Source organism: Rhizobium sp. WYJ-E13 (assembly GCF_018987265.1).
GTDB lineage: Bacteria > Pseudomonadota > Alphaproteobacteria > Rhizobiales > Rhizobiaceae > Rhizobium.
Map to the genome: position 1 here is coordinate 1,124,303 of NZ_CP076853.1, position 54,458 is coordinate 1,178,760.

60 protein-coding genes, 1 tRNA gene and 2 pseudogenes (2 of these 63 running past the window's edge) are annotated in these 54,458 nt (G+C 59.3%); 29 read left to right on the forward strand and 34 right to left on the reverse strand.

Features of this window, described 5'->3' with window-relative positions; translation table 11 throughout:
• The 10 genes from rplR to rplQ all read left to right on the forward strand — a co-directional run.
• A protein-coding gene (gene rplR / locus KQ933_RS05630; RefSeq protein WP_183730048.1) for a 50S ribosomal protein L18 crosses the window boundary here: on the forward strand, positions 1 to 105 show its final stretch. 258 nt of this gene lie to the left of the window's left edge; the window shows 105 of its 363 coding nt (coding positions 259–363); the start codon falls outside the window, past its left edge; its stop codon occupies positions 103 to 105.
• 130 nt (positions 106 to 235) lie between these two features.
• On the forward strand, positions 236 to 805 hold the full coding sequence (rpsE, locus tag KQ933_RS05635) for a 30S ribosomal protein S5 (RefSeq protein WP_007812885.1): 570 nt from the start codon (positions 236 to 238) through the stop codon (positions 803 to 805).
• A gap of 13 nt (positions 806 to 818) precedes the next feature.
• On the forward strand, positions 819 to 1,028 hold the full coding sequence (rpmD, locus tag KQ933_RS05640) for a 50S ribosomal protein L30 (RefSeq protein ID WP_007812887.1): 210 nt from the start codon (positions 819 to 821) through the stop codon (positions 1,026 to 1,028).
• 16 nt (positions 1,029 to 1,044) lie between these two features.
• Positions 1,045 to 1,518, forward strand: coding sequence for a 50S ribosomal protein L15 (rplO, locus tag KQ933_RS05645; protein ID WP_216757742.1), 474 nt, complete (start codon positions 1,045 to 1,047; stop codon positions 1,516 to 1,518).
• A 235-nt stretch (positions 1,519 to 1,753) separates the two neighbouring features.
• Positions 1,754 to 3,094 (forward strand): preprotein translocase subunit SecY, encoded by a 1,341-nt coding sequence (gene secY, locus KQ933_RS05650; protein WP_216757743.1) that lies wholly within the window; start codon positions 1,754 to 1,756, stop codon positions 3,092 to 3,094.
• The gene (locus KQ933_RS05655; protein WP_216757744.1) at positions 3,091 to 3,741 is read left to right on the forward strand and encodes an adenylate kinase; all 651 of its coding nucleotides are present in this window, start codon (positions 3,091 to 3,093) and stop codon (positions 3,739 to 3,741) included. The genes secY and KQ933_RS05655 overlap by 4 nt, the downstream gene beginning before the upstream one ends.
• Before the next feature lie 219 nt (positions 3,742 to 3,960).
• A complete protein-coding gene (rpsM, locus tag KQ933_RS05660; RefSeq protein ID WP_216757745.1) occupies positions 3,961 to 4,329 on the forward strand; it encodes a 30S ribosomal protein S13 in 369 nt (122 codons plus the stop codon).
• Positions 4,330 to 4,462: 133 nt separating this feature from the next.
• Complete coding sequence (gene rpsK, locus KQ933_RS05665; RefSeq protein ID WP_003547577.1) at positions 4,463 to 4,852, forward strand: 30S ribosomal protein S11; 390 nt, start codon at positions 4,463 to 4,465, stop codon at positions 4,850 to 4,852.
• Positions 4,853 to 4,949: 97 nt separating this feature from the next.
• Entirely contained in the window at positions 4,950 to 5,960 is a 1,011-nt protein-coding gene (locus KQ933_RS05670) for a DNA-directed RNA polymerase subunit alpha (protein ID WP_018115507.1), read from the forward strand.
• Positions 5,961 to 6,085: 125 nt separating this feature from the next.
• Positions 6,086 to 6,508 carry a 50S ribosomal protein L17 gene (rplQ, locus tag KQ933_RS05675; protein ID WP_216757746.1) on the forward strand — a complete coding sequence of 141 codons (423 nt, stop codon included), beginning with the start codon at positions 6,086 to 6,088 and terminating at the stop codon, positions 6,506 to 6,508.
• Positions 6,509 to 6,606: 98 nt separating this feature from the next.
• On the opposite strand, the pseudogene KQ933_RS33330 reads toward rplQ, so the two are convergent.
• Positions 6,607 to 6,973, reverse strand: a pseudogene (locus KQ933_RS33330) (VOC family protein); the annotation flags it as partial.
• A 41-nt stretch (positions 6,974 to 7,014) separates the two neighbouring features.
• Positions 7,015 to 7,884, reverse strand: a complete 870-nt coding sequence (locus tag KQ933_RS05680; protein WP_216757747.1) for a DUF817 domain-containing protein — start codon at positions 7,882 to 7,884, stop codon at positions 7,015 to 7,017.
• 118 nt (positions 7,885 to 8,002) lie between these two features.
• Here KQ933_RS05680 and KQ933_RS05685 point away from each other — a divergent pair, with 118 nt between their 5' ends.
• Positions 8,003 to 8,431, forward strand: a complete 429-nt coding sequence (locus KQ933_RS05685) for a DUF2809 domain-containing protein (protein WP_253958278.1) — start codon at positions 8,003 to 8,005, stop codon at positions 8,429 to 8,431.
• Positions 8,432 to 8,440: 9 nt separating this feature from the next.
• Here the strand turns inward: KQ933_RS05685 and msrQ are convergent, their stop codons facing one another.
• Entirely contained in the window at positions 8,441 to 9,100 is a 660-nt protein-coding gene (gene msrQ, locus KQ933_RS05690; RefSeq protein ID WP_216757749.1) for a protein-methionine-sulfoxide reductase heme-binding subunit MsrQ, read from the reverse strand.
• On the reverse strand, positions 9,100 to 10,047 hold the full coding sequence (gene msrP, locus KQ933_RS05695; protein WP_216757750.1) for a protein-methionine-sulfoxide reductase catalytic subunit MsrP: 948 nt from the start codon (positions 10,045 to 10,047) through the stop codon (positions 9,100 to 9,102). Before msrP ends, msrQ begins: the two co-directional genes overlap by 1 nt.
• Positions 10,048 to 10,368: 321 nt before the next feature.
• Between msrP and ilvD the strand changes: the two genes are divergently transcribed.
• On the forward strand, positions 10,369 to 12,207 hold the full coding sequence (ilvD, locus tag KQ933_RS05700) for a dihydroxy-acid dehydratase (protein WP_216757751.1): 1,839 nt from the start codon (positions 10,369 to 10,371) through the stop codon (positions 12,205 to 12,207).
• Positions 12,208 to 12,265: 58 nt separating this feature from the next.
• Here the strand turns inward: ilvD and KQ933_RS05705 are convergent, their stop codons facing one another.
• Entirely contained in the window at positions 12,266 to 12,670 is a 405-nt protein-coding gene (locus tag KQ933_RS05705) for a GFA family protein (RefSeq protein WP_113499652.1), read from the reverse strand.
• Between the two features lie 75 nt (positions 12,671 to 12,745).
• Between KQ933_RS05705 and KQ933_RS05710 the strand changes: the two genes are divergently transcribed.
• Entirely contained in the window at positions 12,746 to 13,204 is a 459-nt protein-coding gene (locus KQ933_RS05710; protein WP_216757752.1) for a MarR family winged helix-turn-helix transcriptional regulator, read from the forward strand.
• Between the two features lie 6 nt (positions 13,205 to 13,210).
• Here the strand turns inward: KQ933_RS05710 and KQ933_RS05715 are convergent, their stop codons facing one another.
• Entirely contained in the window at positions 13,211 to 13,561 is a 351-nt protein-coding gene (locus KQ933_RS05715) for a lysozyme inhibitor LprI family protein (RefSeq protein WP_216757753.1), read from the reverse strand.
• Positions 13,562 to 13,839: 278 nt separating this feature from the next.
• Here KQ933_RS05715 and KQ933_RS05720 point away from each other — a divergent pair, with 278 nt between their 5' ends.
• Positions 13,840 to 15,240, forward strand: a complete 1,401-nt coding sequence (locus KQ933_RS05720) for a DegQ family serine endoprotease (RefSeq protein WP_216757754.1) — start codon at positions 13,840 to 13,842, stop codon at positions 15,238 to 15,240.
• Positions 15,237 to 16,553, forward strand: coding sequence for a replication-associated recombination protein A (locus tag KQ933_RS05725; RefSeq protein WP_216757755.1), 1,317 nt, complete (start codon positions 15,237 to 15,239; stop codon positions 16,551 to 16,553). Before KQ933_RS05720 ends, KQ933_RS05725 begins: the two co-directional genes overlap by 4 nt.
• 18 nt (positions 16,554 to 16,571) lie before the next feature.
• Here the strand turns inward: KQ933_RS05725 and KQ933_RS05730 are convergent, their stop codons facing one another.
• The 5 genes from KQ933_RS05730 to KQ933_RS05750 all read right to left on the reverse strand — a co-directional run bounded on the left by KQ933_RS05730 (position 16,572) and on the right by KQ933_RS05750 (position 18,670).
• Entirely contained in the window at positions 16,572 to 16,874 is a 303-nt protein-coding gene (locus tag KQ933_RS05730; protein ID WP_216757756.1) for a DUF1883 domain-containing protein, read from the reverse strand.
• A gap of 124 nt (positions 16,875 to 16,998) precedes the next feature.
• Positions 16,999 to 17,262 (reverse strand): hypothetical protein, encoded by a 264-nt coding sequence (locus KQ933_RS05735; RefSeq protein ID WP_216757757.1) that lies wholly within the window; start codon positions 17,260 to 17,262, stop codon positions 16,999 to 17,001.
• A gap of 23 nt (positions 17,263 to 17,285) precedes the next feature.
• On the reverse strand, positions 17,286 to 17,471 hold the full coding sequence (locus tag KQ933_RS05740; RefSeq protein WP_216757758.1) for a hypothetical protein: 186 nt from the start codon (positions 17,469 to 17,471) through the stop codon (positions 17,286 to 17,288).
• Positions 17,472 to 17,593: 122 nt separating this feature from the next.
• The gene (gene dapA, locus KQ933_RS05745) at positions 17,594 to 18,514 is read right to left on the reverse strand and encodes a 4-hydroxy-tetrahydrodipicolinate synthase (RefSeq protein WP_216757759.1); all 921 of its coding nucleotides are present in this window, start codon (positions 18,512 to 18,514) and stop codon (positions 17,594 to 17,596) included.
• Positions 18,515 to 18,523: 9 nt separating this feature from the next.
• On the reverse strand, positions 18,524 to 18,670 hold the full coding sequence (locus KQ933_RS05750; RefSeq protein ID WP_216758973.1) for a hypothetical protein: 147 nt from the start codon (positions 18,668 to 18,670) through the stop codon (positions 18,524 to 18,526).
• Between the two features lie 179 nt (positions 18,671 to 18,849).
• Between KQ933_RS05750 and KQ933_RS05755 the strand changes: the two genes are divergently transcribed.
• On the forward strand, positions 18,850 to 19,386 hold the full coding sequence (locus KQ933_RS05755) for a serine protease (protein WP_216757760.1): 537 nt from the start codon (positions 18,850 to 18,852) through the stop codon (positions 19,384 to 19,386).
• 11 nt (positions 19,387 to 19,397) lie between these two features.
• Here KQ933_RS05755 and KQ933_RS05760 read toward each other — a convergent pair whose 3' ends face one another.
• Both KQ933_RS05760 and KQ933_RS05765 read right to left on the reverse strand, forming a co-directional pair.
• The gene (locus KQ933_RS05760) at positions 19,398 to 20,408 is read right to left on the reverse strand and encodes a ketopantoate reductase family protein (RefSeq protein ID WP_216757761.1); all 1,011 of its coding nucleotides are present in this window, start codon (positions 20,406 to 20,408) and stop codon (positions 19,398 to 19,400) included.
• Between the two features lie 147 nt (positions 20,409 to 20,555).
• A complete protein-coding gene (locus KQ933_RS05765; RefSeq protein WP_216757762.1) occupies positions 20,556 to 21,395 on the reverse strand; it encodes an SDR family NAD(P)-dependent oxidoreductase in 840 nt (279 codons plus the stop codon).
• Positions 21,396 to 21,519: 124 nt separating this feature from the next.
• On the opposite strand from KQ933_RS05765, the gene KQ933_RS05770 reads away from it, so the two are divergent.
• Entirely contained in the window at positions 21,520 to 22,407 is an 888-nt protein-coding gene (locus KQ933_RS05770; protein ID WP_216757763.1) for a LysR family transcriptional regulator, read from the forward strand.
• A gap of 104 nt (positions 22,408 to 22,511) precedes the next feature.
• On the opposite strand, the gene KQ933_RS05775 is transcribed toward KQ933_RS05770, so the two are convergent.
• A complete protein-coding gene (locus tag KQ933_RS05775; protein WP_216757764.1) occupies positions 22,512 to 22,934 on the reverse strand; it encodes a lipocalin-like domain-containing protein in 423 nt (140 codons plus the stop codon).
• 267 nt (positions 22,935 to 23,201) lie between these two features.
• Between KQ933_RS05775 and KQ933_RS05780 the strand changes: the two genes are divergently transcribed.
• A complete protein-coding gene (locus KQ933_RS05780) occupies positions 23,202 to 24,173 on the forward strand; it encodes an alpha/beta hydrolase (RefSeq protein WP_253958339.1) in 972 nt (323 codons plus the stop codon).
• Between the two features lie 31 nt (positions 24,174 to 24,204).
• Here KQ933_RS05780 and KQ933_RS05785 read toward each other — a convergent pair whose 3' ends face one another.
• Positions 24,205 to 24,810 carry a carboxymuconolactone decarboxylase family protein gene (locus KQ933_RS05785; protein WP_216757766.1) on the reverse strand — a complete coding sequence of 202 codons (606 nt, stop codon included), beginning with the start codon at positions 24,808 to 24,810 and terminating at the stop codon, positions 24,205 to 24,207.
• Positions 24,811 to 25,200: 390 nt separating this feature from the next.
• On the opposite strand from KQ933_RS05785, the gene KQ933_RS33335 reads away from it, so the two are divergent.
• Both KQ933_RS33335 and KQ933_RS05790 read left to right on the forward strand, forming a co-directional pair.
• The gene (locus KQ933_RS33335; RefSeq protein WP_253958340.1) at positions 25,201 to 25,389 is read left to right on the forward strand and encodes a hypothetical protein; all 189 of its coding nucleotides are present in this window, start codon (positions 25,201 to 25,203) and stop codon (positions 25,387 to 25,389) included.
• Between the two features lie 282 nt (positions 25,390 to 25,671).
• Positions 25,672 to 26,661, forward strand: coding sequence for an aldo/keto reductase (locus tag KQ933_RS05790; protein WP_216757767.1), 990 nt, complete (start codon positions 25,672 to 25,674; stop codon positions 26,659 to 26,661).
• A 139-nt stretch (positions 26,662 to 26,800) separates the two neighbouring features.
• Here the strand turns inward: KQ933_RS05790 and KQ933_RS05795 are convergent, their stop codons facing one another.
• The 7 genes from KQ933_RS05795 to KQ933_RS05825 all read right to left on the reverse strand — a co-directional run bounded on the left by KQ933_RS05795 (position 26,801) and on the right by KQ933_RS05825 (position 36,820).
• Positions 26,801 to 28,135, reverse strand: coding sequence for a HAMP domain-containing sensor histidine kinase (locus KQ933_RS05795; RefSeq protein ID WP_216757768.1), 1,335 nt, complete (start codon positions 28,133 to 28,135; stop codon positions 26,801 to 26,803).
• Positions 28,135 to 28,806: a response regulator transcription factor gene (locus tag KQ933_RS05800; protein ID WP_216757769.1), complete on the reverse strand. Its 672-nt coding sequence runs from the start codon at positions 28,804 to 28,806 to the stop codon at positions 28,135 to 28,137. Before KQ933_RS05800 ends, KQ933_RS05795 begins: the two co-directional genes overlap by 1 nt.
• Before the next feature lie 394 nt (positions 28,807 to 29,200).
• Positions 29,201 to 33,013, reverse strand: a complete 3,813-nt coding sequence (locus KQ933_RS05805; protein ID WP_216757770.1) for a vitamin B12-dependent ribonucleotide reductase — start codon at positions 33,011 to 33,013, stop codon at positions 29,201 to 29,203.
• 584 nt (positions 33,014 to 33,597) lie between these two features.
• Positions 33,598 to 34,185, reverse strand: a complete 588-nt coding sequence (locus tag KQ933_RS05810) for a hypothetical protein (RefSeq protein ID WP_216757771.1) — start codon at positions 34,183 to 34,185, stop codon at positions 33,598 to 33,600.
• Positions 34,186 to 34,435: 250 nt separating this feature from the next.
• On the reverse strand, positions 34,436 to 34,933 hold the full coding sequence (gene gpt / locus KQ933_RS05815) for a xanthine phosphoribosyltransferase (protein WP_007812968.1): 498 nt from the start codon (positions 34,931 to 34,933) through the stop codon (positions 34,436 to 34,438).
• A 169-nt stretch (positions 34,934 to 35,102) separates the two neighbouring features.
• On the reverse strand, positions 35,103 to 35,945 hold the full coding sequence (locus KQ933_RS05820; RefSeq protein ID WP_216757772.1) for a universal stress protein: 843 nt from the start codon (positions 35,943 to 35,945) through the stop codon (positions 35,103 to 35,105).
• A gap of 98 nt (positions 35,946 to 36,043) precedes the next feature.
• Positions 36,044 to 36,820 (reverse strand): competence/damage-inducible protein A, encoded by a 777-nt coding sequence (locus KQ933_RS05825; RefSeq protein ID WP_216757773.1) that lies wholly within the window; start codon positions 36,818 to 36,820, stop codon positions 36,044 to 36,046.
• 227 nt (positions 36,821 to 37,047) lie between these two features.
• On the opposite strand from KQ933_RS05825, the gene wrbA reads away from it, so the two are divergent.
• Complete coding sequence (wrbA, locus tag KQ933_RS05830; protein ID WP_216757774.1) at positions 37,048 to 37,644, forward strand: NAD(P)H:quinone oxidoreductase type IV; 597 nt, start codon at positions 37,048 to 37,050, stop codon at positions 37,642 to 37,644.
• A 149-nt stretch (positions 37,645 to 37,793) separates the two neighbouring features.
• Positions 37,794 to 37,879, forward strand: a tRNA-Leu gene (locus tag KQ933_RS05835).
• 280 nt (positions 37,880 to 38,159) lie between these two features.
• Here KQ933_RS05835 and KQ933_RS05840 read toward each other — a convergent pair.
• Complete coding sequence (locus tag KQ933_RS05840) at positions 38,160 to 38,537, reverse strand: VanZ family protein (RefSeq protein ID WP_216757775.1); 378 nt, start codon at positions 38,535 to 38,537, stop codon at positions 38,160 to 38,162.
• A 195-nt stretch (positions 38,538 to 38,732) separates the two neighbouring features.
• Here KQ933_RS05840 and ilvA point away from each other — a divergent pair, with 195 nt between their 5' ends.
• The 3 genes from ilvA to KQ933_RS05855 all read left to right on the forward strand — a co-directional run bounded on the left by ilvA (position 38,733) and on the right by KQ933_RS05855 (position 41,861).
• Positions 38,733 to 39,983: a threonine ammonia-lyase gene (gene ilvA, locus KQ933_RS05845; RefSeq protein WP_216757776.1), complete on the forward strand. Its 1,251-nt coding sequence runs from the start codon at positions 38,733 to 38,735 to the stop codon at positions 39,981 to 39,983.
• Between the two features lie 36 nt (positions 39,984 to 40,019).
• The gene (locus KQ933_RS05850) at positions 40,020 to 40,349 is read left to right on the forward strand and encodes an HlyU family transcriptional regulator (RefSeq protein ID WP_216757777.1); all 330 of its coding nucleotides are present in this window, start codon (positions 40,020 to 40,022) and stop codon (positions 40,347 to 40,349) included.
• A 240-nt stretch (positions 40,350 to 40,589) separates the two neighbouring features.
• Complete coding sequence (locus KQ933_RS05855) at positions 40,590 to 41,861, forward strand: diguanylate cyclase (protein WP_216757778.1); 1,272 nt, start codon at positions 40,590 to 40,592, stop codon at positions 41,859 to 41,861.
• 11 nt (positions 41,862 to 41,872) lie between these two features.
• Here the strand turns inward: KQ933_RS05855 and KQ933_RS05860 are convergent, their stop codons facing one another.
• A complete protein-coding gene (locus KQ933_RS05860) occupies positions 41,873 to 42,649 on the reverse strand; it encodes an SDR family oxidoreductase (RefSeq protein ID WP_216757779.1) in 777 nt (258 codons plus the stop codon).
• Between the two features lie 106 nt (positions 42,650 to 42,755).
• Between KQ933_RS05860 and KQ933_RS05865 the strand changes: the two genes are divergently transcribed.
• Positions 42,756 to 43,331 carry a TetR/AcrR family transcriptional regulator gene (locus KQ933_RS05865; protein ID WP_216757780.1) on the forward strand — a complete coding sequence of 192 codons (576 nt, stop codon included), beginning with the start codon at positions 42,756 to 42,758 and terminating at the stop codon, positions 43,329 to 43,331.
• Positions 43,332 to 43,382: 51 nt separating this feature from the next.
• On the opposite strand, the gene KQ933_RS05870 is transcribed toward KQ933_RS05865, so the two are convergent.
• Entirely contained in the window at positions 43,383 to 43,997 is a 615-nt protein-coding gene (locus KQ933_RS05870; protein WP_216757781.1) for an FMN-dependent NADH-azoreductase, read from the reverse strand.
• 141 nt (positions 43,998 to 44,138) lie between these two features.
• Between KQ933_RS05870 and KQ933_RS05875 the strand changes: the two genes are divergently transcribed.
• Together KQ933_RS05875 and KQ933_RS05880 are read left to right on the forward strand one after the other, a co-directional pair.
• Positions 44,139 to 45,107 carry a LysR family transcriptional regulator gene (locus KQ933_RS05875; RefSeq protein ID WP_216757782.1) on the forward strand — a complete coding sequence of 323 codons (969 nt, stop codon included), beginning with the start codon at positions 44,139 to 44,141 and terminating at the stop codon, positions 45,105 to 45,107.
• Positions 45,108 to 45,295: 188 nt separating this feature from the next.
• Positions 45,296 to 45,853 (forward strand): DUF2087 domain-containing protein, encoded by a 558-nt coding sequence (locus KQ933_RS05880; protein WP_216757783.1) that lies wholly within the window; start codon positions 45,296 to 45,298, stop codon positions 45,851 to 45,853.
• 40 nt (positions 45,854 to 45,893) lie between these two features.
• Here the strand turns inward: KQ933_RS05880 and KQ933_RS05885 are convergent, their stop codons facing one another.
• The 4 genes and pseudogenes from KQ933_RS05885 to KQ933_RS05900 all read right to left on the reverse strand — a co-directional run bounded on the left by KQ933_RS05885 (position 45,894) and on the right by KQ933_RS05900 (position 49,839).
• Positions 45,894 to 47,882, reverse strand: coding sequence for a bifunctional 2',3'-cyclic-nucleotide 2'-phosphodiesterase/3'-nucleotidase (locus KQ933_RS05885; protein ID WP_216757784.1), 1,989 nt, complete (start codon positions 47,880 to 47,882; stop codon positions 45,894 to 45,896).
• A 141-nt stretch (positions 47,883 to 48,023) separates the two neighbouring features.
• Positions 48,024 to 48,338: pseudogene (locus KQ933_RS05890) on the reverse strand (PilZ domain-containing protein); the annotation flags it as partial.
• Between the two features lie 87 nt (positions 48,339 to 48,425).
• Positions 48,426 to 49,307 (reverse strand): DMT family transporter, encoded by an 882-nt coding sequence (locus KQ933_RS05895; protein WP_216757786.1) that lies wholly within the window; start codon positions 49,305 to 49,307, stop codon positions 48,426 to 48,428.
• A gap of 70 nt (positions 49,308 to 49,377) precedes the next feature.
• Positions 49,378 to 49,839 (reverse strand): Lrp/AsnC family transcriptional regulator, encoded by a 462-nt coding sequence (locus tag KQ933_RS05900; RefSeq protein WP_216757787.1) that lies wholly within the window; start codon positions 49,837 to 49,839, stop codon positions 49,378 to 49,380.
• Between the two features lie 158 nt (positions 49,840 to 49,997).
• On the opposite strand from KQ933_RS05900, the gene ald reads away from it, so the two are divergent.
• On the forward strand, positions 49,998 to 51,116 hold the full coding sequence (gene ald, locus KQ933_RS05905; RefSeq protein ID WP_216757788.1) for an alanine dehydrogenase: 1,119 nt from the start codon (positions 49,998 to 50,000) through the stop codon (positions 51,114 to 51,116).
• A gap of 16 nt (positions 51,117 to 51,132) precedes the next feature.
• Here ald and KQ933_RS05910 read toward each other — a convergent pair whose 3' ends face one another.
• The 5 genes from KQ933_RS05910 to KQ933_RS05930 form a co-directional block, all read right to left on the reverse strand.
• Positions 51,133 to 51,642 carry a DUF1203 domain-containing protein gene (locus KQ933_RS05910; RefSeq protein ID WP_216757789.1) on the reverse strand — a complete coding sequence of 170 codons (510 nt, stop codon included), beginning with the start codon at positions 51,640 to 51,642 and terminating at the stop codon, positions 51,133 to 51,135.
• Positions 51,643 to 51,747: 105 nt separating this feature from the next.
• On the reverse strand, positions 51,748 to 52,308 hold the full coding sequence (locus tag KQ933_RS05915) for a GNAT family N-acetyltransferase (protein ID WP_216757790.1): 561 nt from the start codon (positions 52,306 to 52,308) through the stop codon (positions 51,748 to 51,750).
• 5 nt (positions 52,309 to 52,313) lie between these two features.
• The gene (gene sseA, locus KQ933_RS05920) at positions 52,314 to 53,183 is read right to left on the reverse strand and encodes a 3-mercaptopyruvate sulfurtransferase (protein ID WP_216757791.1); all 870 of its coding nucleotides are present in this window, start codon (positions 53,181 to 53,183) and stop codon (positions 52,314 to 52,316) included.
• 31 nt (positions 53,184 to 53,214) lie between these two features.
• Positions 53,215 to 53,952, reverse strand: a complete 738-nt coding sequence (locus tag KQ933_RS05925) for an alanyl-tRNA editing protein (RefSeq protein ID WP_216757792.1) — start codon at positions 53,950 to 53,952, stop codon at positions 53,215 to 53,217.
• 6 nt (positions 53,953 to 53,958) lie between these two features.
• Positions 53,959 to 54,458, reverse strand: the final stretch of a protein-coding gene (locus KQ933_RS05930) for a cysteine synthase A (protein WP_216757793.1). It continues 541 nt past the right edge of the window; only the last 500 of its 1,041 coding nucleotides appear in the window; the start codon falls outside the window, past its right edge; its stop codon occupies positions 53,959 to 53,961.

Below are 54,458 nucleotides of genomic sequence, written 5' to 3' on the forward strand. Positions count from 1 at the left end.
AAGGCAGGTGTCACCGAGGTCGTTTTCGACCGTGGCGCCTTCATCTATCACGGCCGCATCAAGGCACTGGCAGATGCAGCCCGCGAAAGCGGTCTGACCTTCTAATCAGTTTCCGGCCGAAGGCTTTTAAGCCTCGGCCGGATTTCACTGGACCGCAAACCGTTCCCTTGGGGAAGCCGATGCGGTCCTCGTTTTGTTTGCCGATTGCACCCGGAAAAGAAAAAGGAAGAGGACAATGGCACAGGAAAGAAGGCCGCAGCGGGAAGACCGCCAGAGCCGCGAAGAGCGCGATAGCGAATTCGTCGACAAGCTGGTCGCGATCAACCGCGTCGCCAAGGTTGTTAAGGGTGGCCGTCGCTTCGGCTTCGCCGCTCTCGTCGTCGTCGGCGACCAGAAGGGCCGCGTAGGCTTCGGCCATGGCAAGGCACGCGAGGTGCCGGAAGCCATCCGCAAGGCAACCGAAGCCGCCAAGCGTGAACTGATCTTCGTACCGCTGCGTGACGGCCGTACGCTGCATCACGACGTCCATGGCCGTCATGGCGCCGGCAAGGTTTTGCTGCGCTCGGCCAAGGTCGGTACCGGTATCATCGCCGGTGGTCCGATGCGCGCCGTTTTCGAAACGCTCGGCGTCCACGACGTCGTCGCCAAGTCGACTGGTTCGTCGAACCCCTACAACATGGTTCGCGCCACCTTCGACGCTCTGAAGCACCAGGTTCACCCGAAGGACATCGCAGCCCAGCGCGGCATCAAGTATGCTACGCTCCAGGCTCGCCGTGCCGCTTCTGGCAACGCCTCTGAAGAATAAGAGGAGCTGACCAATGGCCAAGGCTACCAAGAAGGCTGAAGCGAAGACTGTTACGATCGAACAGATCGGCAGCCCGATTCGCCGTCCGGACGTCCAGCAGCGTACGCTGATCGGTCTCGGACTGAACAAGATGCACCGTCGCCGCACGCTGGAAGACACTCCGGCCGTTCGTGGCATGATCCGCGCAGTCCAGCATCTCGTTCGCGTTGTCGACGAGAAGTGAGACCGGAGTAAAGCTCATGAAACTCAATGAAATCAAGGATAACGAAGGCTCTACCCACAGCCGCAAGCGTCTCGGCCGCGGTATCGGCTCGGGCTCCGGCAAGACCGGTGGTCGCGGTGTAAAGGGTCAGAAGTCCCGTTCGGGCGTTGCCATCAACGGCTTCGAAGGCGGTCAAATGCCCATCTACCGTCGCCTGCCGAAGCGCGGCTTCAACAACATCTTCGCAGCCGACTACGTCGTCGTATCGCTGGCACGCATCCAGGCTGCCGTCGACGCCGGCAAGCTCGACGCGAAGGCAACGGTTGATGCGGCTGCTCTCAAGGCCGCCGGCGTCATCCGCCGCGCCAAGGACGGCGTTCGCGTTCTCTCCGACGGCGAGCTCAAGGCCAAGATCACGCTCGAAGTTGCAGGCGCTTCCAAGTCTGCTGTCGAGAAGATCGAAAAGGCCGGCGGCAAGGTAACGCTTCTTTCTGCCGCAGCGGCAGAATAATAAACTCATGATATATCGCCCGGGGTGCTTCACACCGGGCGATTTTGCTCCCATATGTGAGCCTCACAAAAACCTGCTTGGACGCATCCGCGTCGGGACGGTAAGACTGAAAACGAGGGTGAGGCATAGGGTTGCGCCAGCGATCCGTCCGAAGCCCGGTTTTTAAAAGAAATTCATACTGATTCCGGTGCCGGCCGACTCGAGAGCGCCCGGAATTGGTAGCGCGGAGAAACGCATGGCTTCTGCAGCGGAACAACTGGCTTCAAACCTCAATTTTTCGACCTTCGCCAAAGCCGAGGATCTTAAGAAGCGCCTGTGGTTCACACTGGCAGCTCTCCTCGTCTACCGGCTGGGTACCCATATTCCGCTTCCAGGCCTTAATCCGCAGGCCTATGCCCAGGCCTTCCAAGGCCAAGCTGGCGGTATTCTCGGCCTCTTCAACATGTTCTCGGGCGGCGCCGTTCAGCGCATGGCGATCTTCGCGCTCGGCATCATGCCCTACATCTCCGCTTCGATCATCGTGCAGCTCATGACTTCGGTCGTGCCGGCGCTCGAAAACCTGAAGAAGGAAGGCGAGCAGGGTCGCAAGATCATCAACCAGTACACCCGCTACGGCACGGTCATCCTCGGCGCGCTCCAGGCCTACGGCATTGCCGTTGGTCTCGAAAGCGGTAACGGCCTCGTTGTCGATCCGGGCTGGTTCTTTAAAATTTCGACCGTTCTGACGCTCCTCGGCGGCACGATGTTTCTGATGTGGCTCGGGGAGCAGATCACCTCGCGCGGTATCGGCAACGGTATTTCGCTGATCATCTTCGCAGGCATTGCGGCCGGTCTTCCAACAGCCCTTGCCGGTACGCTGGAACTCGGCCGCACCGGTGCGCTGTCGACGACGCTCATCCTGGCTGTCATCGTCGTTGCGATCGCCGTCATCGCCGTCATCGTCTTCGTTGAGCGCGCGCAGCGCCGCCTTCTGATCCAGTATCCGAAGCGTCAGGTCGGCAACCGCATGTTCCAGGGCGACACCTCGCACCTGCCGCTGAAGCTGAACACCTCGGGCGTCATCCCGGCAATCTTCGCATCCTCGCTGCTGCTTCTGCCGGCGACGCTTGCGGGCTTTGCCAGCACGACGGCCATGCCGGCTTGGGCAACATCCATCGTTGCTGCGCTCGGCCATGGTCAGCCGCTTTACATGGTGCTCTATGCGGCACTCATCGCCTTCTTTGCCTTTTTCTACACGGCCATCGTCTTCAATCCGAAGGACACGGCCGACAATCTGAAGAAGCATGGCGGCTTTATCCCCGGCATCCGCCCGGGCGATCGCACTGCCGAATATATCGACTACGTGCTGACCCGTATCACGGTGATCGGCGCTATCTATCTCGTCTTCGTCTGTATCCTGCCTGAGATCCTGGTGTCGCAAACCGGCATTCCATTAGCCCTTGGTGGGACTTCGCTTTTGATCGTGGTTAGCGTAACTCTTGATACGGTGGCACAGATCCAGGGCCATCTGATCGCACAGCAGTACGAAGGCCTGATCAAGAAATCGAAGCTGCGTGGAGGAAAGAGGGGGCGATGAGACTTATACTTTTGGGGCCGCCGGGCGCGGGTAAGGGGACCCAGGCCCAGCGGATCGTGGAAAAGCATGGTATTCCGCAGCTTTCCACGGGTGACATGCTGCGCGCCGCCGTTCAGGCCGGTACTGAAGTCGGCAAGCGTGCCAAGGCTGTCATGGACGCCGGAAATCTGGTCTCGGACGAGATTGTCAACGCCATCGTCTCCGAACGAATCGATCAACCTGATTGCGCTAACGGTTTCATCCTTGACGGTTTCCCGCGCACGCTGGTGCAGGCGGATGCCACTGAGGCGATGCTGAAGGCCAAGGGTCTTGATCTCTCTGTCGTCATCGAATTCCGTGTCGACGACAAGGAACTGGTTCGCCGCGTGGCAGGTCGCTACTCCTGTGCTGAGTGCGGCACGGTCTATCACGATACGGACAAGGTCCCAGACAAGGAAGGTGTCTGCGACAAGTGCGGTTCGACCCACTTCAAGCGCCGTCCCGATGACAATGCCGAGACCATGACCAAGCGTCTCGAGGTCTACTACAAGGAAACCTCGCCGCTGATCGGCTACTACTACGCCAAGGGCAAACTCAAGTCCGTGGATGGTATGGCCGAAATCGATCAGGTTACGACCGAGATCGAAGGTATTCTTTCCAAGCTTTAAGGCTTTGAAAATAAACTTGGCGGGAGCGGTTGCTTTTTTGCACTGATTCCGTTAAACCGCGCCAACTCGCGACATTCCCTGCGATCGGCGCGGATTTCCCGAAGGAAATCCGGGTTCGATCGTTTTGCGATGTTACGAACCCGAATTTGAACGAGCGGCCTCTGGCTGCATAACGAAGCCCTATTGCCGGATGGCAACTGGAATGCAAGGAGAATAGGCGTGGCACGTATCGCTGGCGTCAACATCCCGACTGCAAAGCGCGTCGTCATCGCGCTGACCTACATTCACGGGATTGGATCGAAATTCGCGCAGGAAATCGTCGAGAAGGTCGGTATTCCGGCTGATCGCCGCGTTCATCAGCTCACGGATGCTGAGATACTTCAGATCCGTGAAACCATCGACCGTGACTATCAGGTCGAGGGCGATCTTCGTCGCGAAACCTCGATGAACATCAAGCGCCTGATGGACCTCGGTTGCTACCGCGGCCTGCGTCATCGCCGTGGCCTGCCGGTCCGCGGTCAGCGCACGCACACCAATGCTCGTACCCGCAAGGGTCCGGCAAAGGCGATCGCTGGTAAGAAGAAGTAATTCCCGGGAAACCGGAGTGGGGAGGCTGGCGGTCTGCGCCGGCCTCTTTTGAGTTTGGAATGGGGCCGTAAAGGCACCGTTCCGGTGTAGCCGCTGGGATTACGGCGGTGAAGAGATCAACGAAAGGAATACCATGGCTAAGGAAGCCGTCCGCGTTCGCCGTCGCGAACGTAAGAACATCTCGTCGGGTGTCGCTCACGTCAACTCGACCTTCAACAACACGATGATCACCATCACCGACGCGCAGGGCAATGCGATTGCCTGGTCGTCGGCTGGCGCCAAGGGCTTCAAGGGCTCGCGCAAGTCGACCCCGTTTGCTGCCCAGATCGCTGCTGAAGACTGCGCCAAGAAGGCCCAGGAACACGGCATGAAGTCGCTGGAAGTCGAAGTTTGCGGCCCGGGTTCCGGCCGTGAATCGGCTCTGCGCGCGCTCCAGGCTGCCGGTTTCATGATCACGTCCATTCGTGACGTGACCCCGATCCCGCACAATGGCTGCCGTCCGCGCAAGAAGCGCCGCGTCTGATCATCGCTATCGTCACCGGTGAGCGCATCGGCGTTCCCGGTGGTTTTCAAGCTCGGTTGCCACGATTGGATGGTGGCAACGAACGGAAGGCAAAATTATGATTCAGAAGAACTGGCAGGAACTGATCAAGCCGAACAAGGTCGAGTTCTCTTCGAGCTCGCGCACCAAGGCGACTCTCGTTGCAGAGCCGCTTGAGCGTGGTTTCGGCCTCACCCTCGGCAACGCGTTGCGTCGCGTTCTGCTCTCCTCTCTGCGCGGTGCGGCTGTTACGGCCGTGCAGATCGACGGCGTGCTGCATGAATTCTCCTCGATCCCGGGCGTTCGTGAGGACGTTACGGACATCGTGCTCAACATCAAGGAAATCGCCATCAAGATGGATGGCGACGACGCCAAGCGCATGGTCGTGCGCAAACAGGGTCCGGGTGTTGTAACCGCTGGCGACATCCAGACGGTCGGCGATATCGAAATCCTCAACCCCGAGCATGTCATCTGCACGCTCGACGAGGGTGCCGAAATCCGCATGGAGTTCACCGTCAACAACGGCAAGGGCTATGTTCCGGCCGAGCGCAATCGTGCGGAAGATGCTCCGATCGGTCTTATCCCGGTCGACAGCCTCTATTCGCCGGTCAAGAAGGTGTCCTACAAGGTTGAAAATACCCGTGAAGGACAGGTTCTCGACTACGACAAGCTGACAATGACCATCGAAACCGATGGCTCTGTCTCCGGCGAAGATGCCGTCGCTTTCGCGGCTCGCATCCTGCAGGACCAGCTTGGCGTCTTCGTCAACTTCGACGAACCGCAGAAGGAAGCCGAAGAAGAAGCCGTCACCGAACTGGCCTTCAACCCGGCGCTCCTCAAGAAGGTGGACGAACTCGAATTGTCGGTTCGTTCGGCAAACTGCCTGAAGAACGACAACATCGTCTACATCGGCGACCTCATTCAGAAGACCGAAGCAGAAATGCTCCGCACCCCGAATTTTGGTCGCAAGTCGCTGAACGAAATCAAGGAAGTTCTCGCTTCCATGGGCCTGCACCTCGGCATGGAAGTGCCGGCATGGCCGCCCGAGAACATCGAAGATCTCGCAAAGCGTTACGAAGACCAATATTAAGAACCAAAAAGGCAGGCTCTTCACGGCTGCCTTTCCCCGTCAAACAGCAGGCCTATCGCCTGCATGTGCCAGGAAACGGCAGGCCCGGTAACGAAGTAAGGGCACTGCATTAAAGGAGAATAGCAATGCGCCATGGTAAAGCCGGCCGCAAGCTGAATAGAACTGCAAGCCACCGCAAGGCGATGTTCGCCAACATGGCGGCTTCGCTCATCACCCACGAGCAGATCGTAACGACCCTTCCGAAGGCCAAGGAAATTCGTCCGATCGTCGAAAAGCTCGTCACCCTCGGCAAGCGCGGCGACCTGCACGCTCGTCGTCAGGCGATCTCGCAGATCAAGGACGCCGCTGTCGTTTCGAAGCTCTTCGACACGATCGCCTCGCGCTACGCAACCCGCAACGGCGGTTACCTGCGTATCATGAAGGCCGGCTTCCGCCAGGGCGACAACGCCGCTCTCGCCGTCATCGAATTCGTTGACCGCGACACCTACGCAAAGGGCGCAGCCGACAAGGCCCGCGTCGCTGCTGAAGAGCAGTCTGTCGCTGCCTGAGATTTTCCGGTTTCGGAAAGCAGAAAAGCCGGGCCTTGCGCCCGGCTTTTTCGTTTGTGCGTTTGGTTGGAGGCCGCTTCTGCGCAAGCTTTCTTAAGCGGCTGATTGTTCATGGCTTCGATGTTGTAGCTATCGGGATCGAGAATAAAGCAGGCATAATAATCAGGCGTGTAGTCCGGGCGCGGGCCGGGTGCGCCATTATCCTGCGCGCCGGCTTAAGAGCGCCTTGATAGAACGCATCGACTTCCGCCCTGTTCCTGGCTCGAAAAGCGACGTGGACGCGTGTCAGGGGCGGGGGGCTAACGGCCTGCTGGATTTCGAACAGGGAGCCGTTGCCGATATCGAAGGCCTAGAACAGCTTTTCCTTCCCGAAGGACAATGTATATCCCAAGGTGCGAAAGCTCTTTCATAAAAGAGCCTGCTCTTTGTGAGATCGCTCGCGGCGACGGTGATATGATCAATCAAGCTTCCCGCTCCTTGCCCTGGTTCTCTGACTGTTTCGGGAATCATTCGGGCACGTGGATTTTGTGTTTGATGTGCTTGAGATTTGCGACGATCGTGAAGGTCATAATCACCAGCAGGCACCACGAACTCCATTTGCCGATATGCACGGTGGACCACGCGCCGATCTGGTTCGGATAGCGCCACACCCCGAAGAAGGTGCTGATGTTTTCGGCAAGCCAGATGAAGAAGCCGATCAGGATGAAGGCGAAAAGCAGGGGCATCTTGCGGTCCTGATCATAGGGCCTGAAAATGACGGTGGTGCGCGCATAAAGACCGAGCGTGCAGGCGGCGATGTACCAACGGTAGTCGCCGATATAGTGATGGGTGAAGAAGTTGGCGTAGATCGCCAATGCCATGAGCCCGGCCATCCAGTAGGGCGGATGATGTCTCACGCGCAGATCAAAAAGGCGCCAAGCCTGAATGACGTAGCTGCCGACAGCCGCATACATGAAGCCGGAAAAAAGCGGGACGCCAAACAGTTTGGCATAGGCGAAATCCGGATAGCTCCACGACTGGATGCTGCCTGAGGTCTTGAAGACCTCCAGTGCAAAACCAATCAGATGAAAGACAGAGATCGCCTTCAATTCGTCGATGGTTTCGAGCTTTGCCCAGACCATCCAAGCCTGAATCGCAAGAGCGATAATCAGCAGCAGATCATAACGCGGAATACCGATGATGCCTGCATGCGGGACCAGGAAGACCGACAGAAAAAACAGGCCTGCGAAGAGGCAGGCTCGGGCCTCCTTGACGGCAAAATAGAAGAATTCGACGATGAAGCGTTCGATGCCATTGCGTTGAAGATCGGCCGGCCGGTCGATCAGATGTTTGTCCAAAAGAGGAAGTAATTCCGGAAGTGCGGCGACTTTTGGCATATGCTGGCGAGCAACCTCTGTTTTGAAACAGTGCGAACCTACCGAGTGACGGCGACAGCTTGATATCTTGATGATTGGAAATTGGCAGCGGAACTCGGTTAGAATTGTGGTGGCCTTTTTGAATTCACACAAGATTATTCGGCGCATCCATGCCCAGCGCCTCGCAGCCCTGCTGCTCATCATCATTTCCGGTTTGACACTCAGGCGATTCGGTTATGCGGCCGATCTTCCCTTCTTCATCGTCAAATACGGCGGCTCACTGCTCTGGGGATCGATGGTCTATGTCCTGCTTGCATTTATCATCGCAGGCCTCTTTGGGAGCATTCGCCCCGCTGGAATCGCTCTCATGGGGCTATGCGTTGCGATAGCCGTCGAGTTGCTCCGGCTCTATCACACGCCCTGGCTCGATGCGTTTCGATTGACGACCGCCGGCGCCTTGCTGCTTGGCAGAGTCTTCTCGGTCTGGAATATTGTGGCCTATGCTATCGGGATAGCTGCGGCCTATGCGCTTGACCCCGCACGCAGGCGATTGTCTTTCGAGCCGTAACGCGGATCTCTATGACGCTGATGATGCTACGGTTCGTCCGCGTGCCCGTCCTTGCCCCCTCTTTCGGCTCCGCCCGATGGGCTTGTAGGCACGGTAGAGGATCAGCGCGATGATCAGCCCGACATAGATATATTGCTCAAGGTCCAGGATCTTCGTCGACAGGGCAAAGTGCAGTGCTGCCGATGCGGCAATGATGTAGATGAGGCGATGGAGCCAGATCCAGTTCTTGCCCAGCCTGCGGATCGAGAAATTATTGGATGTAAGCGCGAGTGGAACAAGCATCGCCAGTGCACCCATGCCGAACATGATGAAGGGTCGCTTCACGACGTCATCAATGACGGCAGCGACGTCCAGCGCCTGATCGAGCACCATGTAGACGGTGAAGTGCATCAGAGCGTAGTAAAACGTCAGAAGGCCGAGTGCGCGGCGATAGCGCAGGTAATTCCAGCCGAGAAGGTCCCGGGCAGGGGTAACCGCAAGCGTCAGGATCAGAAAGCGAATGGTCCAGATGCCGAGGAAGAGTTCGAAGGTCTTCACTGGATCGGCGCCGAGCTGATCCGTTGCGCCGAGATAGAAGTTCCAAGCTGCGGGCAGGAGCCCTACACCATAGAGCAGCCAGACGGATACCGGCAGCCAGCGCTTCGGAATGGCGAGCGAAAACGCTGCCATCAGAAATTCACCCGGAGATCCATGCCGTCGTAGAGACCGGCGACTTCGTCGGCATAGCCGTTGAAGGGCAGGGTGGGGTGGCGATTGGCGCCGAAGAAGCCGCTTTCGCCGATGCGCCGCTCCGTCGCCTGGCTCCAGCGCGGATGATCGACGGCCGGATTGACGTTGGCGTAGAAGCCGTATTCCTGCGGGTTGGTGACCTGCCAGGTGTTCTTCGGCTGCTGATCGGTGAGCGTGATGCGCACGATCGATTTGATGCCCTTGAAACCGTATTTCCACGGCACGACGAGGCGCACCGGCGCGCCATTTTGGTTCGGCAGCGTTTCGCCATAGAGCCCGACGGCGAGCAGCGTCAGCGGGTGGCGCGCCTCGTCCATCCGCAGGCCCTCGACATAGGGCCAGTTCAGCGACTGGAAGAAGCCGGCTTGGCCGGGCATCTCCTCGGGGCGCACGACTGTCTCGAAGGCAACATATTTGGCGCTGCCCTGCGGCTCTACCTTGTCGAGAAGCGAGGCGAGCGGAAAGCCGTCCCATGGAATGACCATCGACCAGGCCTCCACACAGCGCATGCGATAGACGCGCTCCTCGATCGGAAACTCCTTCATCAGCGCCTCAATATCGAAGATGCCGGGCTTGTTGACCATGCCGTCGACCTTTATCGTCCAGGGCAGCGGCTTGAACTTGCCGGAGAGGGCTGCAGGATCGCCCTTGTCGAGGCCGAATTCGTAGAAGTTGTTGTAGGTGGTCACGTCCTTGATCGGCGTCAGCTTGTCATCGACCGTGTACTTGCTCTTGACGGTCGTAAGCGCCGCCGCACTCGCCTTGCCGGCGCCGTAGAGCGCCATGGCGCTGAGTGTTGCGGCGCCAAGAAATTCACGGCGCTTCATATAAATCTCGCGCGGCGTGATCTCGGAAGAAGGGACTTTGGGCGGACGATAGGTTGGCATGTCGAATTCCTCTTGGGCGGGGCAGCCCGCGTGAATCTTAAACGCAAATTGCGCGCTTTGGATCAGTGTGTATGCCTTGAATCCTAGCGGCGAAAAGCCAATTTTTTGTGTTCGTCCGTGATGGAATAGTCCGTAACAAAAGAGAGCTTGCGTCCGTATATGCCCGATGGTGCTACCCGTACCGCTTTGGGCGTTCCCGGTAGTGACAGCTAGGACCGATTGGATTAGGACAATTCCAAAAAGCAGCGACTGCCCGGCGTCCGCAAATCCTTTTGCCGCCCCGCATCGCCAGACAATTCCTGGAGATTGAGGAAGACACCGATGCCAGCTTATCGTTCCAGAACCACGACCCACGGCCGCAACATGGCGGGCGCGCGCGGCCTTTGGCGCGCTACGGGCATGAAGGATTCGGATTTCGGCAAGCCGATTATCGCTGTGGTGAACTCCTTCACGCAGTTCGTCCCAGGCCACGTTCACCTCAAGGATCTCGGCCAACTCGTCGCCCGCGAAATCGAAGCGGCCGGCGGCGTCGCCAAGGAATTCAACACAATTGCCGTCGATGATGGCATCGCCATGGGCCATGACGGCATGCTCTATTCGCTGCCCTCGCGCGAGCTGATCGCCGACAGCGTCGAATACATGGTCAACGCCCATTGCGCCGACGCCATGGTCTGCATCTCCAACTGCGACAAGATCACCCCCGGCATGCTGATGGCGTCGCTGCGCCTCAACATACCCACAATCTTCGTCTCCGGCGGCCCGATGGAGGCCGGCAAGGTCGTCCTGCATGGCAAGACGCATGCGCTCGACCTCGTCGATGCCATGGTTGCTGCCGCCGACGACAAGATTTCCGATGAAGACGTCAAGGTCATCGAACGTTCGGCCTGTCCGACCTGCGGTTCATGCTCCGGCATGTTTACCGCAAACTCCATGAACTGCCTGACCGAAGCCCTCGGCCTGTCGCTGCCCGGCAACGGCTCGACGCTCGCAACGCACGCCGATCGCAAGCGCCTCTTTGTCGAAGCCGGCCACCTGATCGTCGATCTCGCTCGTCGCTACTACGAGCAGGAGGATGAGAAGACCCTGCCGCGCACGATCGCCTCCAAGCAGGCTTTCGAGAATGCCATGGCGCTCGATATCGCCATGGGCGGCTCGACCAATACGGTTCTGCACATTCTGGCGGCTGCGCATGAGGGCGAGGTGGATTTCACCATGGCCGACATCGATGCGCTGTCGCGCCGCGTTCCTTGCCTCTCCAAGGTCGCGCCGGCCAAGTCCGACGTACATATGGAAGACGTCCATCGCGCCGGCGGCATTATGTCGATCCTCGGCGAGCTCGATAAGGGCGGCCTTCTCAACCGCGACTGCCCGACCGTTCACGCCGAAACGCTGGGTGACGCCATCGATCGCTGGGACATCACCCGCACCAACAGCGAGACGGTCCGCAAGTTCTATCGCGCGGCTCCTGGCGGCATCCCGACTCAGGTTGCCTTCAGCCAGGAAGCCCGCTGGGATGAGCTCGATACCGACCGCGTCGGCGGCGTCATTCGCTCGGTCGAGCATCCTTTCTCCAAGGATGGCGGCCTTGCAGTTCTCAAGGGCAATCTGGCGGTCGACGGCTGCATCGTGAAGACGGCAGGCGTCGATGAGTCGATCCTGAAGTTCTCCGGTCCGGCCAAGGTCTTTGAAAGCCAGGACGCGGCCGTGAAGGGCATCCTCGGCAATGAAGTCGTTGCCGGTGATGTCGTCGTCATCCGCTACGAAGGCCCGAAGGGCGGCCCGGGCATGCAGGAAATGCTCTATCCGACGAGCTATCTGAAGTCGAAGGGCCTCGGCAAGGCCTGCGCCCTGATCACCGACGGCCGCTTCTCCGGCGGCACCTCCGGTCTCTCGATCGGCCATGCCTCGCCGGAAGCTGCCAATGGCGGCACGATTGGCCTCGTGCGCCAGGGCGACATGATCGATATCGATATCCCGAACCGTACGATCAGCCTGCGTGTCAGCGATGCGGAGCTTGCTACCCGCCGTGCCGAACAGGACCAGAAGGGCTGGCATCCAGCCGAGCCGCGCAAGCGCAACGTCTCGACCGCGCTCAAGGCCTATGCCGCCTTCGCCACCAGTGCCGACCGCGGCGCCGTTCGTGACCTGAGCGCGCGATAAGCCGACTTGTTGCAGATTAGTTAGAGCAGCTGATTAAGAGTCAGCTGCTCTTTCATTTTCAGAGATGCCGCGTTTCCGCCGGCACGGTCCACCAGCTATTGTTCCTGCCATCGAAATATTGCACCGGCGCTTCCGCAAGCTCAGCGGGATCGAGATCGTCGAGGCAGGCGAGATTGATCGAGACATAGGCGCCGCCGACCGCCTCGACATAACCATCGCCATAAGCCGCCACCCCGCAATTGGCGCAGAAGCGGTGATGGCCGGAGAGCGTACCGAACTGATAATCGCTGATGCCGGTCTCCTCGCACAGAAGACGGAAATCCTCGGGCTTGATATTGGCGCCCCAGTAGCGGCGCTTCCAGCAGATCGAGCAATTGCACTTTCCCGTCCCTGCCTGAAGGTCGATATCGGCCTCGTAACGGATCCGGCCGCAGTGACAGCTTCCGTGATAGGTCTTCTTCATGTGTTCCTCCTTGCGCATCGTTGCATGGTATGACAACATATTGTCATTATCAACGTATGACAATATGTTGTCAATATGACGAGAAAACGTACGCCTGACGGTGATGCCTTTGCTGCTCTCTCCATCGCGGTGATCCGCCTTTCGTCCCACTTGCAGGCTGAAGGCGATGCGCTTGCCAAACCTGCCGGGCAGACCAGTGCGCGCTGGCAGGTGCTTGCTGCGGCCGACCACGCGCCGATGTCGGTGGCCGATGCAGCGCGTACGCTCGGTCTTGCGCGCCAAGGCGTACAGCGCATCGCCGATCTTCTTGAAGGCGAGGGGCTGATTGCCTACCGGGCCAACCCGGTCCACCAGCGTGCCAAGCTGATGGAGCTGACCGAAGCAGGGAAGAAAGCGCTTGCCGACATCTCCACCCGCCAGGCGGTATGGGCAAACGAACGCGGTGCCACCTATGGCGAAGAACGGCTGCGCCAGGCCGCCAACCTCATCAACGAGATGATTGTCGATTTCCAGGGCCGGGGAGATCAGGAGTGAACGTCCTCAGAGCGGACGATTGATGTTCTTGTAGGTCTCGCCGAGCTGCTTCAACCGTTCCTCATAGGCAGCACCAATGCAGGCGGCATCCGCGCCACAGGCCTGCCGCTTCTTCAGCCACGCGGTCTGCTCGTCCTGCAGCGTACCGCGCGCACCCATGGCGAGCAGGCCGGACAGCAGCTCGAAGGTAGTTACCATCTTCACATCGGCATCGTTGAGCGGCCGGTTCTCACAGATCACCTTCTCATCCGGCTGCAGCTCCTTCGCATCGCAATTGAAGCTCGCCGCCTGCGCGTTATTCGGTGCAAGAGCGAGTAATGTGGCGCAGATAGCGGCGGATAGGATGGCGGTCTTCATAATCTCTCCAGCTGTAAGGGCACTCTGTTTCGGCCTCACGGCAAAGATGATGCAACTCTGTTCTATGGCAAGGATCAACCCGCCGGGCCGCTTTCAAGATGATGTCTCTGCTCGGTGGGCGTGTCCCGTTTTTGAGCTTAGATATCAGTAACCTGCTTGATTTTGCTGATTCAAATTGCCAAATCCACGATGCCTTTGTCTTCCATGCTTCCGCCCTCTTTCCTTTCTAGCGTCGGGCGCTACAACATTTTTCGTGAGAGCATTTCAAAAGGATTCCCATGCAAGGCCTGTTCAAGCACGCCTCCGTTTCGCTTCTGGCATTGACGCTCCTGCTGCCCGCCTACGCTCAGGCGCAGACCAAGACCGTGCCGGAAAGTCAGATGCAGATGCAGCTTTCTTTCGCACCTCTGGTCAAGCAGACCTCTGGCGCCGTCGTGAACGTCTATGCTGAAAAGACCATTCAGCGGCAGTCGCCCTTTGCCGGCGATCCCTTTTTCGAGCAGTTCTTCGGCCAGCAGATGCCAAACCGCTCCGAAAAGCAGTCTTCGCTCGGCTCCGGCGTCATTGTCGAGGCGAACGGCACCGTCGTGACCAATAATCATGTCGTCGAGGGTGCAGATGATATCAAGGTGGCGCTGTCGGACGGTCGCGAGTTCCCCTGCAAGGTGGTTCTGCGTGACGACCGCGTCGATCTCGCCGTGCTGAAGATCGACAGCAAGGCGGATTTCCCGGCGCTGCCGATCGGCAATTCCGATGCGGTGGAAGTGGGCGATCTCGTGCTGGCGATCGGCAATCCCTTCGGCGTCGGCCAGACCGTCACCAGCGGCATCGTTTCGGCACTTGCCCGCAATCAGGTGGTCAAGAACGAATTCGGCTTCTTCATCCAGACGGATGCCTCGATCAATCCCGGCAATTCCGGCGGCGCGCTGATGAACATGAAGGGCGAGCTGATCGGCATCAATACGGCGATCTTCTCGCGCGGCGGCGGGTCGAACGGTATCGGCTTTGCCATTCCTGCCAATCTCGTCAAGGTCTTCCTCACCTCGGCCGATTCCGGCGTCAAATCCTTCGAGCGGCCCTATATCGGTGCGAGTTTCGATCCGGTAACCTCTGAGGTCGCAGATGCACTCGGCCTCGACAAGGCGCGCGGTGCGCTGATCGCCAAGGTCACGGCGGATAGCCCGGCGGCCAAGGCCGGCCTCAAGGCGGGCGAGGTGATCACTGCCGTCGACGGCGTCTCCGTTGAACATCCAGATGCGCTTCTTTATCGATTGACGACGGCTGGCCTTGGCAAGTCGGTCAACCTAACGGTCATGGAGAACGGGCGCGAGCAGCAGGTAACGCTTGCCCTTGCCCGCGCACCGGAAACCCAGCCTCGCGATCAGCGCACGATCGGCGGACGCACGCCCTTTACCGGTGCGGTCGTGGAAAACCTTTCGCCGCGTGTCGCAGATGAGCTGAGGATGCCGCTTGATTCGACGGGTGTGGTTATCTCCGATGTGGAGGGCGGGTCTCCCGCTTCCCGCCTCGGCTTCGAGCCGAAGGATATCATCGTTTCCATCAATGGGGCCGAAGTAAAAACCAGCCGCGACCTGCAGGAGATCGCCGATTCCGATCCCAGCCTCTGGAGGGTCGAGATCGAGCGCGATGGTCAGCGTATCAGGCAGTTCTTCCGATGAGTGATGATCTCTTCGCGCCGCGAGTTCCGGAAGAGGTCGCCAGCCGGCGACCGCTTGCCGATCGCCTGCGGCCGAAGACACTCGGTGAAGTCACCGGCCAGGAGCATCTGACCGGTGAAGACGGCGTTCTGCGCCGGATGATCGAAAGCGGCTCTCTCGGCTCCATGATCTTCTGGGGGCCACCGGGCACCGGCAAGACGACAGTTGCGCGGCTGTTATCGGGCGAGGCGGGGCTGGCATTCGAACAGATCTCGGCGATCTTCTCCGGCGTTGCCGACCTGAAGAAAGTCTTCGAGGCGGCCCGCATGCGCCGCATGGACGGTCGTCAGACGCTGCTCTTCGTCGATGAGATCCATCGCTTCAACCGCGCCCAGCAGGACAGTTTCCTGCCGGTCATGGAGGATGGCACTGTCATCCTCGTCGGCGCGACGACGGAAAACCCGTCCTTCGAACTCAACGCCGCTCTTCTGTCGCGTGCCCGGGTGCTGACCTTCAAGTCGCATGACGAAGAGAGCCTTGAGGAACTGCTGAAGCGCGCCGAGACCGTCGAGCAGAGGCCATTGCCGCTGAGGGAAGATGCGCGCGCCAGCCTGATCCGCATGGCCGATGGCGATGGTCGCGCGGTACTGACGCTTGCCGAGGAAGTCTGGCGTGCTGCCCGCGAAGGCGAAACCTTCGACACCGAAGGCCTGACGCGCATCGTCCAACGCCGAGCTCCGGTCTACGACAAAGCGCAGGACGGCCACTACAATCTGATTTCGGCGCTTCACAAGTCCGTCCGCGGCTCCGATCCCGATGCCGCCCTCTATTATCTCGCCCGTATGTTCGATGCTGGCGAGGATCCGCTCTATCTCGGCCGGCGGCTAGTGCGTATGGCGGTGGAGGATATCGGGCTTGCCGACCCGCAGGCTCTGGTGATCTGCAACGCCGCCAAGGATGCCTATGATTATCTGGGCTCACCGGAAGGCGAACTGGCCTTAGCGGAAGCCTGCGTTTATCTGGCGACCGCACCGAAATCGAACGCGGTCTATACCGCCTTCAAAGCGGCGACCATGGCCGCCAAGCAGAACGGTTCATTGTTGCCGCCAAAGCATATCCTGAATGCACCGACAAAGCTGATGAAGGGCGAGGGATATGGCGAAGGCTACCGCTACGACCACGACGAGCCGGATGCCTTCTCAGGCCAGGATTATTTCCCGGAAAAGATGGGCCGCCAGACCTTCTACGATCCGCCCGAACGCGGTTTCGAACGCGAGATCCGCAAGCGGCTGGACTGGTGGGCAAAACTTCGCAAGGAGCGCAATCCGCGCTGAAATCGGGCAGCGCTGATATCAGGCGCGCTTCTGTGTTGCCGGAGCGGCGATCAGCTTGACAGAAGAATCCGCTAGCCCGTGATGGCCTTCCATATCGACGACGATATGCCAGTGGCCGCTTTCGGGAATGGCGAGCTTGACCGGCGACTTGCGCGCGACGCCGCCGATATATTTGAAATCGAGCACTTCGGTGAACCGCTGGAAGTTGGGAGCCGTCATCAGTCGCACATTGTTCACGGCGCTCAACGACACCTCGATGATCGTTCCGGCGCGCTGTTCCTTGATATCGTAATGGGTGAAGCGGAAGTTCGGTTTCGGCATTGGTCTCGCGGCACATGTAATCTCTGCATGCGGGACTTTATCAGGACGGCAGTTAAGGAAAAGTTGGAAATCTCCGCCGTGTTGCCGCTCCTGCTGTGCCAAAATGGCAGGAACGGCACAGTACTTAGTGGATATTGCCGGTGCTGCGCGCAAGAGGTGCAAAATCGAGCACCATGCCTGCGGTCGCGCGGCAGATATCATCTGGATTGTGGTTGCACTCTTCCGCAGCGAAATGGAGGGCTGCAGCTTCATTGATGAAGAGACCGCCGACGAGCCCCTCGCGATCCTGGACGATCCAGCGGCCGCCCTTGTCGCGGCCGACGGTGAATCGGGCCGGAGGGGTGGTGACGGGCGCCGAAATCTGCCGGCGTTGCTGTGCATTTGCCATTGTCGTGATCCTCGATCCGGCTCTTACTGGGAAATAAGATGGAGGCTCACCTGCACGAGCCCGGCAACGGCCATGACGGCGCCGAGCCGGGGTGCGACGGCCACAAGGCCGGCAAAGAGCGGATGGGAAGGATCGGCTGCGGCCGCATGGGCGCTTGCGTTACGTTGCAGAGGGTCAGTCTTGGCATAAGTATCAGTCAGGCGTGACATCGTTTGTCCTTTCGAAGTCTAACTCAACCGCCGTTTGAGTGTCGCGGCGGTGTCACGCTGATCAAGATAGATGCCGGCGGATAGGGTTTCCATTTGGAGCGCCAAGCGAAAATATAAAAATCTCATATGGATAGCGTCATCCGCGCGACACTGCAACCGATGAAGGGGGCAAGCGACTTGGCGATCGCAAAGCGGCTGTCGGACTCAATCGGCACAAGCGGAAGGCGAAGATCCGAAGGCGTGCCGCGCAATATCTGCAGCGCATATTTCAGCCTTGCAGGATCGTCCTCGGGGCCGAGTGCGGCCACAACCGGCAGCAGCCTGTCGCTGAGCGCGAATGCCGCCGAGATATGGCTTCCATAAGCGGCCTTCTGCAGTGACGTGACGAGCCGGGGAAGGATATTTGCGGCTGCGGACAGGATACCATCGCCGCCGGAGAGATGAAAGGGTAGGGCGGCGGCGTCGTGACTGGACAGGAATCGGAAGCGTTGCCGCAGCGCCGGCGGCAGGTTGGCGAAGCGGGCGATATCACCGGTCGAATCAACGATCGCGACGACCGCTTCGAACTCGGCGAGCCGCTCCAGCGTTTCCATGGTCAGGTCGCTTGCCGTCCGCGCCGGCGCATTCTCGATGAGAACAGGCAGGTTGGTTGCTGCGGCAATACGCTCGAAATGACGGACGATGCCCTTCTGCCCCGGCTTGGAGTAAAAAGGCACAGTCACCAGCACGGCGCGGGCGCCGCACTCTTCCGCGTCCCGTATCAGGGCGATCGTGCTTTCGGTGCAATTGGTTCCGGCCGCGGCGATCACCGGGATACGGTCCGCCGCGGTCCGGATGCAGATGTCGAGCACCATGCGGCGTTCCCGAGGTGAAAGGCTCAGTCCTTCACCCGCCGCGGTGCAGAGAGCGAGTCCGTCGACGCCGCTCAGCACCTGCCATTCAACAAGGTCCTCCAATGCTGCGCCGTCGACCTCACCGTCTCGGAACGGCGTGACGAGCGCGGTGATCGCGCCGCCTGGGCGCAGTTTTCCCGCATTGTTCATGATGGGGTCTCAGAGCGAGCCCAGGATAACATAGAGTTCGACGCAGGCGAGCACGATGCCGAACACCATCAGCGCCTGGGCCGTGCGCTTTTCGCGCATCTGCCGCTTGCCGCGCGTGATCCGGTGCGGGCGAAGCGGCAGGTATTGAGGGGACATGACATCTCGCATGGCGCTACCCTTTGCTGTTGCGGCAAAGGCTACTGCCACGTCCGATAGGAAATCCATTCGGGGTGGAGAGCGAAGATATAGGAATTGCATAAAGGGGTGTAGGCAGCCGCTCGCGAATGCGCATGCCGGCAGATTAGTAGAACGCGGGAGATTCGCTTGTTGTCATCATGACACGGCAGAGTATTCGCGAATGGCAGAAATGTACCGGCTTCCTCGTTAACGACAGGACGATAGCCACGATCGGCTATTGTGTGCCGGGCGAATTGGCGCCAGCTTCACCGAAGCTTAGCGATATCAGGTTGCAGGGCATTGCCCTCGCCGGCGCCATCGAACCAGAGGTCGTGAGTGTCGTCCTGCGTGGCGAGGGCTCTTCCGATCGCCGCATTGCCCTTCTGACGCTGCCATCTCCTGTTCAGGGAAAACAGGTCCTGAAGGTTCGTGCGGAGGCGCCTGTTGTCGGCGACCGGCTGATTATGCCGTTCCTCAAGGGGAGCTCCGCCGAATTCAGCGCCTCCATGGATGACGAATGCACCATCAGCGAAATCAGAGAGGAGTCCGTTATTGCCTATCGCTGTGATGGCGATATCGGGTCTGCTGGCGCCCCGCTGGTTTCCTTCGAAACCGGAGAGGTGATCGGCATCTACTCGTGGTCCGGTGAGAAGGCACGCTTCGGTATACGCTTTAATCCCTCGGATCTGCTGTAGGAGAGCGGCAATCAGCGGGCCGCGCCGCGCTGGTTTTCCCTGTCGAGTTGTGTCACCAGCGCCAGTACGACCTCCGACACAGGCGTCGGCACATTGGCGGTGCGCCCGAGCGCGACAACCATGCCGACGAGCGGCACGATTTCGAGCGCTTTGCCGGCCAGGAGATCCTGCAGCATCGATGTGCGCACCGGGCCGATATGGCGCGACTGCTGCAGTCTTTCTTCGATGGTGATGCTGAATGTCGCGCCGAGAGCGCTGCCGACAGCACGCACTTCGTTCATAATTTTACCGACCATGTCGAAAAGCGCAGGATCGGCCATTATATCGGTCATCAAAGCTCGCGTCAGCGCGCTGATCGGGTTGAAGGCTGCATTGCCCGTCAGCTTGTTCCAGATCTCGTCACGAATGCGCGGCGTAGTCGAGACAGTGAGGCCGGCCCTGGTGAAGAGACCAGCAATGGTTTCGAGATCGGCCGACATGTCGCCGGAGGGTTCGCCAAGCACGAAGCGGCCATTGTTGGAAAGGCGGATTTCGCCGGGATTGACGACCTCCGCACCCTGCATCGCCACGCAGCCGATCACCCGCTCCGGGCCGATCAGGCGCCACAGTTTGCCGCCGGGATCGAGCTCATCGAATTGCAGTTCGGCATGGCCGCTTTGCATATCGCGATGGAAATACCACCAGGGAATGCCGTTCAGCACCATGACGACGCGCGTATCGTCCTTCAGTAGCGCGGCCATGCCTTCCGCTGCCGGGCCGAGCTGATGCCCCTTCAGGCCGGTGATGATGAGGTCCTGCGGCGGTAGTGTCGTGGGATCGTCCGTTGCCGTGATCCGCACATTGATCAGCCTGTCGGCACCGGCTTCATGCAGGGAGATGCCATCCTTGCGGATCGCCTCCAGATGCGCGCCGCGTGCCACGACAGAGATGATCGCATCGTCGCCGAGCTGGCTTGCAAGCTTGACGGCGATCGCGCCTCCAAGGGCACCGGCCCCGTAGGTACAGATGGATATGTTCGGCATGCCTGCCTCTTCCTATTCGTGATGACGCGGTAGACATAGGCCATCGAAGCGCCGGGGCGAATGAAAATCTTGACCTGTTGAACGCTCTTCACGCCGAAATGAAACAAGCGCGCCGGCGGGCGCGCTTGTTGTCGTGGGAAAGGTCGGTCAGGCGGTCTGCTCGAAGTCCGTGGAGATGGCGAGCTTGCGCCATTGGGCAAGTTCCTTTTCGACATTGGCATGTTCCTCTTCGATCTTGGCGACCGTATCACCGCCGAAGGGCATGCGCAGCGGCGGGTTGGCGGCGTTCACCATTTCGATGATGCCGGCAGTCAGTTTGGCCGGATCGCCCGGCTGGGCATGGTTGGCACTGGCTGCGAAGTCGCGCATGTTGCCGGCCGGTGTGCCGATATAGTCGGGGATTGAGGCTGGGCTGATTGCCAGCGAATTGTCATGCAGGAAGTCCGTGCGGAAGAAGCCGGGCTCGATGATCGTGACCTTGATGCCGAAAGGCTCGACTTCGGTCGCCAGCGATTCCGACAGACCCTCGACAGCGAACTTCGTGGAGCCGTAGACACCCCAGCCGGGAAAACCATAGTAACCACCGATCGAGGAAAAGTTCAGGATGTGGCCGGCGCGCTGGCGGCGCATATAGGGCAGCACGGCGCGGGTGACCTTCAGCAGACCGAAGACGTTGGTGGCGTAGATCTTTTCGATCTCGTCGGCAGTGGCTTCCTCGACGGCGCCGAGCAGGCCGTAGCCGGCATTGTTGGCGAGGATATCGATGCGGCCGAAGCGGGAAACGGCGGCGGCAGCAGCTTGCCTGGCCTGGTCTTCATTGGTGACGTCGAGAGCGACGGCAAGCAGGTTCGGATGATCGCCGAACTGTTCGGTAATGGTCTTGGGGTTGCGGGCGGTCGCAACGACAGCGTCGCCGCTGGCAAGAGCGCCCTTGGTCATCAGCGCGCCGAAGCCGCGCGATGCACCCGTGATGAACCAGACTTTCATGGCAATTCCCTTTCGTCAGATTGTTTGTTTCAGCAGTTCGTTGCTGACGGAGAGGAATTTGACGCAAATCTCGCTCATGTATAAGGTTTGTTATTTGAGAGATTATGATGAGTGAAATTCAGTAATGAGGGCAACCGAACTTTCCGAAATGGCAGCTTTCGCCGCTGTTGCCAGACACAAGAGCTTCCGCAAGGCGGGAGAGGAAAGGGGCGTGACCGCCTCCGCGATCAGCCACGCCGTCCTCAATCTGGAGGATCGCATCGGCATTCGCCTCTTGAACCGCACGACCCGCAGCGTCTCATTGACGGAAGCCGGAGAACTGCTCCGGTCTCATCTCGATCCGGCCTTCGGTGAAATCAGCGCCGCGCTCGATGCGCTGAACCGCTTCCGCGATACACCTTTCGGTCGGGTCCGCATCAATGTCGGCAATTCCATTGCGCCTTTCGTCGTCGGTCAGGTCATCGGGCCGCTTCTGATGAAGAACCCCAATCTGCAGCTCGAAATAGCCGCAACGGACAGGCTAGTGGATATCGTCGAGGAGGGTTTCGATGCAGGCATCCGTTTCGGTGAGCGTGTCACGGAGGGTATGATCGCAGTTCGCATCAAGCAGCGCATGCGCCTCGTCGTCGTCGGTTCGCCCGCCTATCTCGAAACGAGACCATTGCCGGAAACGCCGCATGATCTGAAGCGGCATATCTGCATACAGAACATGTTTCCGTCAGGCGCGCGTTATCCCTGGAATTTCGAAAAAGACGGCCAGGCCATCACCTTCCATCCTACGGGTCCGTTGTCCCTTGACGACCATGAATTGATGACAACGGCCGCCCTCAGCGGTGTGGCGCTCGCCTATGTCTGGGAGGGCAGGGTGGCACCGCTGATTGCAAGCGGCCAGCTCGTTCAGGTGCTGGACGAATGGTGCCAGCCGGAAGAGCCGCTTTATCTCTACTATCCCAGCCGACGGCACATTTCGGCGGGCTTCCGCACAGTGATCGACGCGATCCGCGGCGACTAGCGTCGTGCGTCCATTCGGGCGCACGAAGCTCTAACTCTTTGAATCTGCGCATCAGCCTTTCCGAAAATCGATGCCGATTTTCGGAAAGCCTGATGCTGTAGTCGTCAGAGTTTTTGGAACTCCAGCCGGTAGACGACATCCTCTCCCGTTATCGGGTCGGTGGCGGGTGCATCGCTGATGACGAGTATGTCACCCTCCATATGCACCGGGCGGATAAGGGGCCGCTCCCATGTCGGATTCCAGGCGGCCTCGACGTGATGGATCACCTTGTCGCCCTCCAGAGTATATTCGGCCGTATAGGCCAGCATCGTATCGAAGAGTGCGGCCTTTTCACTGTCGTTGGGCGCTTTGCTGTTGGGTTTCGGTCTGCGCCGGTTGGCAACGAAGGCCATCATCCGGCCATCGGCGTGATAGGCGATATATCCGATGGGATCGGCACCCATGGCGTCGCTGACTTTCCCCGTCGCAACGACGGTTCGTGTCCACGAGATCATGCGCCACGTTCCGATAAGGGCGGCTCTGTCCATGATTACCCCTCCTTAAGGTAGTCTAGCACAACTAGAAATGCAGGCTATGAATCCGGAGCCTTTCCTGGTCACAATGTTCCAATCAGAGCAGGAGAAGCTTCCGGCGATCAGTCAAAACTCCCTTTTGACTCTCGGTGGCGAAGTGGTGAAGATGCGCCGCACGAAGGAAGAGCAGCGCCGGAGGGGCGAATGAGAAAGCCGTTTTTTTCTGCTGGCAGTCGGTGGAAAATGGAATATCGCAAAGGGCTGCTGTCAGTGCTTGCAGCTATGATGTTGTCTACCCTTCCGCTGGAAATATCGGCGCAGGAAATGCCGGCACAAACACCGGCATCCAGGGAGCAGGTCGAAAAGCTGCTTTCCCGCTGGAAAGAACATTTCAAGGGTGCGGAGACCCTGCGGGATCGGCGCACCGCTTTCCGCGGTTTCATGGAATCGCTGCCGGAGCCGACACGCGTCCAGATCCGGCATGTCGATGCCGATGGCGTCGATGCCGAACTTGTCTGGCCTGCGCGCCTTCATCATCCGATCGGCCGGCGCGTGATCCTCTTCATCCATGGCGGCGGCTTCTACAGCGGTTCCATCCGCACACACCACCTGATCGCCGGTTCGCTCGCCAAGGCAGCGTCCAGCGATGTGTTGCTGATGGATTACAGACTGACGCCTGAATATAGCTATCCGGCACAGGTCAATGATGCGCTCACCGCCTACCGCTGGCTGCTCGACAGCGGCTACAGCAACGGAAATATCGTGGTGATCGGCGATGGTGCTGGTGGCAATCTGGCGCTCGAAGCCGTGTTGCGACAGATGCGTTCCCGTCAGCCGCTGCCGGCAGCCGTCGTGGCGCTGAGCCCGATCACCGATTTATCCGCCTCAGGTGCCTCGGTCACAGCGAATGCCGCCAATGATCCGGTGCTGGACAAGGATGCGCTGGACGTGTTGCGCAAGGCCTATCTCGGCAATAATTCCGCAACGGATCCCAATATTTCTCCACTCTATGCCGATCTCTCGGGTTTTCCGCCCTTGCTGCTGCAGGTCGGTTCCGGCGAGCTGCTGCTCGACGATACGCTGCGGCTTGCCGACAAGGCGCACAAGGCGGGCGTCGACGTGACGACGCAGGTCTGGCCGGGAATGCCGCATCAATGGCAGCTTTTCCCCTCGGTGCTGGATGATGCTGACAAGGCGGGCCAGAAGATCGCCGAATTCGCGATCGCGCATTTTGCAGATCCACCAGCGCAGTAAGGACCAATCCGGAACTGCACGATCGCAGTTCTTACGAGTGGCCCGAATTCAGCCCCTCGATCGGCCGGCCGATGGCGAGATTCTGACGCAGCTTGGGATCTAGCCGCTCGGCATAGGCATGATCGGGCGCGGCACCCAGCGCATCCAGCATCTTGGAGAAGAAGCAGCGCGCGGCGGCTGCCGCTGTGACATCGAAGATCTCTGCGTCATCAAGTCCATGCCGCTTCAAGCCATCGATGTCCTGCTGCGTCACTGAGGTCGCATCGCGTGCCACCTTGGCAGCAAAATCCATGATCGCCCGCTCGACGGCATCAATGGGCGCTTTCTCGCTGCCACCGGCCACTGCCGAAAGGCTTTCATTGGTAAAACCGTCGCGCAGCAGTGCGGAACCATGGGCCAGCATGCAATAGGATGACTTGAGCTCCCTGGCTGCCGCCAGCGTGACCAGTTCATAACGCCGCTGGCTCATATGGCCGCGAATGCTGGCAAGCAGCGTCCCCCAGTTTTCCATCACTTCAGGCCGATGGCCGAAGGCTCGGTACATGTTCGGCAGATAGCCGTAGCTCGCTTCGGCCGAGGCGTACATCGAAGCCGTCTTCTTGCTGGCGGATGCATCGGGGGTATGAATGAAGGCCATGGCGTGATCCTCCCTTGATCCAGTGGGAGAATAGAGCGGCGCCTGATGACATCAATCGGCCTGCCGATTGCTTTCCGCAAAATGGATGCCGGATACCTTGGCCGGTCGCCCGGTTTCCCGTTGGCGGTGTAATGGCAGGATCTGATGTTCCGTCAGAGTGTGGCAGTGACCGTGAGGCTCAAGGAAAAAGGGGCGAATGAGGCTTAGTCTCGGCTCTGGCAGCCGGTGGGACTTAAGACGCGGCTACAAATTTCTGCAGGCTCCGTGAATGACGAAATCTTGATTGCTCACGCGGTTCCCGGAGCTTCGGACCAGCCTATCTGCTTGGCTATGGCACGAGCCTGTGATGGGGTTCTGATGTCGTCGTTTATCGGTATGGGGGTAGATAAAATGTCCCAATTTCGAAAACTGTTGGCAGCCGGGGCAACTGTCGTCGTCATAGCCATGGCATCGTCCTGCACGACGAGCCCGGATAGTTCGATCCAGACCGGCTCGGTCGGCTATGGGCAAAGCGCCGACTTTGGGCTCCGACCGGCGTGCCTGGGTGGATTTGGCAACGATAGGCCTTGCAGTTATTGACAAATTGCCGAGCCACCAGACGAAGCTCCGAAGTTGACTGAACGCTGGATCGCTAGAGAAGCGGGCCAGGGAAAGACGAATTTCGCCATTGAAGCCATTGAAAACGATCCAATATTGTCAGATAGGCTGAGGTGATGCAAAAGGACGCAGTTTTCTGTGATGGCGGAGCTTCGCATATCGCTGCCGGTGACATAGAGTGCAAGAAATCGATAATCGCTTGATTACACCACGCCGACCTCGCTTAGCAGGCGGTACATTTTCATAACCTATGGGAGCTGCATGATGGAATATCGTCGTTTAGGAAAGTCGGGTCTGAAAGTGAGCGAGTTCTCCTTCGGATCGTGGGTCACGTTCGGCAAGCAGGTCAATGGCGGCGACGCCGTCGACCTCATGAAGCTCGCCTACGACAATGGGATCAACTTCTTCGACAATGCGGAAGGGTACGAAAGCGGCAAGTCCGAAATCGTCATGGGCGAGGCGCTGAAGTCGCTTGCCTGGAGCCGCGACAGCTACGTCGTTTCGAGCAAAGTCTTCTGGGGCGGCCAAAAGCCGACGCAACGCGGCCTGTCGCGCAAGCATGTGACGGACGCCTGCCACGCAGCGCTGAAAAGGTTGCAGGTGGACTATCTCGACCTCTACTTCTGCCACCGCCCGGATATCGACACGCCGATCGAGGAAACGGTCCGGGCTATGCACGATCTCGTCGCCCAGGGCAAGGTTCTCTACTGGGGAACGTCGGAATGGTCCGCGCAGCAATTGACGGAAGCCTATGCCGTTGCCCGCGACCTGCGCATCACGCCGCCAACCATGGAACAGCCGCAATACAATATCTTCGAACGCCAGAAGGTCGAGGCCGACTACCTGCCGCTCTACGACCTGATCGGCCTCGGCACCACCATCTGGTCGCCGCTCGCCTCGGGCGTGCTCACCGGCAAATACAATGACGGCGTACCGGCCGACAGCCGTATGAACCTGCCCGGCTACGAATGGCTGAAGGAAAAATGGTCCACCGATGCCGGCCGCGCCCAGCTCGAACAGGTTCGCCAGCTTGCAAAGCTCTCAGACGAGATCGGCCTGTCGATCACCCATCTCGCCCTTCTCTGGTGCCTCGCCAACAAGAACGTCTCTACCGTCATCCTTGGAGCATCGCGCGCAAGCCAGTTGCAGGATAATCTCGCGGCCCTCTCGCACAAGGACAAGGTGACGGCTGACGTAATGGAGCGGATCGACAGCATCGTCGGCAACAAGCCGGAAGCACCGCGTCGCTTCTAGACAGGGCCAAAGCCGGATCGGGTATCTTTCCCTTGTCTTTATTCCAATACGAAATGGCCGGACCTTTTGGTTCGGCCGTTTCATTTTTACCGCGCTTCATTGACCGCTCGTCAGAGCGGGCAGCTGATCGCTGTATCTGTCACAGGTTGATGGTCACTGTCGTTCCTGTCGGATTGCCTTCGAGGGCCACGCTCCCGCGGTGACGGGTCACGATCTGCTTCACGATGCTCAATCCGAGGCCGGCACCCGTGCTCCGCGGCGTGACTCTGTAAAATGGTTCGAACACGAGATCTCGATGCGCTGCTGGAATGCCGGGGCCTTCGTCCGAAACCGAGATGCCTCCACGTTCGGACACGCGAACGGATATCGTGCCGGAATTTCCTCCATGGTCGATCGCATTGCGTACAAGGTTGCCTATGGCGCGTGACATCGCCGACCGACTTGCCAATCGATACAGCTCGCCCACTTCACTATCGAACGAGATTTCATATCCATTTCTGATGGCAAGTGGAGCTTGGTCGGCGACGACGTTCCTGGCGACCTCCACCAAGTCGGCTTGTTCAAACGGCTCCGGCGACTGCTCGCTCCGTTCGAAGTCGAGCAATTGCTCCGCCGTCTCCCGCAGACGCCCGATGTCATCCATCATGGTCTCGCGCGTACTTCCTTCCAGGGTCGTATCGATACGCGTCTGCATAACGGCGATCGGTGTGCGGAGCTCGTGTGCGGCGTCAATCAGGAAACGTTCTCTGGCTGCGAACTGCTGCTCAAGGCGCTCCAGGACGGAATTGAATGCGTGGATGAGCGGAACGACCTCGCTCGGAACCCGATCCACCGGCAGACGGGATCCGGGCTGGCGCGGGTCGATCTTCGGCGCTTTCCGAACGACGTCGCTCAGTCCTGAGAGCGAACGCCTGACCAGTCGCGGCACGACGAAGAAGAGCGCGGGTAAGGTAACTGCAAGCAGGGGCACGTAGATCTTGTACGCCTTGCCGAGAATCGCAAGGAATATCGACTCGTCTCCGTTGCGACCGCCATAGAGCACCCGAATCTCGGTCTTATTGATCTCGATGTCGTCGACTGAAGCCGGTACAGGGACGTTTGCCCCTGTGCCACGAATGTCGGCGTCTTTGATAAGCGGCACGAACTCGGCAAGTCGCGTATACGCAGGTGGAATGTTTCCATATGCCACAGCCGTTCCGTCCGGGGCGGCGGCGTAAAAAAAGAGATTGGGGTTGTCGTTCTTGAATGCTGTTAGCTGTTCGCTGTCCTTGATGCGAAGTCCTCGCCCAGGTTCGTAGTTCAAGGACCCTTCCAGAGCATTCAGAAGCCGGTACTGCATACTGACGTTCGGAGAATGGATCATCGCTCCATAGATGCATAGCCCGACGATTACCAATGCCGTGATAACGACGAACAGCAGGCTGAGCTGCCAACTCAGTCTCCACCACAGCGACGACGTATTCGGAAATCGCATCAACGCTCCTTAAGCAGGTATCCGACCCCGCGGATGTTGTGGATGGACACGCCGGCATCTGTGTCGGCCAGGCGTTTTCTCAGTCGCGAGACATGAGCATCCAGCGCGTTGGATTGGATAGTTTCCTCGTAATTGTAGATTTCGGTTTCCAGCACCGATCTGAGGACGGTCTTACCTTTTCGCTTCGCAAGGGTAACGAGCACCATCAGCTCTCGACGAGGCAGGTCGAGCTGCAGCTCGCCGACCATGACGTCCATCCGGATCGGATCCACGGTGATCCGTCCGACCGCGATGGACGGCTCCGCCAGGCCCGACGGGCGTCGCAATAGCGCGCGCAACCGAGCGAAAAGCTCCTCCATCAGAAACGGCTTGCCCAGATAGTCGTCGGCGCCAAGGTCCAGGCCCGCGACCCTTTCCTTCGGCTCGTTTCTGGCAGTCAGCACGATGACCGGCGTGACGACGCCGGAGCTTCGTAACCAAGGGATGAATGTGATGCCGTCACCGTCCGGCAGGCGTCTGTCGAGAACGATCGCATCGTAGGTCTGTTGTCGTGCCAGTTCGATTGCATCCCCAAGAAGAGCGGTGTGGTCCACCGCGATGCCCTTCTTGCCGAGTGAGGCCGCAACCGCTTCCGCCAGCCTTGTCTCGTCTTCGACCAACAGGATCTTCATGCATCACCCACCTTTCCGATCCTATGTTCACGACGACTATTGCGACAGGATTACGGCGTGAGCGTTTCGAATGGGGGAGGACGTGGGGCGTTGCGAGCCGGATAAATGAGATCGCATGATCGTACATCTTTCGCCGCAAGAGCAATAGTGAGGTGATCTGAGCCCGGTAAATCCCATGAGATTGCCAATCGCCTCTGAACAGAAAACTCCAGGCGCTTGCACGCCTGGAGTTATTTTCCGATCTGTCTGTTCTGAAGGAAATCGGACCTCTGTCCGAGCGGGTCAGTTTTCGATTGGTTGCAGTGAGTGCTCAATCGAAAGATGTAAAGCCGCCCCTTTTCCTCAAATGTTGACCGGGTTTAGCTGCGCGTAACAACTAAATTTCCCGAAGAAATCAGCTGCACCCACTCGTTGCACCGCAAGTGTCGCACTTCTCACAAGTCCCATTGCGCACCATCGTGAAGTTCTGGCACTCGCTGCACATGTTACCCGTATAGCCCTGCATGATCGAGCGGGCGCGGCGTTCAGCCTCCACCTTCTTGGCTTCCGTCTTGGCGGTTGCAGCGTCGGCTGCGGCCTTGTCGGAGAAAAGGGCGGTTGCGTCTGCGCCGGCTTCTTCGAGCACTTCCTCGGCGATCTCTTCAGCCAGTTCCTTGGCGCGCTCTTCGTAATCGCGCTTGAAGGCGACGATTTCGGAGGTGGAGATGGCGACTGTCGGCTCCAGCTTACGGGCTGCTGCACCCGCAAAGGAGGTCACCGAGCCGGTCGAGGAGGCGCGGGCAGGGGCTGCCGTTGCCGCACCCTTGGGTTCGCCAAGCTGACGGTCGCTGCCGGTGTTCGAGACCAGCGTCGGCTTGTAGCCGCGGGTCCAGCCGGTCGAGACGAGGTTCGTCTTGCCTTCCTGGATGCCCTTGCCGAGCGCCGTGTTGGAGAAGTCGGACGTATCGACATGGGCGAGGTCGTGACGGCCGAGATAGGAGACGGCGAGTTCGCGGAACACGTAGTCGAGGATCGATGTTGCGTTCTTGATCGCGTCATTGCCGATGACGATGCCGGCCGGCTCAAACTTGGTGAAGGTGAAGGCCTCCACATATTCTTCGAGCGGCACGCCATATTGCAGGCCGAGCGAGATGGCGATGGCGAAGTTGTTCATCATTGCACGGAAGGCAGCACCTTCCTTGTGCATATCGATGAAGATCTCGCCGAGACGGCCGTCGCCGAATTCGCCGGTACGGAGATAAACCTTGTGACCGCCGACGGCAGCCTTTTGGGTGTAGCCCTGGCGACGGTTCGGCAACTTCTCGCGTTCGCGGGAAACACGCTCGATGACCTTCTCGATGATCTTTTCGGTGACCGTCACGGCCTGGGCTGCGAGCGGCTGCTGGATCAGATCTTCCAGCGCATCTTCGTCGCTCTCGTCCTCGATCAGCGAAGCGTTGAGCGGCTGCGAAAGCTTGGAGCCATCACGGTAGAGGGCGTTTGCCTTCAGGCCGAGCTTCCAGGACATCATATAGGCATTCTTGCAATCCTCGACGGTCGCCTCGTTCGGCATGTTGATCGTCTTCGAGATCGCACCCGAGATGAAGGGCTGGGCAGCCGCCATCATGCGAATATGGCTTTCGACCGAGAGGTAACGTTTGCCGATCTTGCCGCACGGATTGGCGCAATCGAAGACCGGCAGGTGTTCCTTCTTGAGGAAAGGCGCACCTTCCAGCGTCATCGCACCGCAGACGTGGATGTTGGCGGCCTCGATGTCCTTCTTGGAGAAGCCGATATGGTCGAGCAGGCTGAAGCTCATGTCGGTGAGCTGTTCGTCGGAGACCTTCAGGGTGGTCTTCAGGAAGTCGGCGCCGAGCGTCCACTGGTTGAAGACAAACTTGATGTCGAAGGCGCTCTTCAGAGCCGCATTGACGGCTTCCACCTTCTCGTCGGTGAAGCCCTTGGCCTTCAGCGTCGAGGGGTTGATGGCCGGAGCCTGGTTGAGGTTGCCGTGGCCGACAGCGTAAGCTTCGATCTCGGCGATCTGGCTTTCGGGATAACCGAGCGTGCGCAGCGCATCCGGAACGGCGCGGTTGATGATCTTGAAATAGCCGCCGCCGGCGAGCTTCTTGAACTTTACGAGCGCGAAGTCAGGTTCGATGCCGGTCGTGTCGCAATCCATGACGAGGCCGATCGTGCCGGTCGGGGCGATGACTGAGACCTGCGCATTGCGGTAGCCATGCTTTTCGCCGAGTTCGAGCGCCTTGTCCCAGGCAGCCATTGCATGGGCTGCCAGATCCTGGTCGGGGTTTTCTTGATGGATCAGCGCAACCGGGTTGACCGAGAGAGCCTCGTAGCCAGCATTCTCGCCATGGGCGGCGCGGCGATGGTTGCGGATGACGCGCAGCATGTGCTCGCGGTTCGGCTCGTAGTTCGGGAACGGGCCGAGTTCGGCAGCCATTTCGGCCGAGGTTGCGTAGCAGATGCCTGTCATGATCGCCGTCAGCGAGCCGGCAATGGCGCGGCCTTCCGCGCTGTCATAAGGGATGCCAGTCGACATCAGCAGGCCGCCGATATTGGCGTAGCCGAGGCCGAGCGTGCGGTATTCGTAGGAAAGTTCGGCGATGCGCTTGGACGGGAACTGCGCCATCATGACCGAGACTTCGAGCACGACGGTCCACAGGCGAACGGCATGTTCGTAGTCGCCGATATTGATGCGCTTGGTGGCCTTGTCCTTGAACTGCAGGAGGTTCAGCGAAGCGAGGTTGCAGGCCGTGTCGTCGAGGAACATATATTCCGAGCACGGGTTAGAGCCGCGGATCGGGCCGCCGGCCGGCGAGGTGTGCCAGTCGTTCATCGTGGTGTTGAAATGGATGCCCGGATCGGCCGATGCCCAGGCGGCATAGGAAATCGTTTCCCAGAGATCGCGGGCCTTCAGCGTCTTCATCACCCGGCCGTCCTTGCGGGCGGTCAGGTTCCAGTCGCCATCTTCTTCGACAGCGCGCAGGAAGTTGTCCTTGATCGAGACGGAGTTGTTGGAATTCTGGCCGGAGACGGTGAGATAGGCTTCCGAATCCCAGTCCGTGTCGTAGGTCTTGAACTCCATGTCCTTGTAGCCCTGGCGGGCGAACTGGATGACGCGCTGGACATAGTTTTCCGGAACCTGATCTTTCTTGGCAGCGCGGATTTCGCGCTTCAGGGCCGGGTTCTTGGCCGGGTCGAAGCAATCACCATTGTCGCCTTCGCAATTGACGCAGGCCTTCATGATCGCCTTCAGATGCTGGGCGACGACCTTGGAGCCGGTCACGAGAGCGGCAACCTTCTGCTCTTCCTTGACCTTCCAGTTGATATATTCCTCGATATCAGGATGGTCGATATCGACGACGACCATCTTGGCCGCACGCCGGGTCGTACCACCAGACTTGATGGCGCCGGCAGCGCGGTCGCCGATCTTCAGGAAGCTCATCAGGCCGGAGGAGCGGCCGCCGCCGGAAAGCTTTTCGCCTTCGCCGCGCAGCATGGAGAAGTTGGAACCCGTGCCGGAACCGTACTTGAAGAGACGGGCTTCACGCACCCAGAGGTCCATGATGCCGCCTTCGTTGACGAGGTCGTCTTCGACGGACTGGATGAAGCAGGCATGCGGCTGCGGATGTTCGTAGGCCGATTTGGATTTGGTGATCTTGCCGGTGAAGGGATCCACATAGAAGTGGCCCTGGCCGGGGCCGTCGATTCCATAGGCCCAGTGCAGGCCGGTATTGAACCACTGCGGGGAGTTCGGGGCGACGCGCTGCGTGGCGAGCATATAGGCAAGCTCGTCCTTGAAGGCAGCTGCATCTTCCTCCGAAGAGAAGTAGCCCCCCTTCCAGCCCCAATAGGTCCAGGTGCCGGCGAGACGATCGAAGACCTGGCGCGCGTCGGTTTCCGAGCCGGTCTGTTCGTCCTTCGGCAGGCCCTTCAGCGCCGCGTCGTCGGCTACAGAGCGCCACAGGAAAGAGGGGACATCGTTCTCTTCGACCTTCTTCAGGCGGGCCGGGACGCCGGCCTTGCGGAAATATTTCTGCGCCAGAACGTCTGTCGCGACCTGGGAGAACTGCGCGGGAACGTCGATGTTTTCGAGGCGGAAGACGATAGAGCCGTCAGGGTTCTTGATCTCGCTCGTCGCCTTGCGGAATTCGATATCCGCATAGGCGCCTTGACCAGCCTTCGTAAACCGACGTTCGATGCGCATGTCCTTAACCTCTTGTTGGCGCCCGAAAGGGCACAAAATTTCCGTCCGGCTACACGTTGTCCCTTCGCGCAGCCGATGCTCGTTCCGTCTCGTGACAGGATTGTCATCCGAAGATGACTTTCCTGTATCTTGTGGTGAGGCTGGCTGCAAACGCTAAATATAGTGTTAACAGCTAAATTTTACCAGTCCCCGATATCGCTTTTTGAGGCTGGAAAAACGCGCAAAAAACCCTGCGGGCGTCACCGTTTCCGATGGTTCAACACCCTGATTCCGCGTTCGATTTTCCTTGGGAGAACCGGGCTCGTTACCTCCGATTCAGTCGCCGCCGCAACATCTGAAACATTAAGTTTGAAACGGCTGATTCCGTCAAGGGGTGGAACGTAACCGTTTGCTAACCACAACATCTTGTGGATGTCCTTGTGGAGACTGGGGAAAATCGGGGTAAGCCTGAAAATACAAGGGGTTGCGGCGGTGGTTTAACGAGGGAAGGAGCGGAATGTCAGAAAAATCGAGTGCGGCAAAAGTTAGGATGGCTTTTACGACGTAAATGCGCTTATCGATTCGTTCAGGGAAATCAGCAGTTTCTAGAGGGCGTCGATGGCGATCGTAACGGTCGCGGTGCCAATCGGCTTGCCCTTTTCGTCGGTGACGACGAAGCTCGCCTGAGTCTCCAGATGCTGCGTCGACTCGTCGCGTTCCGCCCGGCCGACATAGATATCCGGCGAACCGAGGGCGAAGGTTTTCAGAAATTTGTCCTCGTCACCTTGCCAGTAGTCCGTCGTGATGGTGCTCTGGCCGACATTCAGCCCGTGACGGTCCGTGACGAAGAACTCGATGATCGCTCCCTGCGAATCGTCCTGCTTCGATTTGAGATAATGCGAGATGGATTTAGCCATCAGCACCCTGACCATCTGGAAATCGCCCTGCGCGACCTCGGCCCGGTACGTTTCGTCGAGCACCCGCATGTCCATCTCGCTGACATCGCCGAATTTGGCGTTCTGCTCCTCGATCGCCTTCATGACGACAGGAGCCTCGACCATCGGCCGGACCAGCTTTTCGACATAGTCACGCACGATGCCGATATAGACCGGCTCAGCCCCGGCAGGCGAATAAGGAAACAGGCAGCAGATCAGCCCGAAGGCTGCCGTTCGAATCTTGCCCCAGCATGCCATTGCGCTTCCCCAACCGCATTCAGTCGCACCTTGCATCCGGCCTCTACGACCGGTAGTTGCCTGACGCTATGCTAATAAAATAAAACGGACGTTACCGAACCGGGGCTGGAATCCGCTATCGGGGAGACAAAAATTGGGACAATTTCCGGTCGTAAAACCGGAGGTTGCTCGCGTTGGCGGCTATTAGAGCAATTCCAGCAAAAGTGCGAAGCGGTTTTGCGTCCGGAATTGCGTGGAAACAAAGGATACTCTAGCCGCGCGCGCCCTTGGCGATCGGCTCCTGGTAGGTGAAGCCCATATCCCAGGGGAAATAGATCCAGGTGTCCTGGCTGACTTCGGTGATGAAGGTATCGACCGTCGGCACGCCCTTGGGCTTGGCGTAGACGCAGGCGAAATGCGCCTTGGGCAGCATGCCGCGCACTTGAGCGGCGGTCTTGCCGGTATCCGTGAGATCGTCGACGACAAGAACGCCTTCGCCGCCGTTTTCCATGAGCTCGGGCGCAATGCCCTTGAGCAGCACCATGTCGCCCTGATTGACGTAGTCGTGATAGGAGGCGACGCAAACTGTTTCGATGAGACGGATGTTCAGTTCGCGCGAAATGATCGCCGCCGGAACAAGGCCGCCGCGCGTGATGCAGACGATCGCTTTGAATTCCTGGCCGAGGCCTGCAAGCCGCCAGGCAAGCGCGCGCGCATCGCGGTGGAACTGATCCCAGGAAACGGGAAAGGCTTTATCGGGAAGGGACATCGGGCTGCTCCGCGGCATGGAAAAAACGACACGCCGTTTGCCGGCGACCGAATGAACATCGGCTGGCAAAATGCAAATCGCGCAGCCGGAACTGCGCGATGGATGCCGAAGCCTGATATCATCGGTCGCCGCAATTAGCGGGATTTGGAGGCAAAAGGCAAGAGCGGGCTTAACGCGAGAGCAATGTCAGCGCCGTCATGGACTGCAAAAGTGTCTTCGTCGTCCCGCCGAAGATCGCCTGCCACAGCCAGGAATGCGTGTAGGCGCCCATGACCAGAAGGTCGATGCTGTCGTCCGAAAGCCGGTTCTCGATGATGTGCGAGGCGTTCTTGTCGCCGCTTGCGGTCGTGGCGAGCGTTACGTTCACCCCGTGACGGGCAAGCGTTGCGGCGATGTCCGCGCCGGCTGTGGTTGGCGACTGCGTGGCCGTTTCGGCCGGATCGACCGAGAAGATCTCCACCGCTTCGGCAGCCTTCAGGATCGGCAGGGCGTCGAAAGTGGCGCGTGTGGCTTCCTTGGAGCCGTTCCAGGCAATCAGTACGCGCTTGATCGGCTTCTGCTGGCGAATGATGTAGGGGATCATCAGCACCGGGCGGCCGCTTTCGAACAGGAAGTCATCGACATCAACATGACTGTCGGAGGGCCTTGCCGGATCGGCCTGCGAGGCGATCAGCAGGTCGGCGCTGCGCGCGCTTTCGATCAGCGGCGCCGAGCCGTATCCCGTCGAAGTGGCAAAGGCGCGCCATTCGAAGGAAGCACCGGAAGCCTCCCCACGGGCGCGGAAAATCCGCTCGACCTCGACAGTTTCGGAATGGGCCATATCCTGAAGCGCCTGCACGGCGACCGGATCGGGAATTTCCATCGGCGCGAGCAGCGGCACGGCGGCGATCGTTTCGGCATGCAGGCCGATCACGTGGGCGCTGCTTTCAGCGGCAATGGCAAAGGCGAAATCGGCAACGGCGGCGCTATTGTCTGCTGTATCCAGAATGGCAAGAATGGTTTTATAAGACATATCAATTCTCCTTTGCGGCTGAAATGATGGTCCGCGAGGAAAGAAATGTACCGGGACACGCTGCGGTTCCTTGACCGGGATCAAGACCGCAGAACCTCTCACGCTTCCGCCTGATAGTTTTCGGCAATGTCCTTCCTGCGTCTGATATCCTCGATCATGGCCCGCACGTCCGCACCCGCAGACTCGATCACATCCTGCGAGCGACCGCGCACGACGATTTCGGTCGAGAATTTCTGCCCGACATACCGGGGATAGGAGCCGATGCTGGTTTCCGGATGCGCCTTCTGGATCGCCGTGAGCGGCGTTCCGATCTCGCCTTCGCCATAGGGGCAGGCGATAGCGAGCGAGAGGACGGGCGTGCCTGTCCTCAGCGTCGGCAGCACATTGTCGACCATGGCCTGGAAGACCTGCGGAACGCCGGCCATCACATAGACATTGCCGATGACAAAGCCGGGCGCTGTCGAAACCGGGTTGGCGATATGTGCGGCGCCGCGCGGCATGCGGGCCATGCGCTGGCGGGCCTCGGTGAATTCCATTTCGCGGCGCCTGTACATTTCCGCAAGCAGCGCCATCGCCGCCGTATCATGCTGGCAGGGCACGCCGAAAGCCTTCGAGACGGCATCCGCAGTGATATCGTCATGCGTCGGCCCGATACCGCCCGAGGTGAAGACATAATCGTATTTGCCGCGAAGCGCATTCAGTGCCTCGACGATAGCATCCTCCTCGTCGGCAACGATGCGCACCTCTTTCAGGTCTATGCCCGAAATGGTCAGCATGTCGGCGAGGTGGCCGATATTCTTGTCCTTGGTGCGGCCGGAAAGAAGCTCGTCGCCGATGGCTAGCATGGCGGCGGTAACGACGGTCTCATTGCTCATGGGGATATTTCCGTGGTGTGAAGCTTGGAAATAGGTAGCGCCGTTTGGCCGTTTTGCAAACGCCAAAGCGGCCAAACGGCAAGCCCCCTCAACCGGAGACGAAACGGCAAGTGAATTTTCGTCTACAGGCGGTGAACAGTGAGTTCTTGCGCGCGGGGCTATGTTGAACCAGATGCGCTGGTAGAACGTTCGTGGTCAGGAAATTCAATCAATCCTTGGAGATAACAATGGCGAAGATTCTCGTCCTCTACTACTCGGCTTACGGCCACATCGAAACCATGGCTTATGCCGTAGCCGAAGGCGCGAAGTCCGCCGGCGCTGATGTCGTCGTCAAGCGCGTTCCGGAATTGGTTTCGGAAGAAGTCGCCAAGGCTTCCTATTACAAGCTCGATCAGGCAGCCCCGATCGCCACCGTCGACGAACTGGCTGATTACGATGCGATCATCGTCGGTGCCGGCACGCGTTTTGGCACGGTCGCCTCGCAGATGCGCAATTTCTGGGATCAGACCGGTGGCCTGTGGTTCACCGGCAAGCTCGTCGGCAAGGTCGGCTCGATGTTCACTTCGTCCGCAACACAGCACGGCGGTCAGGAATCGACGATCCTCGGCTTCGTCCCGACGTTCCTGCATCACGGCATGGCCTATGTCGGCCTTCCCTATGCTTTCCAAGGTCAGATGGGTACGGAAGAAGTAAAGGGCGGCTCGCCTTATGGCGCCTCCACCATCACCAACGGTGACGGCTCCCGCCAGCCTTCGGCAATCGAGCTCGAAGCTGCCAAGTATCAGGGCGCACACGTCGCCAAGGTGACTGCAAAACTGGCTTGAGCTTCGCGACAATCGAGTTCTGAGACGGCGGTCCCTTGGGCCGCCGTTTTATTTTGGGATAAAGTTATCGGCAGGTTTCGCAAAACGCAGAGGTTGTCCTGCAAACAAAAACTTGACGAATCCGCCTAAGTCGTTGATCTGGACGGCGCGCGAGCGTGGCGAAACTGGTAGACGCAAGGGACTTAAAATCCCTCGGCCTTAGGCTATACGGGTTCGATCCCCGTCGCTCGCACCATCTTCATAAACGTGTTCGAATGTGCTTGTATAGTGTGGATAAACCATAGGCAGTGCTTGTCTGTGGTCTCAACGGTGCAAAAAATGTAGGCACTGTGCGGTTGAGTAAGTGTTGTCTTAGTGGGAGTAAGGCGATGGTTTACGACTGGAATGGTGCAAGGACCCGGCGCATCAAGCTTTTTAAGATGAGCGTCCTTCTACTATTAGGAACCGTGGTCGCCGCGGTGCCGCTTTTCTTCTGGGCTTTGCAGACACGCGGTCTTTAGCTTTCCGATCCACCGTCAGCGGCGGACAAATTCGGTGGCGGTATTCGCTTCCGTTTTCGCTTCACGCCATTTGTTGAAGGCCCAGCCGGCGGCTAAGCCGAGTGCTGCGCCTGCTGCCTTGACGCCTGCATCGTGAAGGCGCGCATGCCGCGTCGGCGACAGGTACTGCAGATATTCGATCGCGATGGCACCGAAGATCAGCAGCGCGGCGACTGTTTTCCATTGTCTCGGATAGGCAAGAGCGAAAGCCAGCCCTGCCGCGAGGTAAGCCGCAGCGCGGTCGATGTCAGGTGTCTCGATCGTGTGGGGTCGCAATTCGATCGGTGAAACCGTGACGAACAGGATGAAGGCGAGAAGAAGCCACGCCAGCGGCTTTGTGATCTTGGATGTCATCTTGCTGTCATATTAGCAATTTCTATGCGACATCAAGTTAGAAGCCGTCCACGTGATCTGGATCTTCGGTGCAATCAGACGACGCCGTTAAGGAAGCCTTTCATCGGGTGAACCGCAAATGGCGCAAACGGACTTCTTTCCACAAGCGGCCTGTGTCATAGCGACGTCTGGATTTTGAAGAATGGACGAACGCCCGTGACAAGACACGATGTCGAAGGCGCCGAAGAGGCGATGCGCAGCCTTTTCCCCGCCACGCCGCTGCAGCTCAATGATCACCTTTCCGCCCGCTATGGCGCCGATATCTGGCTGAAGCGCGAGGATCTTTCGCCGGTGCGATCCTACAAGATCCGCGGCGCGTTCAATTTCTTCCGCAAGGCGATTGCCAAGGGCGCGGGCGGCAAGACCTTCGTCTGCGCCTCCGCCGGCAATCATGCGCAGGGCTTTGCCTTCGTCTGCCGCCATTTCGGCGTGCCGGGCGTCGTCTTCATGCCGGTCACCACGCCGCAGCAGAAGATCGACAAGACCCGCATGTTCGGCGCCGGCTTCATCACCATCGAACTCATCGGTGATTTCTTCGACCAATGCTATCAGGCGGCGCGCGATCACGTGGAGGCGATCGGCGGCGTCATGGTGCCGCCCTTCGATCATGCTGATATCATCGAGGGGCAGGCGACGGTCGCCGCAGAAATCATGCAGCAGCTTCCCGAGGGAACGATACCGGACATGGTCGTCCTGCCGGTCGGCGGCGGCGGCCTTGCCGCCGGTATCACCGGTTTTCTCGACGGCATCATGCCGCAATCCGACTTCGTCTTTGCCGAGCCTGCCGGCGCGCCGAGCCTGCGCCGCAGCCTCGAGGCGGGGCAGATCGTGACGCTGTCGAAGGTCGACAATTTCGTCGATGGCGCAGCGGTCGCCCGCATCGGCGACCTGAATTTCGCAGCGCTGAAGAGTTTTTCGGCCGAACAGGTCAGGCTGATGCCGGAAAACGCCATCTGCGTCACCATCCAGGAGATGCTGAACGTCGAAGGCGTGGTGCTGGAACCGGCCGGAGCCCTGGCGCTGACGGCGATCGCCGCCATGGATCGCGAGGCCATCAAAGGCAAGACGATCGTTGCCATCGTCTCAGGCGGCAATTTCGATTTCGAGCGGCTGCCCGATGTCAAGGAAAGGGCCATGCGCTACGCCGGTCTGAAGAAATACTTCATCCTGCGTCTTGCCCAGCGTCCCGGCGCGTTGCGCGATTTTCTCAATCTCCTCGGACCGCATGACGATATCGCCCGCTTCGAATATCTCAAGAAATCGGCGCGCAATTTCGGTTCGATCCTGATCGGTATCGAGACGACGGCGCCGGAGAACTTCGCGACGCTGGTCGCCAATTTCGAAAGGTCAGGCATGGGCTTCGAGGACATCACCGAAAACGAGATCGTCGCAAACCTGATCATTTGACTTTGCGTGAACAGCACTGCGTGCTAAAGGCGGATTATGGCTTCGTTCCTTTCAAACATTCTTTCGGTCTTCTCTGGCGGTAGCAAATCCTCAAATGAGGCAGTTGCGGGTCCTTCCGGCGAGCCGCAGCTCTATGGCGATTGCACCATCTATGCGGAGCCGCAGAAGGAAGGCGGCCAGTATCGTCTTGCCGGCCATATTGAAAAGAAAGTCGGTGAGGACGTTCTCGTGCGCAAGTTCATCCGCGCCGATCTCTTTTCATCGTCCGATGATGCGATCGAATGCACGGTGCGCAAGGCGCAGCAGATTATCGACCAGCACGGCCCCTCTCTTTTCAGTGATGGCGAGAAGCTTCGGCAGGTCTGAGGGCGCGAGCCGGGCAAGCCTTGTCCGAGCTGACATTTACCGTTGTTTTTCAAAACTATGACAGCATTTCCGTGGCGGAAGCTGCTGGTTTGCTCACCTAATCTTAAAGGATTATGGCGAAGGTGGCGCCTGCAGGTTTTGCAGGGCGCCGTTTGTGTTTGAGCTTTCCGGACGATTGACCAGAAGATCCGCCGCGGTGGCTGTGGCTCGCTCGTGCGCTCCTGTTGTCGGCGGAGGGCTGTGATGGAGCTCCTAAACACTGCGCTCTTCATCGTCGAAGCCGTCGGCTATTTCGTGCTGATGGTCAGTCTCCTGCATTTTCGCCAGCGCCTCGGATTGGGCGTCTTCCTGACTGCGCTCGGCGTCATGCATTTCATGGAGACCTACCTTGCTGCGGTCTTCTATGTTTCCCTGCCGTTCGGGAACGTATCGCCGGGGTCTTCGATCTTCTTTTCCGGCAAGCTGATGATGATTCTCATGCTCTACCTGCAGGAGGATGCGGCGACCGTCCGCCAGCCGATCTATGGTCTGTTTCTCGGCAATCTCCTGACCGTCGCCATTGCCTGGGTGATGCAGCTTCATCAGCCGCTGGATCTGTCGCCCGGCCATCCGGCAGACGTTAATTTCTTGAAGGAAATGGGATGGCTGATGGTGTGGGGCACGGCAATCCTCTACCTCGACTCGCTCGGCATCATCCTGCTCTACGAGAAGCTTAGCGATTTCATGCGCCGCCGCGTCGTGCTGCGCTTCATGATCGCGGGCCTTGTGCTTCTGACATTTGACCAGATCCTCTTCTTCAGCGGCCTGCATTATTTCATGGGCGTGCCGATGACGGCCTTCTGGGCTGGATGGAAAGCCAAGATGCTGGCCGTCTGCCTCTATTCACTGATGTTCGCCGTCTATGAATTCCGTATCCGCAGAGCCGGTATTGCCGCCTCGGCCCGCTCGATCAGCGACCTCTTCGGGGATCTGACATTCCGCGAGCGCTATAACGATCTACTGGAGCGCACCGGCCGCGACATGCTGACCGGCGTCTATGACCGCAGCCGCATGGAACTGGAGGCGCCGCTGATGGTGCGCGAAGCGCTGCGGCAGGGCCAGTACGCGACCGTTCTCATCATCGATGCCGACCATTTCAAGGACGTCAATGACGGCTTCGGCCATCTGCAGGGCGACGAGGTTCTGAAGGCCATTGCCTCGAGGCTCGGAACGACGCTGCGCTCCAGCGACCGTATCTTCCGCTTCGGCGGCGAAGAGTTTGTCGCCGTTTGTCCAGGCACAAGCCATGAGGAAGGCTTGCTGCTCGCCGAGCGCCTGCGCTGGACGATCGTGACCAGTGTGACGACGCCCGATGATGCGTCGGTATCGGTGAGCATAGGGGCTGCAACCGCCGACGAAGATGGTACCAGTTTCACGACCGTGCTTTCGGCGGCAGACAGCCGCCTCTACGAGGCAAAGAAAAGCGGCCGCAACTGTGTCGTCGGCCGCTCCGGTGTCGTGAAAGTCAGCTAGCTTCCGCCCGCTCAGGCGGCGCGGAAAATCTTGGCGCCGGAGGGAGCGCTCGTCATCCCGCCGTCGACGGTGATCTCGATCCCGGTGACATTGCTGGAATCGCTGGAGGCGAGATAGAGCGCGGCCTTTGCAATCTCATCTGCTTCGCTCATGCGGCCAAGCGCGCTCATGTTCCCGAGCTTTTCTTCGAGTGCCGACATTGCATCTTCGGTCTGCGCATAGGGCGACCAGATCGGTGTGCGCGTGCCGCCCGGCGTTACCTGATTGACGCGGATACCGCGGGGCGCAAGTTCGGAGGCAAGGTTGCGCGTCATGGAGCGCACTGCACCCTTGGTGGCGGCATAGGCCGACCAGCCTGGTGCGCCGAGAACGGCATGGACCGAGCCGTTGAGGATGACAGAAGCGCCATCATTCAGATGCGGAAGCGCCGACTGGACCGTGAAGAAAACTGAGGTGAGGTTGGTGCTGATGATCTTTTCGAACTGTTCCAGCGAGGTCTGGCCGAGCGGCGTTGCGCCGCCGATGCCGGCGTTGGCAAAGACGATATCGAACTTGCCGACGGCAGAAGCTGCCTCGGCGAAGACCTTCTCCGCCGCCGCAACGTCTGTGAGATCGATCTTCAGCGTCAGCACGTCGCCGCCAAGTGCTTTCTTGGCCGCTGCGAGTGTTTCCGGGTTGCGGCCGGTGATGATGACCCTCGCGCCTTCGGCAACGAAAACCTTGGCAGTGGCAAGCCCGATACCGCTATTGCCGCCGGTAATGAGCGCGATCTTGTTCTTGAGACGCATGGAGTGGCTCCTATTGGAAAATGACTCGATCTGGATTATGATCGGTATCCACAAGGATTATGGCTGTAATCCACATGAGTCAAGTCCGCATATCGGGAGATTTTCGATGGGTCATTCGCAATTGGAAAAGCAGAAGACGCACGACAGGATCGTCGAGATCGCTTCCAAGCGTCTGCGAGAGAAAGGACTGGAAGGGCTCGGCGTGGCCGATCTGATGAAGGAGGCGGGGCTGACTGTTGGCGGCTTCTACAAGCATTTTGCCTCGCGCGACGAGATGGTGGCCGAAGCCATGAAACTGGCTTTCGGCTCCTGGGAAGCGAAGGTGCGTTCGGAGGGCAGGGTACCGGCAGATATTACGATGGCGGAATATTCCGCTAGTTATCTGAGCCCGCATCATCGCGAGGACGTGAGCGGCGGTTGCCCCTTTGCGGCTCTGACGGCCGACCTTGCCCGTAGCGGCGAGAAATGCCGTTCGCTTGCGACCGATCAGTTGAAGGCGAATCTGGGAAATATGGCCGGACGCGTGGCAGCGGCCGATCAGGCGCAGGCACGTCGCAAGGCGATTATTCTCTCCAGCCTGATGACGGGTGCCGTCGGCCTCGCACGCATTGTCGATGACGAAGAGCTCTCCAACGAAATCCTGGAGACGGTCCGCTCCTTCGCCGACTTCGCGGGAAAATGAAAGGGCCGGCATCGCGCCGGCCCTATCGAGTGTAACTTCTTAATTCACGGATTAGGCAGCAAGCGCGAGCTCTTCGACGCGCGACTTGGCAGCGCCGATGGCCTTCTCCGCTGCTTCCGGGCCGAAGGCGAGACCTTCGACATAGATGGTTTCTATATCGGTGATGCCGAGGAAGCCGAGAACCGACTTCAGGTACGGAACGGCGTGGTTCATGCCCGCAGCCGGACCCTGAGAGTAGACGCCGCCGGAGGCGAGAACGACATAGACCTTCTTGCCGGTGGCGAGGCCGACCGGGCCGCTTTCGGTGTACTTGAACGTAAGGCCTGCGCGGGCGACGTTATCGATCCAGGTTTTCAGCGACGAATAGATGTTGAAATTGATGAGGCCGGTGCCGATGACGATGCTGTCGGCGGCAAGAAGCTCGTTGACCAACTCGTCAGAAGTCTTCACGGCGGCAGATTCCTCAGCTGTGCGGGTTTCCGGCGGCTTGCGGATGGCGGCGGTGAACAGATCATCGATATGCGGCAGCGGATTTGCGGCGAGATCGCGACGAACGACGACGCTGCCCGGGTTCTGGCTCTTGAGCTTATCAGCCAGCTCGACCGCGATCGAGGTGGATAGAGATTCCGAACGCGGGCTGGACGTCAGAAGAAGAATGGAAGACATGGTTGAATTTCCTCTCGAATTGGGTTTCAGCGGCCGGTTGGGAGCGGCAAACCGCTGTGTTCGAGAGAAGAAATAAGGCTGGCCCGCTATCGAAAAAACTGGGATAATGTCGATCAAAATTATCGATGGATTGGATGGAAGATGCTTCCGAACCCGACACTGGATCAATTACAGGTTTTCCTGACGGTCGCCGAAACCGGCAGCTTCTCGGCAGCCTCGCGCGTGCTGAACCGCGCGCAGTCGGTGATCAGCTATACGATCGCCAATCTGGAAGCCCAGCTCGAAGTGCCGCTCTTCGAGCGTTCCGGCGCCCGCCAACCGAAACTGACGGATGCCGGCAAGGCGATGCTGGAAGACGCCCGCCGGCTGATGGCCGACCTCGAGGTCATGCGCGCTCGCGTGAAAAGCATCAAGCAGGGGCTGGAGGCGGAGCTTTCTCTGGCAATCAGTGTCATGGTGCCTGCCGATGCCGTCATGATGGTGCTGCGCGAGTTCCGCGAAAAATTCCCGGGTGTAGCCCTCAATCTCAATGTCGGCGAGCTCGGCATGGTCATGGACATGGTGATGAGCGACAAGGCCGGTATTGGGATTGGCGGGGCGCTTGTGAGGCAGGACGATTCGCTTGTAGCCGAAAAGATCGGCTACTCGTTCATGGTTCCCGTGGTCGCACCCGATCATCCGCTGGCGAGCATTGGTCGTCCGCTGACACTGGTTGATGTGCGCGAAGAGATCCAGCTTGTGGTTTCCGATGCCTCCGGCTTGACCAAGGGGCGGGACTTCAACGTCCTGTCTTACAGGACATGGCGTGTCAGCGACATTGCGACCAAGCACCAGCTCATCAAGGGTGGTCTCGGCTGGGGTGGCCTGCCGGTTTCGGTCGTCGGAGAGGACATCATGAAGGGCAATCTGGTCGCCATCAAGCTGGAGGCTTACGAGCAGGGCGAATACCCGATCTACGCCATGCGCAGGGCCGCCAATCCGCCAGGCCCCGCCGGGCAATGGCTGATCGAGGCCTTTCGCGGGCGGCTCTCCATGTGTCCGAGCCATGGCGAAATGATCAACATACTGGGCATTGACGGGCTGCATGCCATTCCCGAAGCTGCCGAATAGCCGCACGGTTGACGGGTTTCCGGCCTTTGCTATAACGGCGTCACGGTCTGCAGTTCACCGAGGCGTCGCCGTCCCGCAAGGGAAGCTAAACCTGCTCCAGAGAGATTATCAGCACTTGTCCTGTGCCGAAGTCGAAAGCCGGCGACCACCGACACCTTTTCGAGGGAACGGCGCGTTGAGGATAAGACGTGACCAAATCTATCTTTCCAATGGAAATCGCCGATCTTTCGGCTTTCGCCAAATCTCTCCGCACGCAGATCGAAGCGCTCGCTGACAAGCCGAGCCATGTCGAGATGCTCAATCTACTGACCCGCGCGGCGGGTTATCGTAACTACCAGCATTTCCGCAGCGTGGCGCAGTCTGCGGCGGTCCTGAAGGACTGGAGCCTGAAGCTGGATCCCGAGCCTTTGCCGAACGAAGACCGCGTGCTGAAGGCGTCGCGCCATTTCGATGGCAATGGCCGACTGATCCGCTGGCCGGGCAGGAGAGGGCTGCAGGAACTTTGCTTGTGGTTCCTGTGGTCGAAAATACCGGCGGATACGGAACTGACGGAGCGTGAAATCAGCGATTTGCTGAGCCGCTTGCATCTCTTCGGCGATGCGGCACTGCTGCGCCGCGAGCTTTTCGATTTCGGGCTTGTCCACCGCACCCGGGATGGCAGGCAATATCGCAGGATCGAAAGGAAGCCGCCGGTTGAACTCGGCATGCTTCGTCGTTGCATCGAAGCTGAGGCAGAAATTGCTTGAACGAAAAGGGCGCGGTTGAAGAAACCGCGCCCTTGCGGCTTTAGAGAACCAGCCTGAACTTCGCGAATCCTTCGGCGCCTTCGCCGGCATCCTCGATCTTCACGCTCTTGACGTCGGCAAGGTATTGCTTGGCCTTCGGTCCGCTTTCGAACACGACGGTCGTGCCGGGCAGGGGCTTGAAGGTCCAGTTGCCGTCGGCGGAGGGGTTGATCGTGCCCTGATCATGGACATAGCGGACGATGACGTCGCGGTTGGTATCCGGCGCCTGGAAAATCACCTTGTCGGAGGCGATGTCCGGGAAACTGCCACCGCCGCCGGCACGGTAGTTGTTGGAGACGACCACGAATTTCTGGGCTGGATCGATCGGTTTGCCGTCGAAGGCAAGGTTCTGGATGCGGTTCGCGTCCGGATTGACCGGCTTGCCCGACGAATCATATTTGGGCGGCTGCGACAGGTCGATCTGATAGGTCACGCCATCGATGACGTCGAAATTGTAGGACGGGAAGTCACTGTTGAGGAGGACCGCGTCCTTCGCGCCGGGTTCGATATGATTGAACATGCCCGCAGACATTTCCAGCCACTCTTTCACCTGCGCGCCGGTAATCGCGACGGCCTGAACCGTATTCGGGTAGAGATAGAGGTCGGCAACGTTCTTGATGGCGATATCGCCGGCCGGAACATCCGTATAGTAGTCCGCACCGCCACGGCCGCCGGCCTTGAAGGGGGCTGCAGCGGAGAGAACCGGCAGATCCTTGAACTGCGTATCCGCCAGCATCTGTTTGATATACCAGGTCTGAGCCTGTGAAACGATCTGTACCGACGGATCGTCGGCGACGAGCGCAAAGTAGGAATAAAGCGGTGCGGAGGTCTTGCCGACAGGCGTGCGGACATAGGCAAGTGTTGCCTCATGCTCTGCCTTGGTAGCCTCGACGACTTCCTTCTTGTCTGTGACATCGGCAACGACCTTCTTCTTGTCGTCGCGATGGTAGATCGGCCGCGCTTCTGACGTGAAGTCGACGATCTTCCAGCTGTTGCCGTCTTTCTCCAGCAGAAGGTCGATGAGGCCGAGATGCGAGCCCCAGAAGCCTGCCATGACGGCGGGCTTGCCATGCAATGTGCCCTTGATCGGATCGGCATTGCTTATGCCATCCCAGCTCTTCGGGCCGGGGAAAACGAGATGCTGGTGACCGGTGAAGATCGCATCGATCCCCTCGACGGCTGCAAGATGCAACGAGGCATTTTCCATCTTTTCGGACGGGGCGGAACCGTCGATGCCGGAATGGGAAAGGGCGATGACGATATCGGCGCCGGCCTCCTTCATGGCCGGCACCCAGGCCTTGGCCGCCTCGACGATATCGCGGGTCTGCGCCTTGCCTTCGAGATTCTTGACATCCCACAGCATGATCTGCGGCGGCACGAAGCCGATGAAGCCGATCTTGACGGGGCTTTCATTGCCTGAGCCATCCTTGATCTGCTTTTCGACGATGACGTAGGGCTTGAAGAACAACTCGTCCTGCTTCGGGTTGGAGGCGAGCTGACCCTTGGTCAGGTTGGCGCAGACGAAGGGGAAGTTCGCGCCGTTCAGCACCTTGAACATGAAGTCCAGGCCATAATTGAACTCGTGGTTTCCGAGCGTGCCGACGGTGTAGCCGAGCGTGTTCATCCCCTTGATAACCGGATGGATATCGCCGTCCTTCATGCCGTGTTGATAGGCCATATAGTCGCCCATTGGATTGCCCTGCAGCACATCGCCATTGTCGATCAGCAGCGAGTTGACGGCTTCTGCCCGGATTGTGTCGATGATGGTTGCCGTACGCGACAGGCCCATCGTGTCGTTCGGCTTGTCGGCATAATAGTCATAGGGGAGGACGTTGACATGGATGTCGGTCGTTTCCATCAGCCGCAGATGCGCCTGGTTTGCGGCAGCGCGGGCGCTGAATGGGTGCAGCAGCACGAGAGCGGAAGTGGCGGCGAGACCGCCGAGCAGGGAACGGCGGCTCATCGTAGGCACATCGAAAATGGAAGACATGGCAACTCCTTTTGACATCATACATCACCCGGTTCGCTGAACTTAGGATGATTGGCGAAGGAGTACATCGCGAAAATGACAGAAGGGCAACAACGATGCCGCAAAGGCGGCATCGTTTTGAAAAGCTTAGCGAACGCGCGGCACGTCGCGATGGAAGAAGCGGAAATAGGAGGCAATGAGCGCACGCGCATTGGAATTCACGTCGAACTGGATGCCGACGCGGCCGTTGTGTTTCCAGCGGATGACGCCGTCGAGCAGGCCGAGATCCTCTGCTTCGATCCGCACTTTGCTGCCGGAGGCTGCATGGAGCGGCGCCTTGACCTCGAGCGCTGCACCCGTGGCGGAAAGATCGAGGATGCGGGCATCCACCTGGCTGTTCATATAGCGGATCTTGCCGAAGACGCGGCAGTTCTTCCGGTCAGCCTTCCGCGCAGTTATCTTGAGATTACGTGTCATGCTTGTCCCCATGAAGAATTCGGGAAAAGCATAGGCCCGGAAAATTGAAATGCCTTTAGGCGCTTGTCTAAAATTGCGCCGAAAGTCTCAATTCTGCACGGTCGCCCGCCGCGCCACGACATGTTCGCGCCAGACCGTGAAGATACCCGCCGCGACCACGATGAGCGAGCCGAAGATCATGTTCAGCGTCAGCGTTTCCCCGTAGATGAGCACCCCGAGGATGGAGGCATAGACGAGTTGGATATAGGTGAGCGGCTGGACCGCGGCCGCATCGAGAGCGTCATAGGCGCGGATCAGGAAATAATGGCTCGACGTGCCGGTCAGGCAAACCGCAAGCATCCACATCCAGTCCCATCCATGGACCGGCGTCCAGTAAAAAGGCCCGGCAAGCGTCATGACGGCGGCCCCGACGACACCCGTGTAGAAGAAGCTCGTCATCGCCGAATCCTGCCGGCTCACATAACGCGTGGCGATCACGTAAAGCGCGAAGTTGAAGCATGAAACGACCGCGAGAAGCAGATTCACATCGAAAAATCCGCCTTCCGGCTTAAGGATCAGCAGCACGCCGAGAAGCCCGACACCGATCGCGGTCCAGCGGCGCCAGCCGACCTTCTCGCCGAGAAGCGGAATGGCAAGCAGTGCGACGATGATCGGGGTAGCGGCAAAGATCGCCTGCGAATGCGCAAGGCCGATCAGCGCAAAGCAGGTGATTGCCAGCACCACTTGCGTGGCAAGCAGAACACCGCGCGAAAACTGAAGAAAGGGATGTTTCGTGCGGGCGGTGGCAGCGATGCCGCCGCGCATCCTTGCAGCCAGAACCACGGTGAACAGACCGAAAGCCCAATAGCGCACCATTGTCACGAAGATGGGTGAATAGGTTGAACCAAGATGCTTCGAGATTGCGTCCTGCGCCGAAAAGATGGTGAGCGCGAGAAGCAGGAAGATATAGCCGTGGGTCTTGGATTTCATGTCTTGCCGTTGAAGCGGGAGATGCCCGCAGAGCCAAGCTAGGGCAGGGTTTCAGTCGCTTTGCAAGGGCTCAGAGGCCGACATTCGGCCTGTCGATGATTTCGCGCAGCGCAAAGCTGGAGTTGATCTTCACCACATGCGGCAACGCCGAAAGCCAGTCGCGATGGATACGCTCATAATCTTCCAGGTCACGTGCGGCGACCCGCAGGATATAGTCGTACTCCCCGGACATCAGGTAGCAGACGAGCACGTTCGGACAGCGCTTCACTGCCGCCTCGAATTCCGACAGCGTCTTGGCGAACTGGCCGGATAGCGAGATATGCACGATGGCGATCATCTTGTAGTCGAGCGCCTTATGCGAAACCCGCGCATGATAGCCGCCGATGACACCACTCTTTTCGAGAATGTCGAGCCGCCGAGAACAGGCGGAAGGCGACAGTCCCACCTTGTTGGCAAGCTCCGCATTGGTGATACGCGCGTTGATCTGCAACGCCTTCAGAATCGCAAGATCGATATTATCGAGGTCAGACATTCGAAGAACCTTCGAAAAATGGAGGAGTGACGCAATAATCTTCGAAAATTTGCATCAAGGCAAATCCTCTTTGCAAGGACATTTCTTGGCCGTGGTGCTTGGATTTAGAGGCAAGAAAACGCTCCGCGGAATGCGGACATAAAATGAGAGGAACGCGAATGCGTGTCGGCTGCCCGAAGGAAATCAAGAACCATGAATATCGCGTCGGTCTGACGCCGGCTTCGGTAAGAGAATATGTCGCCCACGGCCATGAGGTCTGGGTGGAAACGAAGGCGGGCGCCGGCATTGGTGCCGATGATGCCGCCTATGTGGCTGCTGGCGCGAAGATCGCCGCCTCGGCCAAGGATATCTTCGAAAAGTGCGACATGATCGTCAAGGTCAAGGAGCCCCAGCCCTCGGAATGGGTGCAGCTCCGCGACGGTCAGCTTCTTTACACCTACTTGCATCTCGCGCCCGATCCGGAACAGACCAAGGGGCTGCTCGCCTCCGGCGTCACGGCCATCGCCTATGAGACCGTGACGGACGATCGCGGCGGTCTGCCGCTCTTGGCGCCGATGTCCGAAGTCGCCGGCCGTCTTTCGATTCAGGCCGGCGCCACTGCACTGCAGAAGGCCAATGGCGGCCTCGGCATCCTGCTCGGTGGCGTGCCCGGCGTTCTGCCGGCCAAGGTTGCCATCATCGGCGGCGGCGTCGTCGGCCTGCATGCGGCCAAGATGGCTGCCGGTCTCGGTGCTGATGTCAGCATTCTCGACAAGTCACTGCCGCGCCTGCGCCAGCTGGACGACATCTTCAATGGCCGTATCCATACGCGCTATTCCAGCATCCAGGCGCTGGAAGAAGAAGTCTTCTCAGCCGATCTCGTCATCGGTGCGGTGCTGATCCCCGGTGCTGCCGCGCCGAAGCTCGTTACCCGCGAAATGCTGTCGGGCATGAAGAAGGGCTCGGTCATCGTCGACGTTGCCATCGACCAGGGCGGCTGCTTCGAAACCTCGCATGCGACGACGCATTCCGAACCGACCTATGTCGTCGACGGCGTCGTGCACTATTGCGTCGCCAACATGCCGGGTGCCGTTCCCGTCACCTCTGCTCACGCGCTGAACAATGCAACAATCGTCCACGGTCTGGCGCTCGCCGATCGCGGCCTGCGCGCCATTGCCGAGGACAAACACCTGCGCAACGGCCTGAACATCCACCGGGGGCGCATCACCAACAAGCCGGTTGCCGAGGCCTTGGGCTATGAAGCCGTAGCCCCGGAGAGCGCGCTGAACGTGGCGTAAAGCAACTGACTCAAAGTCAGACCAGGGCGCCGGCTTCCGCAAAGGCCGGCGCCTCTACTTTGTCGATCCGGCATTGATAGCAATTGTTGCGCGCCGAGCGCACATGCACATAGGCGATACCCGGCCGCGTGAGCAATTCGCCCGCATAGGCAGGAATTTTCTCGATGGGCGTGACGGCTCCGGTGCCGTAAACAATCCTGTCGTTCTCGCCATAGCCGCGGACGATGAAATCCGGGCTCGTGGTCAGGACGGGAGGTAGAATCTCGTCGGCAAAATAGCGCTGGCAGGGCTGCTTATGCAGGAAGATCGGCCCAGTCTCGGCATAGGGCTGCACTTCCGGAAAGGGCCGATAGGCGAAGACGAGCAGTTCTTCTCCGGCGCCGATATTGCGCAGGCAGTGACGGCAGGGATGGCCCGGACCATCGGAGATCATCGTCTCCGGCAAGCGATCGTAGGCGTCGCGGCCGCCGCTCCAGAGCGCTTCAGCATCTGCTGTCGGCATGGCGGAAAACTGAATGTTGGTCATGGCAAATCTCCTTTTGAGCTTTGCCATAGTGTCTGCGCTGAAGCTCAGCCAAGCCACCCGTTTCTTGCCTGAAATCGGCAAGGCCTGGGTTCGGGTGCAACGCAATCAGCTTCTTCTGGCTAGTTCCAGCAGTTCCTTGTCGCTCAGTGGCCTAACGATCCCGGTTCCCGTGGAAACGGGAGAGAAGCCGAACATTTGATAGAGCTGCAGTGCGCGCGGATGGTCGAGATTGTTGGTCGTCGTCGTGACCTTCTTCGGGTTCAGCGTCCAGATGGCGTAGAGCGCCTGAAGCAGAAACCATTTGCCGATGCCGAGGCCGAGCGCGTGCTCGAAAAGCCCAAAATGGGAAAGCTCGATCGTATCATCGTCCTCGCAAAGGTACTCGTAGAAGCCGGCTGGTGCGCCGTTGACATAGAGAACACTGATATTGTTGCGCTTTTCATGCAGCGTGGCGGCCAGCTCTTCGTCACTCATCCGCAGCCGATCGACCCAATGCCAGCGTGCGCCGACCTGCCGATAGAGATAGCGATAGAAGGCGAGCGGAATTCCGGGCGCGCGCATGATTGCCGTCTGGATATTGACGGGTACAGGCAGGCTTGCCTTCGGCGGAGCAACCATTTCAAGCCGCGTGATATGGGCCTTGAGCGAAGCGGGCGTCTTTCCCATGGGCGTCAGGCTTTGACCGGTTCCGGCGGGCCGGTAACGACAGGTGTGTCCTCACGGCTGCCCCATTCGCTCCAGGAGCCGTCATAGAGCTTGTTGTCGGTATGCCCCAGCGATTCCAGCGCCAGCGTGATGATGGCGGCGGTAATGCCCGATCCGCAGGAGGTGACGACCGGCTTGGAAAGGTCGATACCGGCATCCTCGATCGTCTGCTTCAGTTCCGGCAGCGATTTGAAGCGACCTTGATTGGCGAAGATGCCTGAAGGCAGGCTGCGGGCACCGGGCATATGGCCGGAGCGCATGCCGGCACGCGGTTCCGGCTCGCTGGCGGCGAAACGGCCGGCGCTGCGGGCATCGGCGATCTGCAGGGCCGCACTCGAAACGATATCGCGCATCTGATCGAGGTAGACGACGCGGCTGGCGTCGTAATTCGTCTTGAAGGTTGCCGGTGCATAGCGTGGCACTTCGGTTTCGAGCGGTCGTCCTTCGGCCTTCCAGCCGTCCAATCCGCCGTCGAGCACGAAAACGTTCTTTGCGCCCATCACCCGGAACAGCCACCAGACACGCGGCGAGGCGAACATGCCGATGCCGTCATAGACGACGATGCGATCATTCTCGCTGATGCCGAGCTTGCCGGCTTCCGCCGCGAAATAATCAGGCGAGGGGATCGTGTGGGGCAGGTTCGTCGAGTGATCGGCGATCTTGTCCTGGTCGAAGCGGATCGCGCCGGGAATATGCCCGCCGGCATATTCCGCATCGGCATCACGCTTCTGTGCCGGAAGATAGAAGGATGCGTCGAGGACGCGCAGGTCCGGCTTGCCGAGTTCAGCCTGCAGCCAGTCGGCTGAGACGACGAAACGGCTCTTGGTGTCGCTCATGATGATCTCCCCAGATATCAGGATTCGGCTATCAGGCTTCGTTGCTGGGCGTGCCGAAGCGAATGCGGAAACGCCGGTTCTCTTTGCCTTTCTTCTCGATCTTGGCAATATGAATTTGGCCGACTTCTTGTGTTTCCGAAACATGCGTGCCGCCGCAGGGCTGGCTGTCGATGGCGGAATTCTCGCCGATGCAGACGAGGCTGACGCGGCCGAGTCCAATAGGCGGGCGCACATTTTTCGATTTGACGATGCCGGGATTGGCCGCAAGCTCCTCGTCCGTAATCCACTGAAGATAGACCGGATGGTTCTGGTTGACGAGATCCATGAGCTTGGCCGTCACATCGTCCTTGTCGATCGTGTCGGTCATGTCGAAGTCGACGCGGCTTTCCTCCTCGCCGACGGCCGCCCCCGTGATCGGATAGGAACAGACGACGGACAGGAGATGGCAGGCCGTGTGCATGCGCATCAGCTTGTAGCGGCGCGGCCAGTCAATGTGCAGCACCAGCTTCTCGCCGATTTCGGGCAGCGCCTGACCTTCCAGCGGCATATGAATGACGATGTCCTTGGTCGCGCCGTGTTTTGCCTGGCCAAGCTCTACCTTGGAGCCGTCGACCCGTTCGAAGAAGCCGGTATCGCCCGGCTGCCCGCCCGATGTTGCATAGAAGCAGGTCTGGTTCAGCTCAATGCCCCCGTCTTCGTGAACGGCCGTGACGACCGCTTCGCATGTGGAGAGATAGAAGTCGTCACGGTAGAGGGCATTGACTGGCATTGGGGCTCACGCTGTGGGTTCGTAGGGTATTTTGATATCCGTCGAGCCGACCATCCATTCGGGAATGGGAAGACCCTTGGATGACAGGAAATCCGGATTGAAGAGCTTGGATTGATAGCGGTTGCCATAATCGCAGAGGATTGTCACGACCGTGTGGCCGGGGCCGAGATCCCTGGCGAGGCGCACTGCGCCGGCAATGTTGATCGCCGTGGAGCCGCCAAGGCAGAGCCCCTCATGCTCGACGAGATCGAAGAGATAGGGAAGCGCCTCGGCATCGGTGACGCGATAGGAAAAGTCCGGCGTGAAGCCTTCGAGATTGGCGGTGATGCGTCCCTGGCCGATGCCTTCTGTTATTGAAGAGCCCTCGGATTTCAGCGCGCCATTCTTGTAGAATTCGTAGAGCGCCGCACCCTCGGGATCGGCAATGCCGATCTTGATATCCTTGTTGAAACCCTTGAGACCTGCGGCGACGCCGGCAAGCGTGCCGCCGGAGCCGACCGAGCAGA

Coding starts and splice junctions, on each gene's coding strand:
- KQ933_RS05885 (WP_216757784.1), bottom strand. CDS start 47,882: ATGTCTTCCATTTTCGATGTGCCTACGATGAGCCGCCGTTCCCTGCTC.
- KQ933_RS05720 (WP_216757754.1), top strand. CDS start 13,840: ATGCAAGGCCTGTTCAAGCACGCCTCCGTTTCGCTTCTGGCATTGACG.
- KQ933_RS05730 (WP_216757756.1), bottom strand. CDS start 16,874: ATGCCGAAACCGAACTTCCGCTTCACCCATTACGATATCAAGGAACAG.
- KQ933_RS05760 (WP_216757761.1), bottom strand. CDS start 20,408: ATGCCGAACATATCCATCTGTACCTACGGGGCCGGTGCCCTTGGAGGC.
- secY (WP_216757743.1), top strand. CDS start 1,754: ATGGCTTCTGCAGCGGAACAACTGGCTTCAAACCTCAATTTTTCGACC.
- ilvD (WP_216757751.1), top strand. CDS start 10,369: ATGCCAGCTTATCGTTCCAGAACCACGACCCACGGCCGCAACATGGCG.
- KQ933_RS05715 (WP_216757753.1), bottom strand. CDS start 13,561: ATGAAGACCGCCATCCTATCCGCCGCTATCTGCGCCACATTACTCGCT.
- rpsE (WP_007812885.1), top strand. CDS start 236: ATGGCACAGGAAAGAAGGCCGCAGCGGGAAGACCGCCAGAGCCGCGAA.
- msrP (WP_216757750.1), bottom strand. CDS start 10,047: ATGCCAACCTATCGTCCGCCCAAAGTCCCTTCTTCCGAGATCACGCCG.
- KQ933_RS05680 (WP_216757747.1), bottom strand. CDS start 7,884: ATGCCAAAAGTCGCCGCACTTCCGGAATTACTTCCTCTTTTGGACAAA.
- KQ933_RS05740 (WP_216757758.1), bottom strand. CDS start 17,471: ATGTCACGCCTGACTGATACTTATGCCAAGACTGACCCTCTGCAACGT.
- rplQ (WP_216757746.1), top strand. CDS start 6,086: ATGCGCCATGGTAAAGCCGGCCGCAAGCTGAATAGAACTGCAAGCCAC.
- KQ933_RS05870 (WP_216757781.1), bottom strand. CDS start 43,997: ATGTCTTCCATTCTTCTTCTGACGTCCAGCCCGCGTTCGGAATCTCTA.
- wrbA (WP_216757774.1), top strand. CDS start 37,048: ATGGCGAAGATTCTCGTCCTCTACTACTCGGCTTACGGCCACATCGAA.
- KQ933_RS05875 (WP_216757782.1), top strand. CDS start 44,139: ATGCTTCCGAACCCGACACTGGATCAATTACAGGTTTTCCTGACGGTC.
- KQ933_RS33335 (WP_253958340.1), top strand. CDS start 25,201: ATGTCCCAATTTCGAAAACTGTTGGCAGCCGGGGCAACTGTCGTCGTC.
- KQ933_RS05860 (WP_216757779.1), bottom strand. CDS start 42,649: ATGCGTCTCAAGAACAAGATCGCGCTCATTACCGGCGGCAATAGCGGT.
- rpsK (WP_003547577.1), top strand. CDS start 4,463: ATGGCTAAGGAAGCCGTCCGCGTTCGCCGTCGCGAACGTAAGAACATC.
- KQ933_RS05770 (WP_216757763.1), top strand. CDS start 21,520: ATGAGGGCAACCGAACTTTCCGAAATGGCAGCTTTCGCCGCTGTTGCC.
- KQ933_RS05775 (WP_216757764.1), bottom strand. CDS start 22,934: ATGGACAGAGCCGCCCTTATCGGAACGTGGCGCATGATCTCGTGGACA.
- KQ933_RS05735 (WP_216757757.1), bottom strand. CDS start 17,262: ATGGCAAATGCACAGCAACGCCGGCAGATTTCGGCGCCCGTCACCACC.
- KQ933_RS05750 (WP_216758973.1), bottom strand. CDS start 18,670: ATGTCCCCTCAATACCTGCCGCTTCGCCCGCACCGGATCACGCGCGGC.
- KQ933_RS05795 (WP_216757768.1), bottom strand. CDS start 28,135: ATGCGATTTCCGAATACGTCGTCGCTGTGGTGGAGACTGAGTTGGCAG.
- KQ933_RS05790 (WP_216757767.1), top strand. CDS start 25,672: ATGGAATATCGTCGTTTAGGAAAGTCGGGTCTGAAAGTGAGCGAGTTC.
- KQ933_RS05705 (WP_113499652.1), bottom strand. CDS start 12,670: ATGAAGAAGACCTATCACGGAAGCTGTCACTGCGGCCGGATCCGTTAC.
- gpt (WP_007812968.1), bottom strand. CDS start 34,933: ATGTCCCTTCCCGATAAAGCCTTTCCCGTTTCCTGGGATCAGTTCCAC.
- KQ933_RS05910 (WP_216757789.1), bottom strand. CDS start 51,642: ATGACCAACATTCAGTTTTCCGCCATGCCGACAGCAGATGCTGAAGCG.
- rplO (WP_216757742.1), top strand. CDS start 1,045: ATGAAACTCAATGAAATCAAGGATAACGAAGGCTCTACCCACAGCCGC.
- KQ933_RS05800 (WP_216757769.1), bottom strand. CDS start 28,806: ATGAAGATCCTGTTGGTCGAAGACGAGACAAGGCTGGCGGAAGCGGTT.
- KQ933_RS05810 (WP_216757771.1), bottom strand. CDS start 34,185: ATGGCATGCTGGGGCAAGATTCGAACGGCAGCCTTCGGGCTGATCTGC.
- KQ933_RS05825 (WP_216757773.1), bottom strand. CDS start 36,820: ATGAGCAATGAGACCGTCGTTACCGCCGCCATGCTAGCCATCGGCGAC.
- KQ933_RS05895 (WP_216757786.1), bottom strand. CDS start 49,307: ATGAAATCCAAGACCCACGGCTATATCTTCCTGCTTCTCGCGCTCACC.
- KQ933_RS05850 (WP_216757777.1), top strand. CDS start 40,020: ATGGCTTCGTTCCTTTCAAACATTCTTTCGGTCTTCTCTGGCGGTAGC.
- KQ933_RS05865 (WP_216757780.1), top strand. CDS start 42,756: ATGGGTCATTCGCAATTGGAAAAGCAGAAGACGCACGACAGGATCGTC.
- KQ933_RS05915 (WP_216757790.1), bottom strand. CDS start 52,308: ATGGGAAAGACGCCCGCTTCGCTCAAGGCCCATATCACGCGGCTTGAA.
- KQ933_RS05780 (WP_253958339.1), top strand. CDS start 23,202: ATGATGTTGTCTACCCTTCCGCTGGAAATATCGGCGCAGGAAATGCCG.
- KQ933_RS05805 (WP_216757770.1), bottom strand. CDS start 33,013: ATGCGCATCGAACGTCGGTTTACGAAGGCTGGTCAAGGCGCCTATGCG.
- KQ933_RS05655 (WP_216757744.1), top strand. CDS start 3,091: ATGAGACTTATACTTTTGGGGCCGCCGGGCGCGGGTAAGGGGACCCAG.
- KQ933_RS05900 (WP_216757787.1), bottom strand. CDS start 49,839: ATGTCTGACCTCGATAATATCGATCTTGCGATTCTGAAGGCGTTGCAG.
- KQ933_RS05710 (WP_216757752.1), top strand. CDS start 12,746: ATGACGAGAAAACGTACGCCTGACGGTGATGCCTTTGCTGCTCTCTCC.
- dapA (WP_216757759.1), bottom strand. CDS start 18,514: ATGAACAATGCGGGAAAACTGCGCCCAGGCGGCGCGATCACCGCGCTC.
- rpmD (WP_007812887.1), top strand. CDS start 819: ATGGCCAAGGCTACCAAGAAGGCTGAAGCGAAGACTGTTACGATCGAA.
- sseA (WP_216757791.1), bottom strand. CDS start 53,183: ATGAGCGACACCAAGAGCCGTTTCGTCGTCTCAGCCGACTGGCTGCAG.
- KQ933_RS05755 (WP_216757760.1), top strand. CDS start 18,850: ATGACACGGCAGAGTATTCGCGAATGGCAGAAATGTACCGGCTTCCTC.
- KQ933_RS05670 (WP_018115507.1), top strand. CDS start 4,950: ATGATTCAGAAGAACTGGCAGGAACTGATCAAGCCGAACAAGGTCGAG.
- ald (WP_216757788.1), top strand. CDS start 49,998: ATGCGTGTCGGCTGCCCGAAGGAAATCAAGAACCATGAATATCGCGTC.
- KQ933_RS05820 (WP_216757772.1), bottom strand. CDS start 35,945: ATGTCTTATAAAACCATTCTTGCCATTCTGGATACAGCAGACAATAGC.
- KQ933_RS05785 (WP_216757766.1), bottom strand. CDS start 24,810: ATGGCCTTCATTCATACCCCCGATGCATCCGCCAGCAAGAAGACGGCT.
- msrQ (WP_216757749.1), bottom strand. CDS start 9,100: ATGGCAGCGTTTTCGCTCGCCATTCCGAAGCGCTGGCTGCCGGTATCC.
- KQ933_RS05765 (WP_216757762.1), bottom strand. CDS start 21,395: ATGAAAGTCTGGTTCATCACGGGTGCATCGCGCGGCTTCGGCGCGCTG.
- KQ933_RS05925 (WP_216757792.1), bottom strand. CDS start 53,952: ATGCCAGTCAATGCCCTCTACCGTGACGACTTCTATCTCTCCACATGC.
- KQ933_RS05725 (WP_216757755.1), top strand. CDS start 15,237: ATGAGTGATGATCTCTTCGCGCCGCGAGTTCCGGAAGAGGTCGCCAGC.
- KQ933_RS05840 (WP_216757775.1), bottom strand. CDS start 38,537: ATGACATCCAAGATCACAAAGCCGCTGGCGTGGCTTCTTCTCGCCTTC.